46 protein-coding genes and 1 pseudogene (2 of these 47 cut by a window edge) are annotated in these 57,671 nt (G+C 51.0%); 36 read left to right on the top strand and 11 right to left on the bottom strand.

Features of this window, described 5'->3' with window-relative positions; genetic code table 11:
* The 14 genes and pseudogenes from A3844_RS18310 to A3844_RS18245 form a co-directional block, all read left to right on the top strand.
* Nucleotides 1-914: the 3' portion of a glycoside hydrolase family 2 protein gene (locus A3844_RS18310; protein WP_074108143.1), read on the top strand. The gene continues 1,627 nt to the left of window position 1, outside the view; 914 of the gene's 2,541 nt are visible here — the last part of the coding sequence; its start codon lies beyond the left edge, outside the window; its stop codon occupies nt 912-914.
* Between the two features lie 42 nt (nt 915-956).
* Nucleotides 957-3,110, top strand: coding sequence for an alpha-galactosidase (locus A3844_RS18305; protein WP_074108142.1), 2,154 nt, complete (start codon nt 957-959; stop codon nt 3,108-3,110).
* A 797-nt stretch (nt 3,111-3,907) separates the two neighbouring features.
* A pseudogene (locus A3844_RS34015) lies at nt 3,908-4,003 on the top strand (ABC transporter permease); the annotation flags it as partial.
* Nucleotides 4,004-4,099: 96 nt separating this feature from the next.
* The gene (locus A3844_RS18295) at nt 4,100-4,651 is read left to right on the top strand and encodes a hypothetical protein (protein WP_074108140.1); all 552 of its coding nucleotides are present in this window, start codon (nt 4,100-4,102) and stop codon (nt 4,649-4,651) included.
* 86 nt (nt 4,652-4,737) lie between these two features.
* Nucleotides 4,738-5,232 carry a CYTH domain-containing protein gene (locus A3844_RS18290; protein ID WP_074082809.1) on the top strand — a complete coding sequence of 165 codons (495 nt, stop codon included), beginning with the start codon at nt 4,738-4,740 and terminating at the stop codon, nt 5,230-5,232.
* Between the two features lie 189 nt (nt 5,233-5,421).
* The gene (gene thrC, locus A3844_RS18285) at nt 5,422-6,810 is read left to right on the top strand and encodes a threonine synthase (protein WP_074082811.1); all 1,389 of its coding nucleotides are present in this window, start codon (nt 5,422-5,424) and stop codon (nt 6,808-6,810) included.
* A 261-nt stretch (nt 6,811-7,071) separates the two neighbouring features.
* Complete coding sequence (locus tag A3844_RS18280; protein ID WP_074082814.1) at nt 7,072-8,058, top strand: Gfo/Idh/MocA family protein; 987 nt, start codon at nt 7,072-7,074, stop codon at nt 8,056-8,058.
* Nucleotides 8,059-8,096: 38 nt separating this feature from the next.
* The gene (locus A3844_RS18275; RefSeq protein ID WP_074100184.1) at nt 8,097-8,972 is read left to right on the top strand and encodes a radical SAM/SPASM domain-containing protein; all 876 of its coding nucleotides are present in this window, start codon (nt 8,097-8,099) and stop codon (nt 8,970-8,972) included.
* 38 nt (nt 8,973-9,010) lie between these two features.
* Nucleotides 9,011-9,685 (top strand): response regulator transcription factor, encoded by a 675-nt coding sequence (locus A3844_RS18270; protein WP_074108139.1) that lies wholly within the window; start codon nt 9,011-9,013, stop codon nt 9,683-9,685.
* A complete protein-coding gene (locus A3844_RS18265; protein WP_074108138.1) occupies nt 9,682-11,049 on the top strand; it encodes a sensor histidine kinase in 1,368 nt (455 codons plus the stop codon). The genes A3844_RS18270 and A3844_RS18265 overlap by 4 nt, the downstream gene beginning before the upstream one ends.
* A gap of 284 nt (nt 11,050-11,333) precedes the next feature.
* Nucleotides 11,334-12,314 (top strand): alpha/beta hydrolase, encoded by a 981-nt coding sequence (locus A3844_RS18260; protein WP_425270610.1) that lies wholly within the window; start codon nt 11,334-11,336, stop codon nt 12,312-12,314.
* A 287-nt stretch (nt 12,315-12,601) separates the two neighbouring features.
* Nucleotides 12,602-13,672, top strand: a complete 1,071-nt coding sequence (locus A3844_RS18255; RefSeq protein WP_074082820.1) for an AAA family ATPase — start codon at nt 12,602-12,604, stop codon at nt 13,670-13,672.
* The gene (locus tag A3844_RS18250) at nt 13,659-14,189 is read left to right on the top strand and encodes a DUF6661 family protein (protein ID WP_074082822.1); all 531 of its coding nucleotides are present in this window, start codon (nt 13,659-13,661) and stop codon (nt 14,187-14,189) included. The genes A3844_RS18255 and A3844_RS18250 overlap by 14 nt, the downstream gene beginning before the upstream one ends.
* Nucleotides 14,190-14,434: 245 nt before the next feature.
* A complete protein-coding gene (locus tag A3844_RS18245) occupies nt 14,435-16,564 on the top strand; it encodes a class I SAM-dependent methyltransferase (RefSeq protein ID WP_074108137.1) in 2,130 nt (709 codons plus the stop codon).
* Between the two features lie 296 nt (nt 16,565-16,860).
* Here A3844_RS18245 and A3844_RS18240 read toward each other — a convergent pair whose 3' ends face one another.
* Complete coding sequence (locus tag A3844_RS18240; protein WP_074108136.1) at nt 16,861-17,778, bottom strand: AraC family transcriptional regulator; 918 nt, start codon at nt 17,776-17,778, stop codon at nt 16,861-16,863.
* 126 nt (nt 17,779-17,904) lie between these two features.
* Here A3844_RS18240 and yicI point away from each other — a divergent pair, with 126 nt between their 5' ends.
* From yicI to A3844_RS18225, 3 genes are all read left to right on the top strand, one after another.
* On the top strand, nt 17,905-20,226 hold the full coding sequence (gene yicI / locus A3844_RS18235; RefSeq protein ID WP_074108135.1) for an alpha-xylosidase: 2,322 nt from the start codon (nt 17,905-17,907) through the stop codon (nt 20,224-20,226).
* Between the two features lie 227 nt (nt 20,227-20,453).
* Entirely contained in the window at nt 20,454-21,638 is a 1,185-nt protein-coding gene (locus A3844_RS18230; protein ID WP_074108134.1) for an SGNH/GDSL hydrolase family protein, read from the top strand.
* Between the two features lie 85 nt (nt 21,639-21,723).
* A complete protein-coding gene (locus A3844_RS18225; RefSeq protein WP_074083311.1) occupies nt 21,724-22,032 on the top strand; it encodes a hypothetical protein in 309 nt (102 codons plus the stop codon).
* Nucleotides 22,033-22,088: 56 nt separating this feature from the next.
* Here A3844_RS18225 and A3844_RS33475 read toward each other — a convergent pair whose 3' ends face one another.
* From A3844_RS33475 to A3844_RS18215, 3 genes are all read right to left on the bottom strand, one after another.
* Nucleotides 22,089-22,184 carry a YjcZ family sporulation protein gene (locus A3844_RS33475; protein ID WP_218619217.1) on the bottom strand — a complete coding sequence of 32 codons (96 nt, stop codon included), beginning with the start codon at nt 22,182-22,184 and terminating at the stop codon, nt 22,089-22,091.
* A gap of 92 nt (nt 22,185-22,276) precedes the next feature.
* The gene (locus A3844_RS18220) at nt 22,277-23,905 is read right to left on the bottom strand and encodes a response regulator (RefSeq protein WP_074108133.1); all 1,629 of its coding nucleotides are present in this window, start codon (nt 23,903-23,905) and stop codon (nt 22,277-22,279) included.
* Nucleotides 23,902-25,734 carry a sensor histidine kinase gene (locus A3844_RS18215; protein WP_074108132.1) on the bottom strand — a complete coding sequence of 611 codons (1,833 nt, stop codon included), beginning with the start codon at nt 25,732-25,734 and terminating at the stop codon, nt 23,902-23,904. The genes A3844_RS18220 and A3844_RS18215 overlap by 4 nt, the downstream gene beginning before the upstream one ends.
* Nucleotides 25,735-25,867: 133 nt before the next feature.
* On the opposite strand from A3844_RS18215, the gene A3844_RS18210 reads away from it, so the two are divergent.
* The 4 genes from A3844_RS18210 (at nt 25,868) to A3844_RS18195 (ending at nt 31,099) form a co-directional block, all read left to right on the top strand.
* Entirely contained in the window at nt 25,868-26,749 is an 882-nt protein-coding gene (locus A3844_RS18210; RefSeq protein WP_074082835.1) for a carbohydrate ABC transporter permease, read from the top strand.
* The gene (locus A3844_RS18205; RefSeq protein WP_074082838.1) at nt 26,749-27,582 is read left to right on the top strand and encodes a carbohydrate ABC transporter permease; all 834 of its coding nucleotides are present in this window, start codon (nt 26,749-26,751) and stop codon (nt 27,580-27,582) included. Before A3844_RS18210 ends, A3844_RS18205 begins: the two co-directional genes overlap by 1 nt.
* Before the next feature lie 55 nt (nt 27,583-27,637).
* The gene (locus A3844_RS18200) at nt 27,638-28,945 is read left to right on the top strand and encodes an ABC transporter substrate-binding protein (protein ID WP_074082841.1); all 1,308 of its coding nucleotides are present in this window, start codon (nt 27,638-27,640) and stop codon (nt 28,943-28,945) included.
* Nucleotides 28,946-29,095: 150 nt separating this feature from the next.
* A complete protein-coding gene (locus A3844_RS18195) occupies nt 29,096-31,099 on the top strand; it encodes a beta-galactosidase (protein WP_074108131.1) in 2,004 nt (667 codons plus the stop codon).
* 247 nt (nt 31,100-31,346) lie between these two features.
* Here the strand turns inward: A3844_RS18195 and A3844_RS18190 are convergent, their stop codons facing one another.
* Nucleotides 31,347-32,183 carry an AraC family transcriptional regulator gene (locus A3844_RS18190; protein WP_083606917.1) on the bottom strand — a complete coding sequence of 279 codons (837 nt, stop codon included), beginning with the start codon at nt 32,181-32,183 and terminating at the stop codon, nt 31,347-31,349.
* 119 nt (nt 32,184-32,302) lie between these two features.
* Between A3844_RS18190 and A3844_RS18185 the strand changes: the two genes are divergently transcribed.
* Nucleotides 32,303-34,330, top strand: coding sequence for a beta-galactosidase (locus tag A3844_RS18185; protein ID WP_074100196.1), 2,028 nt, complete (start codon nt 32,303-32,305; stop codon nt 34,328-34,330).
* A gap of 122 nt (nt 34,331-34,452) precedes the next feature.
* On the top strand, nt 34,453-35,010 hold the full coding sequence (locus A3844_RS18180) for an SLOG family protein (RefSeq protein WP_074082846.1): 558 nt from the start codon (nt 34,453-34,455) through the stop codon (nt 35,008-35,010).
* A 206-nt stretch (nt 35,011-35,216) separates the two neighbouring features.
* On the opposite strand, the gene A3844_RS18175 is transcribed toward A3844_RS18180, so the two are convergent.
* The 4 genes from A3844_RS18175 to A3844_RS18160 form a co-directional block, all read right to left on the bottom strand.
* Nucleotides 35,217-36,674, bottom strand: coding sequence for an amidase family protein (locus A3844_RS18175; RefSeq protein WP_074108130.1), 1,458 nt, complete (start codon nt 36,672-36,674; stop codon nt 35,217-35,219).
* 70 nt (nt 36,675-36,744) lie between these two features.
* Nucleotides 36,745-37,239: a hypothetical protein gene (locus A3844_RS18170; RefSeq protein ID WP_074082850.1), complete on the bottom strand. Its 495-nt coding sequence runs from the start codon at nt 37,237-37,239 to the stop codon at nt 36,745-36,747.
* 95 nt (nt 37,240-37,334) lie between these two features.
* On the bottom strand, nt 37,335-38,753 hold the full coding sequence (locus A3844_RS18165) for a sensor histidine kinase (RefSeq protein WP_074100198.1): 1,419 nt from the start codon (nt 38,751-38,753) through the stop codon (nt 37,335-37,337).
* Nucleotides 38,741-39,421 carry a response regulator transcription factor gene (locus A3844_RS18160; protein WP_074083313.1) on the bottom strand — a complete coding sequence of 227 codons (681 nt, stop codon included), beginning with the start codon at nt 39,419-39,421 and terminating at the stop codon, nt 38,741-38,743. The genes A3844_RS18165 and A3844_RS18160 overlap by 13 nt, the downstream gene beginning before the upstream one ends.
* Before the next feature lie 183 nt (nt 39,422-39,604).
* On the opposite strand from A3844_RS18160, the gene A3844_RS18155 reads away from it, so the two are divergent.
* The 8 genes from A3844_RS18155 to A3844_RS18120 all read left to right on the top strand — a co-directional run bounded on the left by A3844_RS18155 (nt 39,605) and on the right by A3844_RS18120 (nt 48,099).
* Nucleotides 39,605-40,321, top strand: a complete 717-nt coding sequence (locus tag A3844_RS18155; protein WP_074108129.1) for a YceI family protein — start codon at nt 39,605-39,607, stop codon at nt 40,319-40,321.
* Nucleotides 40,322-40,397: 76 nt separating this feature from the next.
* On the top strand, nt 40,398-40,856 hold the full coding sequence (locus A3844_RS18150; protein ID WP_341864897.1) for a (deoxy)nucleoside triphosphate pyrophosphohydrolase: 459 nt from the start codon (nt 40,398-40,400) through the stop codon (nt 40,854-40,856).
* A 46-nt stretch (nt 40,857-40,902) separates the two neighbouring features.
* Nucleotides 40,903-41,232 (top strand): nucleoside triphosphate pyrophosphohydrolase, encoded by a 330-nt coding sequence (locus A3844_RS18145; RefSeq protein WP_074082858.1) that lies wholly within the window; start codon nt 40,903-40,905, stop codon nt 41,230-41,232.
* Nucleotides 41,233-41,279: 47 nt separating this feature from the next.
* Nucleotides 41,280-41,630, top strand: a complete 351-nt coding sequence (locus A3844_RS18140) for a DUF1648 domain-containing protein (protein WP_074082860.1) — start codon at nt 41,280-41,282, stop codon at nt 41,628-41,630.
* A gap of 109 nt (nt 41,631-41,739) precedes the next feature.
* Nucleotides 41,740-43,686, top strand: coding sequence for a BglG family transcription antiterminator (locus tag A3844_RS18135; RefSeq protein ID WP_074108128.1), 1,947 nt, complete (start codon nt 41,740-41,742; stop codon nt 43,684-43,686).
* A gap of 240 nt (nt 43,687-43,926) precedes the next feature.
* Complete coding sequence (locus A3844_RS18130; RefSeq protein WP_074108127.1) at nt 43,927-45,894, top strand: PTS fructose transporter subunit IIABC; 1,968 nt, start codon at nt 43,927-43,929, stop codon at nt 45,892-45,894.
* A 186-nt stretch (nt 45,895-46,080) separates the two neighbouring features.
* Nucleotides 46,081-47,079, top strand: coding sequence for a Gfo/Idh/MocA family protein (locus tag A3844_RS18125; RefSeq protein WP_074108126.1), 999 nt, complete (start codon nt 46,081-46,083; stop codon nt 47,077-47,079).
* Nucleotides 47,080-47,166: 87 nt separating this feature from the next.
* Nucleotides 47,167-48,099 carry an ADP-ribosylglycohydrolase family protein gene (locus A3844_RS18120; protein WP_074108125.1) on the top strand — a complete coding sequence of 311 codons (933 nt, stop codon included), beginning with the start codon at nt 47,167-47,169 and terminating at the stop codon, nt 48,097-48,099.
* A gap of 170 nt (nt 48,100-48,269) precedes the next feature.
* Here A3844_RS18120 and A3844_RS18115 read toward each other — a convergent pair whose 3' ends face one another.
* Nucleotides 48,270-48,515, bottom strand: a complete 246-nt coding sequence (locus A3844_RS18115) for a hypothetical protein (RefSeq protein WP_083606916.1) — start codon at nt 48,513-48,515, stop codon at nt 48,270-48,272.
* A 298-nt stretch (nt 48,516-48,813) separates the two neighbouring features.
* Here A3844_RS18115 and loaP point away from each other — a divergent pair, with 298 nt between their 5' ends.
* On the top strand, nt 48,814-49,389 hold the full coding sequence (gene loaP / locus A3844_RS18110) for an antiterminator LoaP (RefSeq protein WP_074108124.1): 576 nt from the start codon (nt 48,814-48,816) through the stop codon (nt 49,387-49,389).
* Nucleotides 49,390-49,473: 84 nt separating this feature from the next.
* Here loaP and metK read toward each other — a convergent pair whose 3' ends face one another.
* On the bottom strand, nt 49,474-50,712 hold the full coding sequence (gene metK / locus A3844_RS18105; protein WP_074108123.1) for a methionine adenosyltransferase: 1,239 nt from the start codon (nt 50,710-50,712) through the stop codon (nt 49,474-49,476).
* 444 nt (nt 50,713-51,156) lie between these two features.
* Between metK and fabD the strand changes: the two genes are divergently transcribed.
* The 4 genes in view from fabD to A3844_RS18085 are tightly spaced (at most 32 nt apart) and all read left to right on the top strand, a layout consistent with a single transcriptional unit that may run on beyond the window.
* Complete coding sequence (gene fabD, locus A3844_RS18100; RefSeq protein ID WP_074108122.1) at nt 51,157-53,451, top strand: ACP S-malonyltransferase; 2,295 nt, start codon at nt 51,157-51,159, stop codon at nt 53,449-53,451.
* Nucleotides 53,452-53,472: 21 nt separating this feature from the next.
* Complete coding sequence (locus tag A3844_RS18095) at nt 53,473-54,138, top strand: class I SAM-dependent methyltransferase (protein ID WP_074108121.1); 666 nt, start codon at nt 53,473-53,475, stop codon at nt 54,136-54,138.
* A 32-nt stretch (nt 54,139-54,170) separates the two neighbouring features.
* On the top strand, nt 54,171-55,343 hold the full coding sequence (locus A3844_RS18090) for a zinc-dependent alcohol dehydrogenase (protein ID WP_074082876.1): 1,173 nt from the start codon (nt 54,171-54,173) through the stop codon (nt 55,341-55,343).
* Nucleotides 55,344-55,356: 13 nt separating this feature from the next.
* Nucleotides 55,357-57,671, top strand: partial view of an amino acid adenylation domain-containing protein gene (locus A3844_RS18085; protein WP_074108120.1) — the 5' end (the start) only. The gene runs 12,529 nt beyond the window's last position; only the first 2,315 of its 14,844 coding nucleotides appear in the window; the start codon lies at nt 55,357-55,359; its stop codon lies off the right edge, out of view.

Raw genomic sequence — 57,671 nt, 5'->3', positions numbered from 1 at the left:
CTGAGCTGAAATCGGTGCTTAGTTATGCGGAAGATCGCGATATGGCGCTGGAATCTGAAGTGATGCTCGCGCATCAGAAGAACGGGCGCGGCAACCTTCTAATTAAGGAATACATGGATATCTATCTTCCGCAGCCGAAGGATTTCAGCAGTTTCCTCTATATGAGCCAGATTCTTCAGGCAGAGGCCATGCGGATGGCTATTGAGAGCCACCGGAGAAACAAACCCTACTGTATGGGTACGCTGTATTGGCAGATGAACGATTGCTGGCCGGTGGCCTCCTGGGCGAGCATGGATTACTACGGCCGCTGGAAGGCGCTGCAATACACAGCGCGCAATAGCTATAAAGATCTTTTGCTCTCCATTGACGGCTCGGACGGGCATACCCTCAAGGTGCATGCCGTTTCTGACCGTCAGGAAGCGTTTGAAGGCGAACTACAGATCCGGCTGCATGATATCAGCGGCGCTGTGCTGCAGGAATGGTCACAGCCGGTGACCCTGGCAGCGGACGCTACAGACGTCGTATTTATGGCAGGACTTGACGGATTGCTGGAGGGCCGCGAGTCTGACCGTGTTCTGTTCACTGCGTCTTTGCTGGCTGAAGGCCGGCTGCTGGAGCATAAGCACCATTACTTCGTGTCCGCCAAAGAAATTGCGCTGACCCCGCCGCACCTTACGGTGACAGAGGTTCCCGGCAGCAACGGACTCAGCTTCAAGGTAACCAGTAATGTGCTGGCGAGAGGGGTGTATCTGACTACGGAAGAGGAAGGAATCTTCTCGGATAACTTCTTTGACCTGCTTCCAGGGGAGACGAAGACTGTGGAATTCTTCCTGCGCGGCAGCGGGGAAGCGGACTTCGTGCCGGCTGCTCCGAAGGGTCTTGAGATTCGCTCGATGGCGGATTACGTGGAATAGAGTCTTTGGGTTGAAACCTACAAGAGAGAAGGAATAAGGACCATGGCGATTTGGGTACAGGAAGACAAGGGGATATTCCACCTGCAGAGCAAGGGCATGAGTTACATCATCGAGCTGGTCAACGGCTATCCGGCGCATGTGTACTGGGGGGAAAAGCTGCGCCACGGCAGTAATCTGGAAGGCTTGCACCCGCTGGTGACCGGTGGCTCGCTTGACCGCCTGCCGCAGGAATACCCGCAGTACGGTACGGGGGATTTCCGTGTTCCGGCTTATCAGGCCAAGCTTGAGGATGGGACCCGGGTTACGGAGCTGCGCTACAGCGGTTACCGGGTGCTGGCGGGCAAGCCGAAGCTTGCGGGACTTCCTGCGGTGTATGTGGAGTCCGAGGAGGAAGCGGATACTCTGGAGCTTATTCTCCGCGACGATTATGCCAAGCTGAATGTTGTCCTGCGTTATTCCGTATATCAAGAAATGGATGTCATTGCACGATCCGCCGAATTTGTGAATGACGGTCAGGCTCCGCTGCAATTGCTGCGGGCACTGAGTACTTCCGTCGATTTCCCGGCAGGGGATGTGGACATGATCTACCTGTCCGGCGCCTGGTCGCGGGAAGGTCGTCTCACCCGCAGGCAGCTGGAGCAGGGAAGTACTTCGATCGAGAGCCGCCGGGGGATGAGCAGCCACCAGCACAACCCTTTTGCCGCATTGGCGAAGCGTGGCACGGATGAGCGCCAGGGAGAGGTATATGGATTCTCACTGGTGTATAGCGGGGGCTTTGAAGCCGTGGCAGAGGTGGATTCCTTCGGAATGACCCGGCTCACAATGGGAGTGAATTCCTTTGACTTCTCCTGGCGGCTTGAGGCGGGGGAGAGCTTTCAGACACCGGAAGCGGTAATGGTCTATTCGGGACAGGGGCTTGGCGAAATGTCGAGAACCTATCACAGACTATACCGGACACGGCTCAGCAGAGGAGAGTACAGGGATAAAGAACGGCCGATCCTGGTGAACAACTGGGAAGCGACATACTTTGACTTCAATACCGATAAGCTGGAGGCTATCGCCGCTGAAGGCGCGAAGCTCGGCATCGAGCTGTTCGTGCTGGACGACGGCTGGTTCGGCAAGCGCGATGCGGACAACTCCTCACTTGGCGACTGGGTGGAGGATCTGCGCAAGCTGCCGGGCGGCCTGTCCGATCTTGCCGCCCGGGTGAACGGCCATGGGCTTAAGTTCGGCCTGTGGGTGGAGCCGGAGATGATCTCGCCGGACAGCGACCTTTACCGCAGCCACCCCGACTGGTGTCTGCATGTTCCGGGCCGCCGCCGCAGTGAACTCCGGTGGCAGCTGGTACTGGACTACACCAGAGAAGAAGTACGGGAATATATTTTTGAATCCCTCAGCCGCATCTTCTCCAGCGTCCCAGTGGCTTATATCAAATGGGATATGAACCGTTGTCTGACAGAGATCGGCTCGGCGCAGTTGCCGCCCGAGCGTCAGGGCGAAACCGCGCACCGGTATGTGTTAGGATTGTACGAGCTGCTGGAACGTCTGACTTCAGCATTTCCGCATATTCTGTTCGAGAGCTGTTGCAGCGGCGGCGGGCGTTTCGATCCGGGTATGCTCTACTATATGCCGCAGACCTGGACCAGCGATGATACGGATGCCGTGGAGCGCTTGAAGATTCAGTACGGTACGAGCCTCGTCTATCCGGTTAGCTCCATGGGGGCACACGTCTCCGCAGTGCCGAATCATCAGGTGGGACGGATCACTCCATTGTCCTTCCGGGGAGATGTCGCCATGTCCGGCAACTTCGGCTATGAGCTGGATCTGACGAAGTTTACTCCGGAGGAAAAGGAACTGGTGAAGGTGCAGGTCGCGAATTATAAGGGGATTCGCAGCCTGGTCCAGCAGGGCAATCTGTACCGGCTGCAGAGCCCGTTCGAGGGGAACGAAACGGCCTGGATGTTCGTCTCGGACGACCAGCGCGAGGCGCTGGTCTACTATTTCCGGGTGCTGGCTGAACCGCACCCGCCGCGCCGGAGCCTGCTGCTCAGCGGACTGAACCCGGAGCTGGACTACCGGCTCGCGGACAGCGGGGAAGTCTACGGCGGCGACCGCTTGATGCAGGCGGGTCTGGCGTTGCCGGAGATCCAGCGGGACTTTGTGAGCGGATGCTTCCGGCTGCTGGCTGAGGGGTAAACTGCGTTGCAGGAATAGGGGGAGGCCAGGGAGACTTGGCTTCCCCTATTTTTTTGCATAGGGAGAAGAAGGCGGAAAGACTGTACTCCCTTGCGGGCAAGGCATGTAGTTGTTCAGTAGGAGGAGGTTGCAGGTCGAGGGCGCATGATTACAGGCATTTACCGTGAAATAATGTAAGTGAATTCAATGGAATTTAATTTAAGTAAATTTAAGTGAATTTAATGGAATTTAATTTAAGGGGGAAAGTGAGGGGAAAGGGAAAGGAGATAACGGTAAATGAAATAAAAGTAAAGGAAATAAAAGGGGATGAAATAAAAGTAAATTAAAGGAAAGGAAAGGAAAGGGGAGTAAAGTAAAGTAAAGTAAAGTAAAGGGGGAAGTGGAAAAAGTATACTTAAATCTGCTCAAAAGTGCCTCATAGCGCGGATAGTTGGAATTAGTAGACTTAATCTGAGTGAATTCATCTGATAGAGTGCGAAACGGGCAAATGAGGTTTACTTTTTCCACTTGTACTTCTGTCGGGAGTGGAATCGAAGGGATTAGGTTTACTTTTTCCACATAAACTTGCTCTCAACCGCTGAAAAGAGTCTGGAACAGACTCGATAGAACGAGCTCGCCTGAAACGCCGGATACTCTTCCCCAAGCGGGAACAACAGCGGCACTACGCGGCTTGCGCCTATATCGATCAGGTCATGGTCCGTGATTTTAAGCGCCGGGCTGACCGGAAGGGAATGTGTGCTGATGGACATCATCGGATTGTAATGGTTAACGTCTCGCTGGATCAGGCGACTCTGGATACCATACGAAGTCTGATTATAAGCGGTATTCTGGTTTTCGTCGGCAGTCTGACGGCGTACACTACACCGGCGCTGCTCGGCGGCAAGGAACCTGTAAATTGAGCTTAACGAGGGTATTACTCTCTTTCAAGCAAATACATTTCAGCCAAAATTTTTTTGTGCAAGCCTTATTGTATATAATGGAAGCATTGCATGATTTCGGGGGAGGCGCTGCTGGTGACGGGGATGGATCAGATGAACGAGGTAGAAAATACAGAGAAGCAGAGGGGGCAGAAACATTTGGGGAAGTGGAAGAAGCCAACCCTGACGCAAATTTTCCTGACTGTGTTCCTGCTCGGGATTGCTGTATTCTGGGTAGGGACGATCGTGCAGTCCTTCACTTCGTTCGAGAGCCGGGTGTCCAGCCGCATTGATCTGGAGGATATAAGCTCTATTGAAGTCATCCGGTCCTTGCCGGAAACTACAGATGAAGTTACGGTCACTGTGACTGATCCGGCGGAAATCGCAAGTATTATGAATGTTTTTGCTGACGTGAAATTGATGAGCTCTTACGGTTCACACGATTTCACCAGAAACTACTGGATTAGCATCTTTGTAGACGGTCATCCAAGGTTTGGGATCACATTGGATGACCAAAAGTATATCTACATCAATGACTCGAACAGGAACGACAAGTATAGCAGCGGGTCATTTAAAATCATCAATCATTATGACATACAGTCTATCGACCGCCTGTTCGACTGAGTTTGCGGATTCCATTGACTTGCAGATGACCCGCACCTATGATGATTAATAATATAAATGTGAAACGAACAGAGGAGCGAGACAGCATGGCTATGGAGATTGAACGCAAATTTCTGCTGCCGGAGTATCCGGAGCGGCTGATTCAGGATGGTCAGGTCCAGGTGGTTACCCGGCACAGTATTGACCAGACGTACCTTGCGATAGAGGACGGGCAGGAGCTGAGAGTGCGCAAGATCACCGACCTGTATTCGGGTGAAATTACGTACACACACACCTTCAAGGATGGCAAGGGCATCAGCCGCCAGGAGATTGAATATAACATTTCGGAAGGTTTGTATACCCAGATGATCGAAGCGGTCAAAGCCGTACCGCTGGTCAAGACGCGGATTACCGGCATTTGGAACGGCACGACAGTGGAGATTGACCTGTATACCCAGCTTGAGCTTGCGGTACTGGAGGTTGAATTTGATTCCCTGGAGGAAGCGGAGAGTTTTGTGGCCCCGGAATGGTTCGGCCTGGATGTAAGCGTCGAGAAGAAGTATAGCAACAAGACCGTCTGGAAAGAGCTGCAGAACCAATGACACCCGGCAGCGGACGCTACAGATTTTCACACAAAAGTTGACACAGAAGTAACGGACTTTAACGCGTAAACGTGTTAATATAGAGTGAGCTTAAGGCTGGTTCAGCACATTTTCAGCACATAGAACGTGAACTTATAGACCAGCTGTATGAAGGATAACTAAAGAGGGGTTCAGGAGGATGAGAGAGGTATGGAGTATATAAGCACAAGAGGCAATGTGAAGGCTAAGGGCTTTATTGATACGGTTCTGATGGGGCTGGCGGATGACGGCGGGCTGATGGTGCCTTTTCAGATTCCGGTGATCTCCCCCGAGAAGCTGGAAGAATGGAGAAGCCTGAGCTTCCAGGAGCTGTTCCTTGAAATTTTCTCTTACTATACCAATGATGAAATTCCCTATAATGATCTCAAAGAAATGGTCTACACCAGCTATGGCAATTTCCGCGCGCCAGAAGTGACGCCACTGCACCAAGTGAATGATTCCTTGTATGTGCTCGAGCTGTTCCATGGACCTACCTTTGCTTTCAAAGATGTGGCACTGCAGTTCATGGGTGAACTGTATTCCTACATTGCCAAGGTGCGGGGGGAAATTATCCATATTCTCGGTGCAACCTCGGGGGATACGGGTGCGGCGGCGATTCAGGGCGTGCGCGGCAAAGAAGGGATCAAGATCTGTATCCTTCATCCGCACGGCAAGGTCAGCAAGGTGCAGGAACTGCAAATGACGACAGTGGATGACAGCAATGTGTTGAATCTGTCGGTTGAAGGCAACTTTGATGACTGCCAAAAGGTGATCAAGGAGCTGTTCGCTGATCTGGATTTCAAGGGCCGCTACCACCTGCGGGCGATCAACTCGATTAACTTCGTGCGCATTCTGGCGCAGACGGTCTATTACTTCTATGCCTATCTGCAGATTGAGGGCAGTGATGAGAAGAAGATCAGCATCAGTGTGCCTTCGGGCAACTTCGGTAATATTTTTTCAGGCTATCTGGCCCAAAAAATGGGTCTGCCGATCCACAAGCTGATCATCGCCACCAACGAGAACAACATTCTCGAACGGTTTGTGCTGACCGGCGAATACAAACCAGGCAGCTTCACAGGAACCTACAGCCCGTCAATGGACATCCAGGTAGCGAGCAATTTTGAACGTTATCTGTATTACCTCTTGGATGAGGATGCGGTGAAGCTGTCTGCGTACATGGCTCAGCTGCAGGCGGAAGGAAAGATTACGGTGGATGGTGCAGCCTTTGAGCAGGTGCAGCAGGATTTCTCTGCGCTGGGGGTCAAAAATCAGCAGTGTCTGGATACGATCGGCAAATATGAGCAGGAATACGGCTATCTGCTGGACCCGCATACAGCCTGCGGCATTGCAGCCTACGAAGCGTTCAGCGGTCCGGACGAGACGAACATTACTTTCGCCACGGCACATCCGGCCAAGTTCGACGAGGCGATTGCCCTGACCGGCATCAAGCAGGAATTCCCTGCTCCCATCTCTGCACTGTTCTCCATGCCGCAGTTTATGACCGTGGTAGAGCATGACAAAGCGGAGATTGTGCGTCAGCTGGTGAAGTTTTACGAATAGAATGGAACGAGCAGCGCTGCCGGACATCCTCTTGCGGGCCGCTTGAATTTAACTTATGGCATATAGCCCTGTTCCTGAAAAGGACAGGGTTTTGTCATGTAATCGGCTGGTGATTTTTTTCACAACCATAAGTTTGCGGAATTTGTCGGAAATTCCCCCTGAAAAGTAGACATCGCTATTCCGGAATGAGAAAATAGCAGGAAGAGAATCCATATAACCAGCCTAAACGGCTCTTATATTAATCAAAGGACGGGATCATTCATGACTATTCGATTTGGAGTCGTAGGCACCAACTGGATTACAGACCGCTTCATTCAAGCAGGTCTTGAGAACGAGGAATTTCTTCTCACTGCCGTATATTCACGTACTGAGGAGAAGGGGCGCGATTTTGCCGCTAAATATGCGGGCGCTTCGATCTATACCAACCTTGAGGAAATGGTGACTAGCGGGGAAGTGGACGCAGTATACATTGCCAGCCCCAATTCGATGCATGCGGAGCAGTCGCTCATCTGTCTGAACCACGGGATGCATGTGATCTGTGAAAAGCCTGCAGCCTCCAATAGCGCGGAGCTGCGTGCAGTCATTGAAGCGGCACACCGCAACGATGTGCTGTTCCTGGAAGCGATGAAGTCTACCTATATGCCGAACTTCGGCGTGATCAAAGACAACCTGTACAAGCTGGGCCAAGTGCGCCGTTATTTCGCCAGTTATTGTCAATACTCCTCGAGATATGATGCTTACCGCCAGGGAAAGGTGCTGAATGCCTTCAATCCGGTCTATTCTAACGGTTCACTAATGGATCTGGGCATCTATTGTCTGTATCCAATGGTAGCGCTGTTCGGCAAACCGGAAACCGTGAAGTCTGTTGGCCTGATGCTCTCTTCGGGAGTGGACGGTGAAGGCAGCATTGTCATGCGATATCCCGATATGGATGCTGTGGTCATGCATTCCAAGATTGCCGATTCTTATCTGCCTGCCGAGATTCAAGGCGAGAACGGCACGATGGTCATCGACAAGATCAACCAGCCGTATCAGGTCAAAATCTACTACCGCGACGGTACGGTCGAAGAGCTTACCCTTCCGCAGGTATTTGAGCCGATGTATTATGAGGTTGAGGAATTTATCAGTCTGATCAAGAATGGTCAGCGCGAGAGCAGCGTGAACAGCCACGCTAATTCTCTGGCGGTCTCTGAGGTGATGGAGGAAGCCAGAGCACAGATCGGCCTCCGCTATGCCTCGGACCTGTAGCCGAAGTATCGGATGAATATTGAAATGGGGAGCGGAACTTGAAAACTTTTAAAAAGGTCTACATCGAGATTACAAGCGTCTGCAACCTCGCCTGCAGCTTCTGTCCGCCTACCGAACGGCAGAAAAACTTCATGAAGCTGGATACCTTTAATACCATTCTCGACGAGATCAAGCCGCACAGCAATCACATCTATCTGCATGTCAAAGGCGAGCCGCTGCTGCATCCGAAAATCGGCGAGCTGCTTGATGCTGCCCACGCCAAAGGGTTCAAGGTCAACATTACGACCAACGGAACGCTGATTCATAAAGCGGGGCCCAAAATCCTCGGCAAGCCGGCGCTGCGGCAGATGAACTTCTCCCTGCACAGCTTCGACGGCCATGCGGGCTCGGAGAACCGCGAGGGGTACGTGTCAGAGATTATTTCCTTTGTACGGGAGGCATCAGCCCAGGGAGTCATCATCTCCTTCCGGCTGTGGAATCTGACCGAGGACAACCGGTCGAATCTGGAGAAAAGCCGCAACCGCGAGACGCTGGCGCTGCTGGAGGAAGCCTTCAATCTGGACTTCAAGATTGAAGAAAAGGTGGTGCCCGGCAGCGGGGTGAAAATTGCCCCGCGCGTGTATCTGAACCAGGATCACGAGTTCAGATGGCCGGCCTTACACGAGCCGGAGGATGACGGCAAAGGCTTCTGCCACGCGCTGCGCAGCCAGGCGGCGGTGCTGGTCGACGGCACGGTGGTACCGTGCTGTCTGGATGGCGAGGGTGTGATTAACCTCGGCAATATCCATGAGAAGCCGTTCTCCGAGATTGTTGAGGGCGAACGTGCGAACAATCTGTTCTATGGCTTCTCCCGCCGGGAAGCTGTAGAAGAGCTGTGCCGCAAATGCGGGTACAGACAGCGGTTTGGAACGTAGCGAGGGAAGACAAGCTTGAACTGGAAAAGAGGGAACGGATGCCTACTGTACTGGTAGCGGACGACGATGCGAACATTCGCGAACTCGTTTGTTTATTTCTGCGCAACGACGGATTTACAACGGCCGAAGCTGCGGACGGCAAGGAAGCACTAACCGTCTACGCCTCGACGAATATCGATCTGGTTGTGCTCGATATTATGATGCCGATTATGGATGGCTGGACGTTATGCAAGGAGCTCAGAAGAGCCAATCCCGATCTCCCATTACTGATGCTGTCTGCAAGAGGCGAAACATGGGAGAAAGTGAAAGGGTTCGAACTGGGAACGGACGATTATATGACGAAGCCTTTCGATCCGCTGGAGTTGACCGCCCGTGTCAGGGCATTACTGAAACGATACCGGGTTGGCTCCACGCATACGATCCAGTTCGGCAACGTCATCCTTGACCGCCAGACCTACAAGGTGATGAGAGGGACGGAGCCGCTCACATTGCCGCTCAAGGAGTTCGAATTGCTGTATAAGCTTGCCGGCACACCCGGACAGGTCTATACGCGCGAGCAGTTGATCGATCAAATCTGGGGAATTGATTACGCTGGGGATGACCGAACGATAGACGTACACATTAAACGCCTGCGCGAACGGTTCGCGGCGATACCCGAATTCCGTATCGAGACGGTCCGCGGGCTGGGTTACCGGCTTGAGGTTTACGAATGATCAGATCCTTATATATACGCGTTGTCCTGACGTTTTTAGTGTCTGTAATCGGAGGCACGATCATTGCTTTTTTTGTGGCAACCTGGATATTTAAAGATCAATTGAACGAAAACCTGCAAATCACCTTACTTGATTTTGGCCAGGACATTTCCCGGATTTACGAGACTTTACCTATTCGTGAAGCAGACTCGTTCGTAAGTGGTATGAAACAGCTCAACTCCTATTATGTCCGAATCTATGATCAGACGGGGCAGCTGCAATCTGTGGGAGTACTTAAGGAACATGATCCAATCTCTGTGACTGCGGAACAAATAAAGGAAGTGCTTGCCGGTAAAGTTTTTCAAGGCAAGACGAATGGGATTAATCCGATCCTTTTAGGACTGCCGATAAAAACGGAAATGGGAACAAAAGCGATGTTTGTAGAGCAGCGTGCTTCCTCTTCCTCATCTTTTCTCATCAAATGGATTATAAACTTTTTGACCTATTCGTTGGTTGCAGGAAGCTTATTGATTCTGGTGGCCGCGATGTTCCTAATCAGTCCGATCAAAAAACTGACAAAAGCGACCCGCCGCATAGCAGCTGGAGATTTCAGCATTAAGCTGAATATTAAGCAAAAGGGTGAACTCGGTACCTTGGCACGCAGCTTCGAAGAAATGATGTATGATCTGCAGCAGCTTGAGCAGATGCGCAGGGAATTCGTATCGAACGTATCGCATGAAGTTCAATCGCCGCTCACCTCGATATCCGGATATGCTCTGGCGCTCAAGCAAGCGGGCATCACAGAAAACGACCGGAGCCGTTATCTCGATATTATCATCGCTGAAGCAGACCGGATGTCCAAGATGAGCGATAACCTGCTAAAACTGAGTTTGCTTGAATCGCAATCACAGCAGCTGCAGCTCACCACGTTCAGCCTTGATGAACAGATCAGACGGGTCATCGTCGCGATCCAGCCGCAATGGCTCGCCCGCAACATCCGTTTCGAGCTTGATTTGAAGGCCGTTCGACTAATGGCCGATTATGATCAATTAAACCAGGTATGGACGAACCTGATCGGCAATAGCATCAAATTCTCCATGGATGGAGGCGTTATTGATGTTAGCATCAGGCAAGAGGTTAACCATGTGATCGTCCAGATATCCGACAACGGTATCGGTATTTCCCCCGAGGACCAGAAGCGTATATTCGAACGGTTCTTTAAGGCCGATCGCTCCCACAGCCGTAAGTATAGTGGCAGCGGTATGGGACTTGCCATCGTTAAACAGATTGTGTCGCTGCATCAAGGTGACATCCGGGTGGAGAGTGAGCCCGGCCGGGGAACAACCCTTATTGTCACCTTGCCGATCACAACGAAGGCTGATTAGCAGGTGCATTTTCCAGGTTACGGCATGATCCTCAAGCCCCTGTGCTTGCGACGCCGTAGCTTTTTTTGAAATACAAAAATTTATATGCTTCGCGCTATAAATTATCCTTCTATTTCTCGCTGAAACGGTGCCGTCCTTAAAAAAGGACGGCGAAGCCGTTTCTACTTGCTTGTTCATACTCCGTTCATATTGTCGTCACGGGGAGTACATCTTCGTTGGTTAAGCTTACCTTAACGGATCGTTAAGACAACCGGAATCACCGATGAGGACAGGAGAAGATACGAGTGAAACAAAGAGAGGCAGCGAAAACGGGGAAGGATACGAGAATGAAAAAAACGCTTAGGATTATGCTGAAATCATTAGCAGGATTAATGATAGCCGTAGTCCTTTTTTTAGCCATTGTTTTTATTGTCAATCTGATTAGCAACAAGTCGGAGCAAGGTAGGATCCAGTCCTATGGCCAGTTAGTCCCTGTAGACGGGAAAAAGATGAATGTATTGATTCAAGGCAAAGGTGAAGAAACCGTGGTACTGCTGCCCGGTTATGGGACAGCAGCGCCGGCACTTGATTTTAAGCTGCTGGTAGATGAGCTGTCACCCTTCTACAAGGTAGTTGTGATTGAGCCGTTTGGATATGGATTAAGTGATGGAACGGATAAAGAACGAACCACAGAGAATATTGTAAGTGAGATTCATGAAGCTTTGCAGCAGCTTCATATTGAGCGTTATACGCTGATGGGGCATTCCATTGCGGGCATTTACGGGCTGGATTATGTGAACAAATATCCAGACGAAGTGAATGCATTTGTCGGGATCGACAGCAGTGTTCCCACGCAAGGTGGTATGGATAAGGAATTACCGGTAAAAACGTTCGAATTTCTCGACAAATCGGGTCTCATGAGACTGGTGCAGAAAATAAGCGGTGACCCTTATGCCAGACTGCCATTTGATGATCAAACGAAAGAACAAATGAGACTGATTTCGAATATACACTCGAATAATGCTACTGTGATGAATGAAATGGAACATATTTCTTCTAATTTTAATGCAGCGAAAGCTTTGGCATTCCCTAAGAATCTTCCCCTTCTTCTTTTTGTACAAGCGAATAATACAGACGTTGAAGGATGGATCTCCCTGCATGAAGGGCAAATCAAAGATTCTGTACATGGAAAAATGATCACACTCGAAGGGGAACATTATCTGCACCATACCCAATCCAAAGAAATCGTTCAGGACTTCAGGGAATTTATGAAGGAGTCCAAATAAGAGATTGCTCTAAATCTCTAATCATAAAAACAGCGGCAGCCATGGACGAGAGAATCAGTCCCGGATTGCCGCTGTTTTTTTGGATAGTATTAAGTTTGTAGGTGATACCATAAAGGGCAATTGTTAGCTCTATCCGTGTTGAAATAGCACATAACTAACGCCCTGAATGAATGCAAACTCTCATTTTTTGGTTTATAATATAACAGAATTCATCTACATGTCTTGCTTAATAACAATTAATGTTGGAAACACTAGAGGTATACAATTAATTTAATGGGGGGCTTGATATGCCAGATAATCGAAGTATTACAGAAATTGAATTTACCGATTTTACGTTGTTTTCAGATATCACTATTCCCTTTGCTAGGCATATTAATATAATAAGTGGAGAAACTAGTGTGGGCAAGACCAACATTATGAAGGCACTATACAGCTATGGAAAAACAATAAACGAAGTTAATGATTTGCTTGATCCTATCTCAGTTGAGCGAATTAGTGAAATGATCACTTCTAAATTCCTTGGTGTCTTTCGACCAGATGAAAGAAAGATTGGTAGACTGGTAAAAAGAAATAGAGGAAGAGGAACAGCTATATGCAAAATTACCTTTGATAAAGATCATGATATAAAGCTATCCTTTTCAAATTTAGCCGTCAAAAACATTAAACTTGAAGGTTACCAACCTATAGAGAATTGGCCTCGCTTTGTCTACATACCAGCTAAAGAAATTATCTCATCTACTGAAAACTTCTCTGCGTTGTACGAAAATTATCATATTGCGTTTGAAGAAACCTATTACGATCTTAGCAAGCTCTTGTTACTTCCTACGAGAAAAGGCCCTTTAAATTCTAACCAAAAAAAATTAATTAAAACCTTGGAAAAGATAATTGACGGGAAGGTTACACTAGAAAGTCAAAAGTTCTATTTAAAGACTAAAGGATTAGGTAACATTGAAATGGGTCTTCTAGCTGAGGGATATCGCAAGATTTCCACTTTATTACAGCTTATTTCCAATGAAACGTTGGACGAAAATACTATTCTTTTTTGGGATGAGCCGGAGTCGAATATTAACCCCAAAATGATTCCTGCTCTCAAAGAAATGTTAGTAGCACTTGCTCAAATGGGTGTTCAGATATTCATTACAACGCACAGCTATTTTCTTCAACAGGAACTTTCTCTGTTTGCCCAATATAATAACGAGAATAATCTTGATATTCGATTTATTACCTTGTATCCAGAGGAAGGCAACATTAATTTTGAATCGCAAAAACTCATTTCAGATTTATTGCACAATCCAATACAGCAAGAATTTATGGATTTATATAATAGGGAGCAGGAACTATTCTATGACCATACTTAAATTAGAAGAGAGTAATCTTAGTTTTCAATTTAAAGAGGGTCTTTTTCCAGTTAAATTCGATGAAACAAATTTTTATGTGAATCACTTTATTACTCTCCAAGGTTCTAAAGGCGTGGACTTTATAGTATTCGATGATAAAACTGTATATTTCATTGAAGTTAAAAATTTTAGCGGATATGAAATTGAAAATAAGAACAGACTTATTGCAAATTCAGAACAAAGCTTAGCACTTGAGGTATCGAGAAAAGTACGTGATTCAATTGCATGTCTGGTTGGTGCGTATAAAAATAGTAATGAAGTTCTTTCTCCTTACTTTAACCGCCTAAAATCAAGAACGGTAGACATTAAAGTTATTTTATTTCTAGAGGGTAAATTCCATAATGAAACTGCCGTATTCAGGGCGATAACAGATGAAATGAAAAATCGTATGAAATGGCTGACTACGAAGGTTATTGTAGAAAATATTCGATTAACAAAAGGTCATATTTATTCAATTAATAGATTAGCAAACGATTAGCTGCAATCGTCTCTCTGCAATAAACCTGCTTCTATTTATGCTTTATGTCTCTAATCGAATATATTGTTTTTCTCTTTTGTGTCAAGAGTTCAACCAGTGGTTATTGGCTGAACTCTTTTCAAATTTCGCATTAGTCTTCTTTCCCGTTACAATTAATGCAGCAATGCCGCTCCTTACATCCCCACACGGTTTGTATAGACATTCTCGAAAAATATTTGACTTATACATACTTAGGAGGAATTAGCATGCTGAAATCCCTGCGAGCCATTGAAGAATACCGGGAAACCGGACAGTTGTACGGCGGAGGCTTCCCCTGGCTGGAATATATCGTTCAAGCGGAAGAAACGATTGTCAACATGGAACGCGTAGACTCTCTGCATGAACTGGAATACATAAACCCGGTGCTGGATTACGTGGAGCGGAGCCTGCGTCTGCTGGATAGTCTGGCGTTGTCGTATTGGATCAAGGAGTTGGCCGAAGAGACATTGGTCTGGTCAGAGACGGCAAAGGGCGGGACATTGCGCCAGCGCCAGCTGTGGCAGGCGGAAAGGATTAATATTTTTGTGCACAATATCGGCTCTGCTCAGCTATATTTGAGGCATATAGAGGCAGTTGGGGCGGAGGAATATGGTCTGCAGACTGTTCGTGGGATGGAGGCGGGGGGTACCGAAGCAGCGAAGCAAGAGATTGTGCATCGGCTGATTGAAACACATGGCCTCATCGGGCAGCAGATTCGCGGCGAGGTGCCGCCATCCGTCAACCGTCCGCTGGCGTCGATGGTAGAGGAAGGGCTGCTGACCGCTGATGAGCTGGAGCGCCTGCTGTTCGCACTGAATCACTGCATAATTTCCGCGGTATCCCCGGAGCTGTGGCAGGAGGTGCGGACCGAGGTGATGGAGCTGATCGCCGTGATTTCGTCCGGGGATCTGCTGCATGCCGGGGTACCGATGAAAGAGCGTTTGCGGAGAATGCGTGCGGGGGCAATTGCAGCCGGCGAGGATTATGATACCGAGTGGAGCAGCCTGGTGCAGGAGGGCTTCAATCCCGATGTTCTGGAGCTGATGCAGCCGATTACGTTCTGGTATGTGGAATCGGCGCTGCAGACCTTTTCGCTGGAGCAGTTTCTCAAGGTTGTGGCTCTCACTGCCTGCGGCAGTAAGCTGACCGGTCTGAACCATATCAGCTACGAGGCGGTTATGAACAGCATTTATTATGACTACAAAGGTGCCAAGAAGATTAATGTATACAAGAAACGGATCATTGAAAAGTACTTATCCGGGCTGGCCTGGGAGGAGATTCTGAATGGTTCTGCCTCTCCGGGCAATCCGCATCTGATTCACCGGCTGCGGCGGGAGGAGTATTTGCCGGACACGCTGTTCTTCCATTTCGAGTTCTCGCCGGCAGCGGAGAAGCTGATTGAGTTCTGCACCGAAGCGGAGAAGTCGGCACTGTACGAACGGGCTGTGCTGATGTTGTTCGATTTGTTTGAGCTGCGCCGTGATGCCTTTGACCGGTTCCATAACGAGGATACGTATTTAAGCCAAATGAATGAGACGGCAGACTATAAAACGGTCATTCTGGAGTATGTCACCGGCCGGAAGGTGCTGGACATAGGCCCTGGCGGCGGGGTGCTGCTGGATCTGATCGAAGAGCGGATGCCTGGCGTGATACCGGTGGGCATTGATATCTCCAGCAATGTTGTCGAAGCGCTGCGCCAGAAGAAGCAGCGGGAGGGCCGGCGCTGGGAAGTGCTGCAGGGCGATGCGCTGAACCTTAAGGACTTTGTGGAGCCGGGTACGGTGGATACTGTTATTTTCTCCTCCATTCTGCATGAGCTGTATTCCTATGTGCCGTTTAATGGGCGGAAGTTCAATCATGAGACCGTGGCTGCGGCACTGGTGAGTAGCTTTGAGGTGTTGGCAGACGGCGGCGTGATTATTATCCGCGACGGCATTATGAGCGAGCCGGTGAATCAGCGGCGCCGGGTGCGTTTTCTGGAGGCTGGCGGGATGGCGGCGCTGGCGCGGTATGCCAAGGATTTTGCCGGACGGGACATTCAAGTTGAGCACGTAGATGAGCAAGAGGTGCTGATGCCGGTGAACGATGCCATGGAGTTTCTGTACACCTATACCTGGGGAGAAGAAGCTTATATCCATGAGGTTCAGGAGCAGTTCGGTTATTTCACTCCGACCCGGTATAAGGCCTTTATTCAGCAGACCTTGGGGGAACGGGCGAAGCTTGAGGTTTTCCGCCACTATTTACAGGAGGGCTATACGGATGCGCTGAAGGACCGTGTGGTCATTATGGATGAGGAAGGCCACGGGGTGCCGCTGCCGGACAGCACTTGCTTTATTGTGATTCGGAAGGAAGGGTAGATTTCCAGCTGCCTTTCCGCAAGAGAGACGGGACAATTTAGTTTTGTACAAAGATTAGGGTTGCCACTTCGGTCGACGAGTAATAGTTGGGCACCGGATTCGTGGGATTTTCTCCACTTCCTGGTGCCTGGATTATGCTAGGTGAGGCTTATATTGGAATTAGTATACTTAATTCAGCTAGTGGCAGCCTGAAAGGGATGTTATTGCGGAATTAAGTTTACTTTTTCCACTAAATTCTCATAACAGAGCAAATTCGGCAGAATTAGTTCTACTTTTTCCACTTAGGGGCTCTGAGCTTAAGGATATAGTTGCCCCTGCGCGGAGACTTGCCCCTGTCCTTTGCGGAATTCCGAAGGAGAGCATTTCATCGCCTTGCGGAACACTTTGATGAAATAGCTGACGTTGTCGAAGCCAACCTCCAGGGCGATGTCGGAGATTTTACGTTCCGTCTGCTGCAGCAGGTCTGCGGCCTGGCGGATGCGGTAGGAGTTGATATAATCGACCGGTGTTTTACGGGTCATGGCCTTGAAGAAGCGGCAGAATTGGCCTTCACTCATCGGAATCAGCTCCGAAAGATCACGGGTACGGATCGGTTCCTGGTAGTTGTCCTGAATATAGAGAATAACCTTTTTGAGCCGGTTGATCTTGGTGGTATCGGCGCTCTCTGACTGGCTGTGGTTCACCGAACGGCCCTCTATGGCGATTTGGGAGAGCATGATCAGCAAAGTTCCTTTCATAAAGGACTCGAATCCGGGCACTTTATGATCATATGCCTCCATCATGCGCTCCAGATGGCGCAGCAGCTCCTGCTGCCAGGGGAGAGCGGGTTTAATATGGCGGGGGAAACTCTGACGTTTCTCCAGAAGCGGCAGAATCACCGTCTGCTGAATGGTATCATATTGAGCGCTGGCCAGCAGATCGGGGTGGAAGACCAGTGCGCAGAAGCGGCAGGGGATATCTTTTAGCGCATATGCCGCATGGACATCACCGGATTCAATGAACACAGCTTCACCTGGACGGAGCGGGAAATAATCGGTATCGACCTGGAACATAATCTCTCCCTCCAGCAGCAGGAAGAACTCGGCTTCCTCATGCCAGTGCGTATCCAGGACAGGGGTTCCGGCAGGAAGCTCGATCCAATAGGCGGCGAGTGGAAACATTACATCCCCATGAACACGGTCTTCTTTGAGCAGACGCTGCGAGGTGCGGTCCATTATGGGCCTCCTTTTCAATGAAACATCAGAATAATGTTATAAATAAGCTATATTATATTAGTTTTGTCTAATTATTATCGTTATAATGCAACTATAAACACCAAATTGAAGGGTGGCAAGTACCACATGAAATTTACAGACGGCCTCTGGCTGGTTCGTGACGGAATCAACATCAATGGTGCAGTTCAGAACTATGTAGTGGAAAAAACGGCTGAAGGTTTGACTGCTGTCACGCAGACGACTCCGATTACAGGACGTGCAGCAACCCTGAATTCCACACTCTTGACTGTGAAATTCCATTCCCCGCTTCCAGGCGTGGTAGGCATCAAAATCATTCACAATGATGGCGTATTGGACCGCGGTCCAGCCTTTGAATTGACGAAGGGAACCGGCGATCACGTACAAATCGAAGAAACCGAAGCACAGACTGTGCTGATCAGCGGCGGACTTCGTGTTGTAATCAACAAAGGGACGCATTGGTCCGTAGACTTCTACCGGGGCGACGAGCGCATTACCGGCAGCGGTTACAAATCGATGGCTTACATTACCGATCAGGACGGCAACACGTTCATGCGTGAAGAGCTGGATATCGGCGTAGGCGAATTCGTCTATGGTCTGGGCGAGCGCTTTACCTCTTTTGTCAAAAACGGACAGGTGGTTGACCTCTGGAACAAGGATGGCGGCACCAGCTCTGAGCAGGCCTATAAAAACATTCCTTTCTATGTTACAAGCAAAGGCTATGGTGTGTTTGTTAACCATCCCGAACTGGTATCGTATGAAATCGCTTCAGAAAAAGTGAAAAAAGCCCAGTTCAGTGTAGCCGGCGAAAGCCTGGAATACTTCATCATCGAAGGGCCTTCCATTAAAGAAGTCATCACCAAATACACCTCGCTAACCGGCAAGCCAGCGCTTCCGCCAGCGTGGACCTTCGGCCTGTGGCTGACCACTTCATTCACAACCGACTACGATGAAGCGACCGTTAATTCCTTCGTTGAAGGTATGGCTGAACGCGATCTGCCGCTGCATGTTTTCCACTTTGACTGCTTCTGGATGCGTGAATACCAATGGACGGATTTCCAGTGGGACCCGCGCGTATTCCCGGACCCTGTCGGCATGCTGAAACGCCTGAAGGACAAAGGCCTGAAAATCTGTGTGTGGATCAACTCCTATATCGGACAGCGTTCACCGCTGTTTGAAGAAGGCAAGAAAAACGGCTATCTGATCAAAAAAGCAAACGGCGACGTGTATCAGACAGACCTGTGGCAAGCGGGCATGGGACTTGTAGACTTTACGAACCCTGCAGCTTGTGAATGGTATGCCGGCTACCTGCGTGGCCTGGTGGATATGGGTGTAGACAGCTTCAAGACTGACTTCGGCGAACGCATTCCTACCGATGTGGTGTACTTCGACGGCTCTGACCCGCAGAAAATGCATAACTATTACACTCAAATGTACAACAAAGTGGTCTTTGAAGTACTGGAAGAGAAGCTTGGCAAACATGAAGCTGCTGTATTTGCCCGTTCGGCAACGGCCGGCGGACAGCAGTTCCCGGTTCACTGGGGCGGCGACTGCTACGCGGATTATGAGTCGATGGCAGAGAGCCTTCGCGGCGGTTTGTCCCTGGGCTTGTCCGGCTTCGGTTTCTGGAGTCATGATATCGGCGGGTTCGAAAATACGGCTCCGGCGCATGTGTTCAAACGCTGGCTGGCCTTCGGCCTGCTCTCCAGCCATAGCCGTCTGCACGGCAGCACCTCGTACCGCGTGCCTTGGGCGTACGATGACGAAGCTGTGGATGTTACCCGCTTCTTCACCAAGCTCAAATGCAGCCTGATGCCTTACCTGTATGATATCGCCGGACAGGCACATGAGCAGGGCTGGGCTTCGATGCGTGCGATGGTGATGGAGTTCCCTGAAGATCCAACCTGTGAAGTGCTTGACCGTCAATATATGCTCGGCGATAAGCTGCTGGTGGCTCCAATCTTCCAGGAAAACGGCGAAGTGAAATACTATCTGCCGGCTGGACGCTGGACACATCTGCTTAACGGTGAAACGGTTCAAGGCGGATCATGGCGTAAAGAAAAACATGATTTCTTCAGCCTGCCGCTGTTTGTCCGTCAGAACTCACTGCTGGCTACAGGCAGTGTAGATACCCGCCCGGATTATGATTTTGCCGATGGCGTGAAATTCGGCCTGTATGCACTGGAAGACGGAACAGCAACGACTGCAACTGTTCGTGATATGAATGGTGCGCCTGAGCTGACCGTGAAGGCTGAACGTAAGGGCAGCAAGGTTACCGTTACGGCAGAAGGAAGCGGCAAGGCATTCACGCTGGCTGTGAAAGACCTGGGCGCTATCGCTTCCGTAGACGGAGCAGAGCAAGCGGACGATACAACAGTGAAAGTGAACGCCGGAGCCAAATCCGTATCGTTCACCATCACGCTGAAATAAGAATAAGGATTCTGCACAATAGCAGAATGACACACAACCTCTCTGTACGGCATGGCTGCGAAGGCTTCCATGGAGTCAGAGAGGTTTTTGCTGTGAGGGGATCTGCCGGAGGTGTCCGGGGATCAGAATTGTGTTATATATCGGCTGATTCGTATTAGTTTTATGCCGGTAATGTCCGTATACTGTGAATGTTTACAGATTTGTATGAACGAAGGAGCTACTTCACTATGCACAGTCAAGAGAATCAAGGCGGAGTATTCAGCCAGTCTGAGTACGCCTCAGCCACGGCGCTGTCCACGGCCGCCAATTATATCATGAACTCGCAGGAGCCATTCACGCATACTTACCGGACGTACATCCGGTTGCGTGAGAATGGAAGCTTGACCCTGAAATTCTGGCACAGCAACGCGGTGGATTCAACCTGGGATATGGGGCTTGAAGCGAGAGGCAGCGAGCCGGGAGGCGAATGGAGCATTGAGGCGGCTTATATTGCCGACGGAGGGCTTGCGCCGGATGGTACTGTCGCGGCAGGCACTGAGGTGCCTGTAACTTTCTCGGGAGCAGCGGCGAAGCAGGTGGCCCCGGGGGAGACTTTCTGGAGTGACGAGGCTTCGCTTACACTGCCGGAGGGCCACTATCTTGCTTTTACATGGACGATTAGAACGGCTGCACCGGGCAAAACCTTCCCTTACAACGTAGAGGGCATCCTGGTCTCTGCCTACGATGCCCCGGGGAATCTCGCCGGACAGGAATCGAATGCTTCCTTCCGTGTATCGGACAATCTTCTGGTATTGCCAAGCTACATCGGCTACAAGAAAAAAGTGTCCAAAAGACTCATATTCCTGGGTGATTCCATCACACAGGGTGTGCGGACGGCTAAGGACGAATATTCCTACTGGGCTGCGCGGATAGCGGAAGGGCTTGGAACCGGGTATGGGCTGTGGAATCTCGGGTCCGGCTGGGGCAGAGCTTACGATGTGGCCACGAACGGCTCTTGGCTGAATAAGGCTAAGCAGGGAGATGAAGTACTTATTGTGCTGGGCGTGAATGATCTCGATATCGGCAAGCGCTCGGCTGGGGAATTGGTTGAAGATCTGACGCACATCATTTCCTTGTTGAGAGAGGTCAATCCGGAAGTGGAGATTATTCTAAGCACTGTGCCGCCATTTAATTTTGAGGGCGAGCGTGAGGAAGCCTGGCGCAGTGTAAATGCACAGATTCTTACCGCGCCGCCTGCGGGAGTCAGCCGTATATTTGATATCGCGGCCGTACTGTCTATGCCGGCTCCGGCGGACCATAGAGTCCGCGCGGAGTACATGAGCAATAGTGACGACCCGCATCCGAACGGCACGGCCGGCAAAGCGGTGGCGGATGCTTTTCTGGCATGGTATGAAGGAACAGTTAGTAAGTAAGGCTCTAGAAGGATTTCCGAAAGAAGAACACCCAAAGCACGCTAGGCATACTATGTATTACTTTTACAGGAAGGTAGTGCTTACTATGGGTATCCAAATGGGATCACAGCAAAAAGTGTTATATCAAGCTGACAATCATTATGTCCAAAACCTGAAATCCGTTAGAGATCACTTACATGGCATATGCAGACAACATGCCAATCAGTTTGTCCGAGTACAAACATTAGACGGTCAAGTGTTCACCGGGAGAATTGTGGGCTGTGATAGAGGGTTGGTTTATTTGAAGGTACAGCATCATGGAGGACAACGTGCTTTTTTTGGAAGCAGCAGTGATGAAATGATATTAACCCTTGTGCTGTATGAATTGCTTGTTATTACTCTGTTATATACTTGACATATAAAAGAGAACCTACATGTTTGTAGGCTCTCTTTTTTTGGGCCTATGACTGATTAAAATGTTCTAAGAATAATCACCAGCAGAATATACAGCACCAAGATTGTAGTAGTGGAAGTAACAAGGCCTCCAATATTTCCGCAACCGCTCATTGTATAACCTCCTCCGCGTTTTCATCTTACAGACCCATGATATGCACCTTCCTCAATCTCTGTATGGACGATTAACCCGATTGAAAAATATATCAGGGGGTATTCTGCATCCGGTAATCCTTGGGAGTGAGGCCCACCTGTTTTTTGAACACCTTGCTGAAGTATTTGACATCATGAAAACCGACCATTTCCGAGATTTGCGACAGCTTCAGGTTGGGGTTCTGCAGCAGAAGCTTGGCTTTGTCGATTCTGACATTGCCGATGAAGTCAGAGAAATTGATGCCATACTCCTGCTTGAATTTGCGTGAAATGTATTCGCGGCTAACGTAGAATTTACCGGCTACCTCCTGCAGTGACAGGTCGGAGGGGTAGTTCTGCTCAATATATTTTACAATATCCGTCATCGGGTTACGTTCCTTCACTGCTCTGGCGGCAAGCTCCTGCGAGAGCTGCTGCAGCATGGCGAAGGACCAGTCGCGCCAGGCGAACAGAGAAAAGGAGTAGCCGCTCGGCAGTGGAGCCGGATTGAGGGTATCCGCCCGCTCCAGCTCTGCCAGTGCACGATCGGCCTGTCCGCCCAGGACTTCCCGCACCAGCCGGGAACGGAAGAGCAGGGCGTCGGCTTTCCAGGAATTCAGCATCTCCGGGGTAACCACACCCCGGCGGCTGAGCTCGTGGGTCCAATGCTCTGCTGCGGCTGACAGCACTTCAGGACTGCCGCTGATCACGGCCATTCTCCATTCTTCCTGTACGTCTGCAAAGAGCATCGGCGCCCCGTTTCCGGTATCCAAAGGAACAGCGGGCGAGGAGAAATGGCAGTAATCTTCATGTCTTAACAGATTCCGCCGGAGTAGTGCTTCGGCGGCTTCTGCCCGTTCTGCGGGCAGGCCTCCAGGCAGGCTTCCTACTGAGCTGATGCCAAAGTGCATGCGGAACTGCAGTGTCAGGTATATTCCCTGGTTGATCCGGTTGACCAGCTCGACAACCGATTCCTGAACATCCCACAGGATCATTGCGATTTCAGGCGGTCCGCCCCAATAGCGGAACGCAATCCCTTTGCTCTGCTGCAGAAATTCATTGCAGATATTGACGATGGCATAATACATCAGCTCACTGTCTCCGCCGAACCGTTTGATCAACGGATTGTTGCCGGGGTCAGTCTGTACCAGAATCAGCCGTGAGACGCTGGCATGGTGCGGGACCACTCCCTCATCCAAAAGCCTCCGCAGCGTGGCTTCCGCATTCAATGGATCATCGATCAGCGCCGACAGCAGCTTCTCCCCGTAGATGGGCTTGATTTCATTCAGCCTTATACTTTGTTTCTGCCGGTGGTTTCGTTCTTCCTCTTCGGTCCGCCAGGCGGCTACCGCTTTGGATACAGCGTTATTGATCATTTCCGGCTCAATGGGTTTGAGAATATAGTCAATCCCGCCGTGCCGGACGGTTTGGCGGACAAAGTCAAAATCATTATGGCCGCTGACCACAATAAACTTGGTACTCCCGGCAAATTCATTGACCCAGGTCATCAGCTCAATCCCGTTACCCGACTCCATCATCATATCCATGATGACAAGTGCCGGCTTTTCCTTGCGGATCAGCTGGATAGCTTCGTTACCGTTCCCGGCCTCCAGAATTTCCCCGATCTGATGCGCGTCCCAGTCAACCAGAAGTCTGACCGCCTTGCGCACTCTGGCCTCATCGTCAACAATCAGCGCCTTCATATCCCTTCACTCTCCACAACAATTTCAATTTCCAATCTGACAATCACTCCGCCTGCCTTATGATTATCCACCATCAGCACAGCACTGTCCCCACAGACCAGCCTTAGCCGGGCCAGCACGTTGGGCAGTCCGATCCGGGCACCCGGGGCATCCCGTGTGCTGTCTTTGCTGTCCGCGTCCTTCAGGGAGTTAATATCCAGCCGGCTGGGATGCTCAAGCTCCTGCTGCAGAGCTTCCAGCCTCGCTCCAGGAATGGAGCTGCCGTTGTTTTGGATGATGATTTCCATCTTCCCGGAGGCAAGCCGGGCCGCTGTGAGTTCGATCAGCCCGTCGGTACGGGCGAGATTGAAGCCATGCTTGAAGTAATTCTCCACGATGGGCTGGAGGATCATTTTGGGCATCAGCGCATTCAGGAGCGATTCTTCCATATCGTAGCGGAAAGTGAACTTATTTTCAAAACGTTCCTTCTGCAGCTCCAAATAGGCTTTGACATGATCCAGCTCGTTTTGAACTGTAACAATTTTCTCATCATTGTACATGCTGTAGCGCATCATCTTGGCGAGCGCGGAGAGCAGGGCATAGATTTGCGGCACCTTAAGCTCCAAAGCAAGAGTACCGATAATCTGCAGCGTATTGTTCAGGAAGTGAGGATTAATCTGCGCCTGCAGTGCCCTCAGCTCATTGGTTTTGTTCGATAGTTCCAGCCGGTATTCGCGCAGAATCAGGTTGTTGATCGTATCCATCATGCTGCGGAAGCGTTCGGTGACGAGACCAATCTCATCCTTTCCGGTTGGCCTGATATCGATCTCCAGATTACCCGTCTGCACCTGATTCATGTACCTTGTCAACTGCTTAATGGGGGCCGTAATCCGGAAGGAGATGAGAATCGTCAGTGCAATAATCATAATCATCAGCAGTACCAGCAGCATGATGTTAATTCTGACGGCTTCGTTCGCTTCACGGTACAGGTAAGAGACCGGAATCTGCTTCACCAGCGTCCAGTTCAGTCCCGGGCTCTCAATCTTCTGATAGATAAACACGGCTCCGTCCTCTTCAAAATAACCCTGAGACTGCCCGTTTGCCGCGATTTGCTTGTCATACCAGGAGGCATGCAGCGGTTTACCCATGGTTGCCTCATCATGACTGTATACGAGCGTGCCGCTGTCATCCACCAGATAGATGTTTTCTTTATCGCGTTCATACAACTGGTCCATGATGTCCGTAAACGCTGTCAGCTTCACATCAATAGAGAGATAGCCGAGCGCATCGGTGGAAGGGACCCTCTCAATCCTTCTATGCAGGGTGAAGACCGGCTCCGGAGTCAACTGCGGAATCACTGAATTCAGCCCGTAGCTGTTGCTTATATGTGTACTCTGAATGGATAGGGGGGATGAATCCGTGATCCGGGATTTATCATAGAGCGGAATCCCCTGCCGGCGCATGGGTGTGGAGTTGTGGGCTACGAGCGTGGCTTTGCTATCCTTGACACGATATAGATAGACCTGAAAGATGTCAGGAATAGAAGTCAAAATATAGTTCAGCGAAGAGTAAATCCGGATATTGGCCGTCATATCATCGTAGCCCGCTTCAAGCTGCCTGTAGAAGTCGGAGTCCGAGTAGACCGTCAGGGACAGCCGGTTTACCTCCTGGATCAGGGTGCTGATATTTTTGTAGCCCTGGTATAGCAGGTTTTTATTCTCATCCACCGCGCGGGTTCTGAGAGACTTCGTCGTGTAAGAATAGCTAATAAACATCGTAGCCATGATACAGATTAGGGTTGGAAGGAGTAAAAATACAATCAATTTAGTGCGGATACTGTTCCATTTCATCGATTCTTGTCACATCCGATCAATATTTTACACCTTAAAGATCACCTGAGTAGGTGTGAGAGGTTCTTCAAAAAATAGATAATATGTTTAGATCATAAACAAGTGAGTGAGTAAAAGAAAGGGGGACGGATGAATGCGCGGTTCGAAGTTGTCCCAATTTGGTCAACAGGCTTTTTTTGTGGGTCCGGCATTATTGTTTTTTACCCTGATTACGATTATTCCATTTCTGATGGGAATGTATTATTCCTTCACGGACTGGAACGGCGTATCCGGAAACGTAAGCTGGGTTGGCATTGATAACTTTAAAGCGATATTTACAAATGATCCGGATTTCTGGTCATCCTTCTGGTTTACCGTAAGATTTACTGTGCTGGGAGTTGTTTTGACCAATGTAGTGGGCTTTTTCCTGGCCTATCTGCTGACTAAACCATTAAAAACACGCAATATGCTCCGTACCATTTTCTTCATGCCGAATGTGATCGGGGGATTGTTGCTCGGGTTTATATGGCAATTTATCTTTATCAAGGGTTTCGCCACGATGGGCGATGTCACCGGCTGGTCCTTCTTTAACCTTCCATGGCTCGGTGATGCAACTACGGGCTTCTGGGCAATTGTCTTAGTGTTTATCTGGCAGTCTTCCGGTTATCTGATGGTGATCTACATCGCTTCACTCAGTAACGTATCCAAAGAAGTGCTGGAAGCGGCTGAGATTGACGGCGCCTCCCGGATGCAGGTGCTTCGCAACATTATCGTACCGTTGATTATGCCTGCGGTAACCATCGGTTTGTTCCTGGCCATTTCCTGGTCCTTCAAAATGTTCGACCTGAACTTGTCGCTGACCAAAGGCGGACCGTTCAAATCGACCGAGTCTGTGGCCATGAATATCTATAATGAAGCCTTCCTTAACAACCGTTACGGTCTGGGCACGGCCAAAGCGCTGCTCTTCTTCCTGATTGTAGCTATCATCACTGTCATTCAGGTCCGTGTGACGAAGAGCAAGGAGGTAGAAGCTTAATGAATGCAAAGTCCAAGAGCAGATGGAATATCGGAATTGAAGTAATCATGATTCTTTTGGCGCTTCTATTCCTCTCTCCTTTCTATTTCTTGCTGGCGAACTCGGTGAAATCCTTCGGGGAGATCCTGAGTGATGCTGCAAGCTGGCCGCAGCACTTCATGTGGTCGAACTACTCAAGCGCATGGAAGTTGGCCCGCTTCTCTGAAGCCTTCCGCAACTCGCTGATTGTCACCATCATCAGTGTGGTTCTGATCTCTTTGTTCAGTGCCATGGCTGCTTACCGCATGGTTCGCGCCAATAACCGGTTTAACCGGGTGCTGCTGCTGCTGTTCGTAGCGGCGATGGTCGTTCCGTTCCAGACCATTATGATTCCGATCCTAAAGGTCGTTAATGTATTAGGAGTGAATAACTCCTTTCTGGGTCTCATTATTTCCAACCTGGGACTCAGTATTCCGATGGCGATCTTCCTGTTCCACGGCTTCATTAAGTCCGTACCTCTTGAAATTGAAGAGGCGGCAACGGTCGATGGCTGTAATCCGATATCGGCGTTCTTCCGGATTGTGCTTCCTCTGCTGAAGCCGATGCTGATGACCATTATCGTTCTGAATGCTCTGGGAATCTGGAATGACTATCTGCTTCCGTCGCTGATTCTTCAGGCACCTGAACTGCGGACCATTCCGCTGGCTACCTTCTCGTTCTTCGGGCAATATACGAAGCAATGGGATATGGCGCTCCCGGCACTGACAATCGGGGTTGCTCCAATTGTGATCTTCTATCTGTTCATGCAGCGGTACATTGTTGAGGGAATAGCGGCCGGCTCGGTGAAAGGTTAACACCGGGCCCCCGTTCCACATAGGAATCAGTTAAATTATACAAGGGGGAAATAAAATGATTAAGAAACGTTCTGCATTGTTGATGTCATCTGTAATGCTAATGACAGTAGTGCTCGCGGCTTGTGGCGGGAATTCAAATAATGCCGCATCCAATACTGCATCTAATGGAAGCGCTGGCAACAAATCCGGCGAAGTGAAAACGGTTAAAATTTTTCAGTTCAAGACTGAAATCGTGGAAGGCCTGAACGAGCTGAAGGTTGAATTCGAGAAAGAACATCCTAACATCAAGCTGGACATCCAAACGGTCGGCGGCGGTGCAGACTATGCGGCAGCCCTGAAGACTAAATTTGCTTCCGGCGATGCTCCTGATATTTTCTCGAACGGCGGTTACGCTGAAATGGCACTGTGGGCTGACAAATTGGAAGATCTGTCCGATCAGCCTTGGGTGAAGGATCTGATTCCTTTGGCTGCAGAGCCCATGACCAAAGACGGCAAAACCTATGGTATGCCAATGAACCTTGAAGGTATCGGTTATGTATACAATAAAGACCTGTTTGCAAAAGCGGGCATCACTGAAACTCCAAAGACCATTTCTGAGTTGGAACAAGACGCTAAGAAGCTGCAGGCGATCAATGTTATTCCTTTCGGCAACGCATATCAGGAATGGTGGCTGCTGGGTATCCAGGGGATTAGCGTAGCTTTTGCACAGCAGAATAATGTGGATGATTTCATCAAGGGCCTGAATGCCGGAACTTCCACAATCGTGGGCAACGAGAAATTCAAGGATTGGAGCAACCTGCTTAACCTGACTGTAAAATACGGACAAAAAAATCCGTTGACAACAGATGCTAATACTCACCTGGCTATGTTCGCCAATGGCGAAACAGCTATGATGCAGGAAGGCAACTGGGCACAGACTCTGGTGGACAACATCACGCCTAACATGAACATCGGTATGTTCCCTATGCCAATCAACGACGATGCTGCGATGAACGATAAGTTGTCTGTAGGCGTACCGTCCAACTTGGTTGTAAACAAGGATTCCGGATCGAAGGAAGAAGCTAAAACCTTCCTGAACTGGCTCGTAACTTCTGACATGGGTAAAGAATATATTACAAAAAAATGGAAGTTCATCCCTGCTCTGTCCACCATTCCAGCAACACCTGAAGATATCGGTCTGCTTGGTTCTGATGTATGGAAATATGTTAAAGAAGGTAAAGTATACGGTTTGCAGGCTTCAAAATTCCCTGATGGTGTAACTCAAGAATTCGCCAGCGTCATCCAAGAGCTGATCGCCGGTAAAACCGACGAAGCCGGCTGGGAAAAAGGTATGCAGGCTGCTTGGGACAAGCTGAAGAAATAAGCGGATCAAGTAAACAGAGAGTCCGGACACGGACCAAATAAGCAGTTGGATAAAGTGGATTTGCGAAAGGCGCTCCGTCTATCTCATCATTGATGTGAGGCGGGGCGTCTTTATTTGATTTAAAATAAAAGGATGAAAGGGAGTGGAGGAATGGCCGGGGAAGGCTATACAAACGTTCAAGTTGGTGTTGATTATTATCCGGAGCACTGGGATGAATCCATGTGGGAGCCGGATGTGAAGCTAATGAAGGAGAGCGGCGTCAGAGTGGTGCGGGTGGCAGAGTTTGCCTGGAGCCGTCTGGAGCCGAGCGAAGGGGATTTCGAGTTCGGCTGGCTGGATAGGGCGATAGACCTGTTTCATAAATATGGCCTCCAGGTTGTGATCGGAACGCCTACAGCAACACCGCCGCGCTGGGTAACGCGGACTTACCCGGATGTGCTGCCGGTCTTTGCGGACGGGCGGATTTATCACGAAGGCGTGCGCGGGCACCGCTGCTACAACAGTGTCTCCCTGCGCAAATTCGGAAGCCGCATTATTGAACGCCTGGCTGGACACTACAGCAGTCATCCGGCCGTGATCGGCTGGCAGACCGATAATGAATTCAGCATGCTGGACTGCTGCTGCGACCGCTGCAATAAGGACTTCCGGGACTGGGTGCGGGCAAAATACGGCACGCTCCAGCATCTGAACCAGGAATGGGGAACCGTGGTCTGGAGCGGGGAATACAGCGACTGGTTTGAGGTTACAGTGCCTTACGGCGGCTCACCGCACCAGAATCCTTCACTTCTGCTGGACTATCAGCGGTTCCAGTGGGAATCATGCATTGCCTTCCAGCGTTCCCAGGTAGAAATTCTGCGCCGGGTCTGCCCGGAGCATTTCATTACGCATAATTTCCACAGCTATCCGCAACGGCTCAACATGCATGGGTTGGCTGAGGATCTCGACGTGGCAGCCTTCGATTATTATCCGAACCCGTCACCGCAGAAGCAGGCGACTGCGCCTTATAGCGGCGCGCTTTCCCTGGATCTGACCCGGGGCATCAAACGCCGGAATTTCTGGATCATGGAGCAGCTTAGCGGCCCTCCGGGGTGCTGGTTCCCGATGTGGCGGACGCCGTACCCGGGACTCATCCGGGCTTATGCCTGGCAGGCAATTGCGCGCGGAGCCGATACGGTTGTGCATTTCCGCTGGCGCAGTGCGGCTGCCGGAGCGGAGCAATTCTGGCATGGGCTGATCGACCACAGCAATGTGCCCGGGCGGAGGTTCGCCGAATTCGCACAGCTGTGCGGGGAGGTGAACGGTTTGGCGTCGCTGCTGGAGGGGACTGAGGTCGTCAGCAGGGCCGCCATCCTGTATTCGCATGAGCAGCAGGCGGCGTTGCGCATCCAGCCTCAGGCCGAAGGAATGGATTATTATGAGAACATCAAGCTGTACCACCGTGCGCTGACCAGGCTTGGCATCAGCTGTGATGTTATCGACTGGCGTCAGCCGCTTGAGGGGTACAGGCTGGTGATTGCCCCCAGTCTGTACCTGCACGACGAAGAAGCCTCGCAGTCACTGGAGGCCTGTGCCGAAGCCGGGGGAACGGTGATTCTCACGAACCGCAGCGGCGTGAAGAATATGAACAACATCTGCGTGATGCAGCCGCTGCCGGGATTCTTCTCGCGTGCGGCGGGCGTTTCGGTGGAGGAATACGACCCGGTCGGAAGTGAAAATCATTTGCTTGTCGATCGTGAGAGTATGCTGTATGAATGCAGTCAGTGGTGCGACATTCTGCGGCCGGAGGGGGCCGAGCCCATCGCTTGGTATGGAGACGATTTCTTCGCCGGAGCTCCTGCGGTTACTGTGAACCGCTTCGGATCGGGCAGGGTGTATTATATCGGGACTCATGCCGGTGAGGACTACTGGCTGAAGCTTCTCCATGATATCGCCCTGGATGCAGAGCTGGTCCTGTTTCCGGGATTGCCGGACGGTGTGCAGGCATTTACGCGTACCGGAGAGGCAGGAGACCTGCTGTTCCTGCTGAATCTCACCCGTACGGCACAGACCGTGGGACTGGACAAGCATTACCGCAGCGCTCTTACCGGTACCAGGCTGAGTGGACCGGTTGAGCTTGGGCCGTACGCCGTAGAGATTCTGATGACAGAAAGCTGATCTAATTCGGGCACCCGGACGCAGGCCGCGGGATGGCGCCTTTTGTCCATCATGCGGGAGACCCAAGGGAGCAGCAGCGCTTTCGGCTTACTCTTCAGACTAGCAGTCTGACCGCGGTCAGCGGCATAAAATCAGGAAATCCAAACATTCCCCGTAGTTCCGACCATAACCCCACATGATAATCTAAAAGTTTAACTGATGTTTGTGTGCAAGGCTATTGCCGGGGGGCTGGATCACGAACAGACATTTAGTACAGCCGCCGGAATTGATCCGGCGTCGTTCCGGACTGCTTGCGGAAGGTGGCCACGAAGTGGCTGACGTCGCGGAAGCCGACCCGCTTCGAGATGGCTTTTACCGTGAGATCCGGCTGGCTGACCAGCAGTTCCTTGCTCTTGCGGATACGCAGGCGGACGAAGTAGGCATAGGGGGAGAGACCGAAGGTTTGCAGGAACAGGCTGTTGAGATAGCGGCCCGACACCCCCGACTGCAAGGCCAGATCGTGGAGACCAATATCGGGCTCGCCATAATGGCTGTCCATCCATTTCAGCAAAGGCTGCACCTTGTCCACATTGCGGGATATGGCGGTATTGTTATGCAGTTGCCCGTATTTGCTTAGCGTAAGAAGGAAGCGGTAGGCATCAGAGGAGGCACCCAGGCTGAACATATCCTCTGCGGCATCATAACGGTCGAGCATTTCCTTCAGCATCAGGGGGAGCGGAGCCTCACTCTCCCAGCGGTAAAAGGAGTTGGCGTTCATCCCCAGCGAATCGAGAATATTCCGGGCGGAGCTTCCCCCGAAGGTCAGATAATAGGTGCACCAAGGTTCAGCGGAGAGCGCTTGATAACGGTGCGGGGTACCCGGCAGCAGCAGCACGCCGCTGCCTTCGGCGAGCGTAAGCTTTTTATTCTCGAAATGAATCAGTCCTTCGCCCTGCGAAGTCTGAAGCCAATGATAGGCGTGATAGCCTTCCGGCCGGGATACCTTCTCCTGGTCCGGGTTATAACCCATACTGTCCAGAGTAATAGGCAGATGATAGCCTCCCTCCTGGCCAAACACAATTCTGCGGGGTGCTGCCACAAGCACAATGATCCACTCCTGTAGGTTCCATATTATTATATGACACAGCGGTAATTTTATATTTAAAGGGAAACGGCAAACGTTTACAATAAGGATATACTTATACTATAAAGGATGTGCAATAAGTGATCAACGATAAATTGGCGAAGATTTGGTACGGCGGAGATTACAATCCCGAACAGTGGGACGCGCCTGTATGGGCAGAGGATGAACGGATGTTCAAGCTGGCGGGCATTGATGTCGCCACGATCAATGTATTTTCCTGGGCGCTCATTCAGCCGTCGGAGGATACCTATGATTTTTCCGGACTTGATGAATTGATGGACCGTTTATATAAGAATGGAACCTATGTCTGTCTGGCGACGAGCACCGGTGCGCATCCGGCCTGGATGGCTCACCGCTATCCTGAAGTGACCCGGGTGGATGTTCAGGGCAGAAAACGCAAATTCGGCGGACGCCACAACTCCAATCCGAATAGTCCGGTCTACCGTAAATTCGCGGCCAAACTTGCGGGCAAGCTGGCTGAACGCTACAAGGATCATCCGGGGCTGGTGGCCTGGCATATCTCCAATGAATATGGCGGCTACGATTACTCTGAGCAATCCGAAGCCGCTTTCAGAGTCTGGCTGAAGAACCGTTATGGCTCGCTGGATGCTCTCAATAAAGCCTGGAATACCCGTTTCTGGGGACATACCTTCTATGACTGGGAAGAAATTGTTGTGCCAAGTGAGCTGAGTGAGGAATGGAATGGCAACCGGACCAACTTCCAGGGGATATCGCTCGATTACCGCAGATTTATGTCCTACAGTCTGCTGGAATGCTACAAGCTGGAATATGACGCGATCAAGGAGCACAGCACCAATGTTCCGGTCACCACGAACCTGATGGGCTTCTATCCGGAGCTGGATTATTTCGAGTGGGCCAAGCACATGGATGTCATCTCTTGGGACAACTACCCGTCGCTCGATACGCCGGTGAGCCATACGGCTATGACACATGATCTGATGCGCGGCCTGAAGCATGGTCAGCCGTTCATGCTGATGGAGCAGACACCAAGTCAGCAGAACTGGCAGCCGTATAACTCGTTGAAGCGTCCGGGCGTGATGCGTCTGTGGAGTTATCAGGCAGTAGCACGCGGTGCAGATACTGTGCTGTTCTTCCAGCTCCGCCGTTCCATTGGGGCCTGCGAGAAGTATCATGGTGCAGTCATTGAGCATGTGGGACATGAGCATACCCGGGTATTCCGTGAATGTGCTGAGCTCGGCAAAGAGCTGGAGCTGCTGGGCGACCAGCTTCTGGATGCGCGCAGCGCAGCACAGATAGGCATTATCTACGACTGGGAGAACCGCTGGGCGCTGGATCTGTCGAGCGGACCATCCGTAGCCCTGGATTATGTGAACGAAGTGCATAAATATTATGATGCCCTGTATCAGCAGAATATCGAAGCCGATATGATCGGTGTTGAAGAGGATCTCTCCAAGTACAAAATTGTCATTGCACCGGTACTGTACATGATTAAGCCGGGGTTTGCTGAAAAGGTAGAAGCCTTCGTGAAGGCAGGCGGCACATTCGTTACGACTTATTTCAGCGGAATCGTAAATGAGAATGATCTGGTTACCGTAGGCGGCTACCCTGGAGAACTTCGCAGCGTACTCGGCATCTGGGCTGAGGAGATCGATGCGCTGCTGCCGGGAATGAGCAATGAAATCGTGATGAGCAAAGAGTGGGGAGCGCTGAACCGCACCTATCCATGCGATTTACTGTGCGATCTGATTCACGCTGAAGGCGCAGAAGTGCTCGCGGAGTATGGCACTGACTTTTACAAAGGCATGCCGGCCCTGACCGTGAACCGCTTTGGCGAAGGCAAGGCCTATTATGTGGCAACCAGTCCGGATGCGGCTTTCCTGCAAGGGTTCTTGTCGAACCTCTGTACTGAACAAGAGATCCGGCCGCTGGTCAGTGCACCGGAAGGCATCGAATCCGTACAACGCGTTAAGGACGGTGTGTCCTATCTGTTCCTGCTGAACCATAAGGAAGGCGAACTCAGCGCCGATATCGGTTCCGTACAGCGCACCGATCTGCTGACAGGCAAGACCTTCAGCGGCACGGCCGTTGTTCCGGGGCGTGGCGTGCTGATTTTGTCAGACAAGTAATCTAAAAGGACGATTTCCCGGGCTTCAGGCCTGGAGAATCGTCCTTTTTTCTACGCCCAAAATGGTATAATGCAGAAATAGAGCGAGATATGAAGATTAACGGTTCAGGAGAGAAGCAGCATATGACAACCTTACTGGTAACAGGCTACCGCGCGCATGAGCTAGGGATTTTTGACAGCAAACATCAGGGGATTCCGTATATCAAAAAAGCGCTGAAAAACAGATTAATCCCTCTGATCGAGGAAGGGGTGGAATGGATCATTACCCCCGGACAATACGGGGTGGATCTGTGGGCCTGTGAAGTGGTGCTGGAGCTGAAGCAGCAGTATCCCGGACTGAAGCTGGGCATTATTACAGCACATGCCGCTCCGGAAGAAAAGTGGAAAGAGGAGAAGCAGGAAGAATACCGCCGGATTATTGCCGGGGCTGATTATTACGGGGCCGTCAGCAATGCTCCATACGACGGAAGCTGGCAGTTCCGGGCCAGAGATGACCTGCTGCTGCGCAAAAGCGACGGGATTCTGCTGTTCTATGATGAAGACGCGGCCGAGGGAAGTCCCAAATTCTTGAAAGAGCGGGTCCAGAAGCTGCAGGAGGAGGGGAACTATAGCCTCTATCTGATGCATGCCGAGGAAATCCAGAATATTGCGGATGAGGAAAGCCAGCGCGGCTATGAATAAGGAGGACAGACAAATGAGTTCTGTTAATGGCGGAGCGGATCGCAGAGCGCGATCCGTACATTCTCACGGGAATCCGCAGCTATGAGCTGCGCACCTGGGGGCTATCACATGCAGGCAACCGGCATATGGGCATCGCGGAGGAATAGCACAAGCGGCTCTTCTCACAGAAACGATACCGTCCTTCAGAAGGACGGTATCGTTTCTGTTTATATGAAGCTTTGCAGGGAAGGTGCTTTGCGGACCTTGTAATTCTGCTCGTAGGCATATGCCAGCCGGATCAGTACCGGCTCCTGGTAAGCCTGCGCCGAGAAGGTGACCCCAAAGGGAGCACCGGCAGAAGTGTAGCCGGAAGGCACAACGATGGAAGGATAACCTGCCCTGGAGGTGATTCTTGCACCGAAATCCGCCGGGAACAGAAGTGCGTCAAGCTGATGCTCCTTCATCGTGGCGTCAATGCCAAGCTCCTTGCAGAGCCGGAGATCCGTTGCCCGGTCGCGCAGATATTGCGGCTCAGTGAACATGCCGGAGGAGGTGTACTCAGCATCCAGCAGGGTGGCTTGACCGTATTTCAAGGTCTCCATAGGATGTGCATGATTGAAGTCGATAATATCCTTCAGCGTGCGCATTCTGGCTCCCGGGCCGAGAGCGGCCAGATACGCATTCAGCGAGGTTTTGAATTCGTTCAGCACGACGGAGGAATAACTGATCTCGCGAGCGGTCCGGATCTCTGCCGGATCAATGATGGTGGCGCCAAGCTCGCGCATCCGGTCCACCGAGGCGTTGAACAATGCCAGCTGCTCATCGGTCAACTCCTCAAAATAATAATCCCGCGGAATTCCAATCCGTGCGCCCTGCAGCCCATTCGGGTCGAGGAAGACGGTATAATCCTCATGCAGACGGCCTGCACTTGTCCCCATGGCGGCATCTCTGTCATCCTTACCCAGCATTGCGTTCAGCAGCAGTACCGCATCGCGGACCGTGCGTGCCATGGGTCCGGCAGTATCCTGTGTATTCGAGAGCGGCAGGATGCCGGAACGGCTGATCATCCCCACCGTCGGTTTGATACCGATGATGGAGCCGAGATTGCCGGGATTCAGAATGGAGCCGGAGGTTTCCGTACCCACGGACACTGTGCAGAAATTACAGGCCACTGCTACCGCAGAGCCGGCGCTGGAGCCGCCCGTCGGCGTGGATATATTGTAGGGATTCAGCACTTGTCCGCCGCGTGAGCTGTACCCGGACGGCATGCCGTTCGTCATGAAATTGGCGAACTCAGTCATATTGGCTTTGCCTATAATGACGGCCCCAGCTTCGCGCAGCTTGGTGACAATATAAGCATCTTCCCCGGCAAAAGAATCCGCCAAAGCCAGCGAGCCTGCACTGGTGTGCATTTTATCGCCGGTGTTGATATTGTCCTTCACTAAGACAGGTATACCATGCAGCGGCCCCCGGGGGCCTTGCAGCGAGCGTTCCACATCCAGAGATTCGGCAATGAACAGGGCATCAGGATTGATCTCCAGAATGGAGTTGACCGTCAGCCCGCTTTTGTCATGCTCGGCGATACGTTTAAAATACATGAGGACTAATTGTCTGGACGTCATTTCTCCGGTTTCAAGCGCAGCCTGAATCTCCGGAATGGTAGCCTCTACGATTTCAAAACTCATGCGGTTCACGCTTCTTTCCCTGTGGAATATGGCCTTTTTAACTATAGGGTCTTCAGGCTCTTCCCGAATCCTAGACCTGCACTTGGGTAAATCCTTCTTCCGCCAGATATTCCTCAGCTTCTTCAAGCGTCTCGAAAGCCATCTCCAGCTGAAGTCCGGCGTAGAGATACCACAGGTCATCCTCCGGCTTCAGGGTAAGCGTATGTCCTTCATCATTCGTCCACAGTGTCTGTGCTCCGTCAGCCTGCTTTTTCTTTCTCTTGCCAGGTGCCGGTGCCTCCGGGATATACATAGACAGTGAGGTGATGGACGCCTCCAGCAGGCTGCGCAGTTCGGGCTCCCCGTAGTCACGGATGTTCACCATGCCTTTGTCATCGGTCTCATAGCCGCGCAGCAGTCCTGCATACACAAACCCGTTGCCATTCGGATGCAGATGGAAGGCTACCGTTTTTTTCTCATGGCGGCTTTCCTCATAGTGGTAGTTCACCCGGCCCAGCGATACATTTCTCCGCTCCAGCTGGGGGTAGGAATCAAGAATAGCCAATTTCTGTTCAAAAGTAAGCATATGCAGCCTCCGGTTTACGGTTTCAATTTCAGTCGCCCTGATTATACCATGCCGTTCCCTTCAAGGACTATAATCCGGATCGTACTCTCAAGGGTCTACCGGCATAGAGGCAGGGTGATTACAAAAGCGCAGCCCTGCTCCGGCCGGTCGCCGAGCCGCAGGCTTCCGCCCATGGCTTTGGCAAGCAGCCGGCTGAAGGTAAGGCCGAGTCCAAGGCCCCGGAGTGTGCTTTGTTTGTCACTGCTGCGGAAGAAGGGTTCGAAGATCCGCTCGCTGTTCTCTTCAGAAATGCCCGGCCCATTATCGGTGACGGTAATCACGGCATATCCCTCCGGATTCGCCTCAAGGCGGAGGGTCAGCTGAAGGGTATGCCCCGTCGCCTTGGCCTGTACGCTATTGTTGAGCAGATTGACGAGAATCTGCTGGATGCGCAGCGGATCACCCCGGAGGAATAGGGGCTGCTCCGGCAGCTGCAGCACCGGTTCACATACCTCCTCGCTCTGGGTCAGCTTCCACTGATAGACGACCTCCTCCAGCAGCGGAACGGCATCCAGCCTGTCATGACGGATGGCGACAATACCTGCAGCCAGGGCGTTGTAATCCAGCAGATCCGCGACCATCCGCTGCAGCCGTCCGGCCTCCAGCAGAGCGATGTCGAGGAATTCACTGGCTTCTTCGCCTTCCACAATGCCCTCACGCACCGCATGCACCAGCCCCTTGATGGAGGTGACAGGGGTTTTAAGTTCATGGGAGACCCCGGCCAGCATCACCGCCCGGGACTGCTCGAACTGCTGAAGCTTGCCCGCCATCTCCTGGAAGGAGAGCAGCAGCTCGTGAATTTCCCGCTCCTTGGCCTCCGTCTTCAAGATGATGTTGTATTCACCGCCGCTGATCTGCGAAGCAGCGGCGGCAACCCGCTGAATCGGCTTGGCCAGCTTAATGGATAAGAGATAAATAGTCAGCCAGCTTAAGAGGATCAGGAAGAAGATGAGAATCGAGAAGAAGGTGATCTCCTCCCGCGGAATGAACCGCAGGGATCGTTTGGACTGCAGGACCACGACCTGCCCGAGCGTTTCGCCGTTCCCTTGAATCCGGGCACCGGCCGACTTGAACTCCGGGCTGCGCGCCGCGCTCAGGCTGTCGTTGAGCTCGTAGCGCATCTCCTGGTCAGTCATCGCCGGCTGGGAGAACAGCAGTTCACCTTCCGGTCCCATAATAATGACGCACATTTCCTGCGTCAGTTTGAAGAACCGCTTGCGGTCCTCGATCAGCTGATTCAGAGCCGGGGAAATATTCAGATTGCCGTCCGCATTGACGCTGCGGTCGGCAATCTCCTGCGCGAGCAGACCGGTGGTTTGCATCCGGTTGTTCATTGCCTCCTGCTGAATCCACCAAAAGGTCACCAGCGCGGTGAGCAGGAGACCCGTGCCGATAATCAGCAGGTAGCGGACCGTCCAGTAGGAGAGGATGGAGGTGTGGGTGCTGCGCTGCTTCTTCAACTTCAGGTGGTCCATAATTGATACCCCGTTCCTCTAAGCGTGCGGATTTCGCCTTCTCCGGCAGGCCAGTGCGACAGGGCCTGGCGCAGCCTTTTGATCGACAGGTCCACAGCCCTGTCACTTCCCTCATAATCCATCTCCCACACATGCTCCAGCAGCTGATCCCGCGTACAGATCTGATTCGGGCGCTCGGCAAGGAAGAGCAGTACCGACATATCACGCGGGCTCAAGGAAACCTCGGCTCCGTTCAGGAACACTGAGCGTGCGCCGAAATCAATAAACAGGCCGCCATAATGGCGTTTGCGGCTGCCGTCGGACCACTGGGAGGGGCGCCGCAGCACCGCATTTACACGAGCCACCACTTCTTCAGGAATGAAGGGCTTGGACATGTAATCGTCGGCCCCTCCGTCCAGTCCGGCCAGCCGGTCGTGAATAGAGTCTCTGGCTGTCAGCATAATCACAGGACAGCTGCTTTTCTCACGGATCAGACCCAGCAGCTCAAAGCCATCCATATTCGGCAAATGGATATCGAGTAGAATCAGGGAAGGCGGAGCCACCTCGAAGGCCTCCAGCGCAGTGCGTCCGTCGGCGGCGCGGGTGATCTGGAAGCCCGCTTTTTTGAGATAAGCGCTGAGCACGCGGGCAATGGCCTCCTCATCTTCAACAATCAGAATCGATTTCATCATCTATAGACAGTCTCCTTACAGCAACTTAGATTCTTAAGTTCACTCTATATAGTTAAAATTACGACAATTTTACCACAATACAGATGGGGGTGCTTTGACTTATTCCCGACATATTGCTCTGCTAGAATGGGAAACAAGCCATACTGGAAAATACAGAACCATTTGGATGGAGGAAACAGGATGAAGAAAAAAACAATCGCCATCATCGCTGCTGGAGTCGTTATTGTAGGAGCCATCACCGCATTTACCTTTTTGAATAACAGCTTGGGCAATAATGTTGAAATCGAGTCCGTGATTCCGACACAGGCGCAAGGTGCAGCAAATGGTACGAACACAGCGAATGCGGCAGCATCGCCCGCAGGAGCAGCCGTTACAGCAGAGCAATTAAATGGTGCCTGGAACATCGTCGACACTTCGAAAGTATACTGGTCGGTAACGACCTCCAAGGAAACTGTCAATTTCGTGGACCCGTCAGTTAAGGGAACCTGGAACGTGAATCTGGGCGATGAGGGGGCGATGACCGGAGAAGGCACCGTGGAGATGAGTGCACTGGATTCCAGCAACGGCCAGAGAGATGAGCATGTAAAGGGAGCAGACTTCCTTTCTGCAACAGAATTTCCGCAGTCCACCTTTGTCGTAAAGTCTTTCTCGAAGCTGCCGGCGGAATGGACGGAAGGCACGGCGGTACCCGTCCAGCTGCAGGGCACGATGACCGTAAAAGGCATTACAAAGGATGTCACCTTCGACAGTCAGGCCGTATATAGCGGCGGACAGCTTATGCTCTCGGGTACAACCACCGTAACCTTTGAAGATTTCGGCATGGCCAACCCACACTCGATTGTGTTAGACACCGAAAATAATCTCGAGGTCCGCCTGGAGCTTGTACTCTCGAAATAACAGGAACACTTCAATAAAATAAGCTTAAGACTCTTCCCGGCAGCCGCTTCTTTGGGGTTCCCCGGGAGGAGTTTTTTTGTTTTTACTGGATATCCCAGCTGCACCGGGGTATATTTTTACCTATAGCCTGAAGGAGGGAAGCTCCATGATTGAAGTGGCGGCAGCGATTATACATAATGCAGAAGGGCAAATCCTGATCGCACGGCGGCGGGAGGGCAAATCACAGGCCGGATTATGGGAATTCCCGGGCGGTAAGCTGGAGGACGGCGAAGAGGTGCCGGACTGTCTGCGCAGGGAGCTGATGGAGGAGATGAGCATCGTAATTCATCCCTACGCGGCTTTTGGGGTGAATGAGCATGATTATGGCGGATTCAAGATCAGGTTGATTGCCTGGAAGGCCGAATTGCTGGAAGGCCAAATCAGACTGAGTGACCATGATGCTTTCCGGTGGGTGGCGGCGAATGAGCTGGACGCGTTTGCTTTTGCTCCGGCGGATCTTCCTTTTGTGCACAGGCTGCTTGATCCATTACAGTAAACCGGATAACAGACGATAGAATTTATATAGGAAGGGGCTGTTTCATCTGCCTGAGTACCATAAGCTTGTGCGTGACGGCATACCGGAGCTGATTGCTGCCGGGGGGCATGTGTGCATCACAAGAACACTGGAGCATGAAGAGTACATAGACCAGCTGCGTGCGAAATTGCGTGAGGAAGCGGAGGAGTATTTCCGTGAAGACAACGACAGGCTGGCACTTGAAGAACTGGCGGATCTGCTTGAGGTCATTCGGGCGCTGGCAGCCATACACGGGGGGAGCCCTGAGGTTCTGGAGCAGGTCCGTGCAGAGAAGGCGGAACGCCGGGGCGGATTCCAGGAGCGTATTTTTCTGTTACGAGTAGAGGATGGCAGCTAGCTGCGCACCGGATGGTTCTCGTTCAAGCCATAGGAGGTTGACAATTCATGTTCAAAAGCAGACTGACCATGCTCTTATGCAGTGCTGCCGCCATTGTACCGATTGTGCTGTATTTCTATCTCTACCCGCGGATGCCCGATTTTGTACCGATTCATTACAACGGGGCCACGGCTGACCGGTTTGTGAATAAATGGAGTGTGGATGTGGCTCTGCTCTGTCTGCTCAGCTGGTTCGGCTTCGGTTTTATGCGGCTGCTTCAATTCTTATTGCGGAAAATATTCCTGAACAGCTATATCCATAATGTGGCGTTCATTCACCGGATCTGGAATGCGGCCACATTACTTGTCACGGCCGGGTTCGCCGCGATTAGCGTCTGTGCCCTGCTCGCTATGATCTAGCGGTATGCTCTTCCCCCAAAATTTTATTAACAATCCGATATTGTAGCTATAATAAGGATTAAAGAACTTAACCCTTTCGGCTAAACTAAATTGATTATGGGAGAGCAGAATGAACAAGAGGCAGACAGAGATTATTCGGAATTTGTTAACTGAGCCAGGCCGCTTATGGCTGGTTCAGGATTTGGCGGATCAGGCCGGCTGCTCGGACAAAACCATCCGAAGTGATCTGAAGGTCATTCAAAAATATATGAACAAGCATTCCACAGCACAACTTGTGAAAAAACCGGGGCTTGGGATTTATCTGGAGCTGGGTGAAGGTGACCAGTCTGCTCTGCTTCAGCTGCTGTATTCAGAGGAGTATGATACCGAGCAAGATTCGGATGAAGAAAGAGTGCTGCATATCGCTTACCGGCTTCTGATGAACGCCAGTCCAGTGACCACACAAGATCTTGCTGCTCAGTATTACGTGAACAAAACGTTAATCCGCAGAGATCTGGAGAAGATTGAGCACTGGCTGCATCACCTTGATCTAGCGTTAATTATCCGACCCCGCATAGGGCTTATGATTAAAGGCACCGAAAAAAATAAACGTCTGGCCCTTGCCAGGCTGAACCAGCTGATTGACAGCCCTGAACTTACGGGACAATGGATGCGCAAGCAGTTTGAATCGCATGAAATTGCGGCTGTAAATCATGAATTGAAAATCTTTCAGGAACAGCACCGGCTCTTTTTTACGGATGAAACCTTCGAAGGGCTGATGCTGCATATTCTGCTGATGGTCAAACGGACAAAGCTAAACCAGCCCATTTCGCTCTTGGAACAGGATATTGCCTTTCTGCAGGAAAAAGAAGAATACACTTGGGCTGCAGCGTTTTTGCAGCAACTGCATAAGCTGTTTTCAGTCTCATTCTCACGCGAGGAAACAGCTTACCTGACCCTGCATTTGCTTGGCGGAAAGTTTCGCTATGGGCAGGAGGAGACAGAGGGGAGACGGACTCTGCTAGCGGACAGCCACCCGCTTCTGCCGGAATTGATCAGGCAACTGGTCAAGCGGATGTCGGAACTGAATATGATAGAATTCTCCAGTGATCAGGTGCTCCTGAATGGACTTAAGGTTCATTTGTTCACTACCCTTAACCGTCTGCAGTATGGCCTGAAGGTATCCAATCCCATGCTGGCTGATATCAAAAAGATGTATCCCTACATGTTTGACCGCGTTATAGAGGCAATGGAAGCAGCAGGCAAAGCAATAAGGCAAACGTTTCCAGAAGAGGAGGCCGCCTATGTCACTCTGCATTTTCAAGCTTCTGTTGAACGGCTGCATCAGAGTGAGAGGCAACCGCAAAAGGCTATTATTGTGTGTCACATGGGCATTGGAATGTCTCAATTGCTCCGTACAAAAGTGGAACGCAAATTCCCGTCTGTGCATGTAGGAGCAACTTTATCCAAAGCAGAGGTCAGAGGTTATCTCGCCCTGCATGACGTGGATTTGGTTATATCAACTGTGGCTCTTCCTGAGGACATCAAGCATGTAATCGTCTCTCCGCTTCTGGAAAGCAGGGATGAGCGCTTGCTGGAACAGTCCATTCGGCGGTTGGATGAGCCGGACCATGCGGTGGAGGAATCTGTCTTTTTAAAGTATACCACCCCGTTTCTGGTCTATCCCCAGCAGGAGGCGCAGCATCCGGAACAGTTAATTGCCAAACTGGCAGGAATTCTTGAACAGAAGGGCTATGCGGAAAAGGGCTATGCGGAAAGTGTGCTGGCCAGGGAAAAGCTATCTAATACCACCATTGGTGGAGGGGTGGCTATCCCACACGGGAGCTCAGAGTATATCAGCGAGTCTTCTATTGTTATTGCTACGCTGAAGCACCCGCTGTCATGGGGGGCTGAAACCGTGCATCTGGTATTCCTGCTGGCGGTTAAGCATGATGAGCGGGAAGAAATGCGGCTGCTGTTCAGAGAATTGTCCCGAATCAGCGAACAGCCTGCACTGGTCAGCGCGTTGGCCAAAGAAACGGATGCGATGGTCCTGCTCCGAAAGCTGGGTAGATAAATTGCAAATTGAATAATACTTAGGTACAGGGGTGTCTCAAAAAGCCAGGAAGTGGCTGCTTGGGACATCCCACTTTTTTGGAGCGGGCTGGACCTGGGCACTTGCGTGGGATGGTAACGCCTTTGGCGGTATTAATCCGTTTTTCCGGAAGTTCCGGTAAAAAGTTTGTCCGATATCCGGGAATAAGGTGGATATAATTTAGAATGTAAGCGCTGATAAAAGTGGAAAGGGATGATAGAAATGAAAATATTAGCGATAACCTCGTGTCCTAACGGCATTGCGCATACCTATATGGCAGCTGAGAATCTGCAGAAGGCAGGCAAGAAATTAGGCATTGAAATTAAGGTTGAAACACAGGGCTCCATCGGCGTGGAAAATGCGTTGACCGAGGAGGAAATACGTGAAGCTGACGGAATAATCATTGCAGCGGATAAAACGGTAGTAAAAGACCGTTTTGTCGGAAAAAAGCTGCTAGTTGTCGGGGTGCAGGATGGTATCCGTCGTCCGGAAGAGCTGATTCAGCGGGTCATGAAAGGCGAAGTGCCTGTGTACCAAGCGCAGTCTCGTTCTTCCGACAGCCGTTCGGGTGAAAAAGCACCGAAACAAAATCCGATTTACCGTCATTTGATGAATGGCGTCTCCTATATGGTACCCTTTATCGTCATCGGAGGGCTGCTTATTGCCATCGCATTGACGATTGGCGGTGTGAAGACACCGGGCGGTCTAGTGATACCGGAAGGCTCCATCTGGAAGAACATTCAGGATATCGGGTCTGCTGCATTTACTTTCATGGTGCCGATTCTGGCGGGATTTATCGCAATGAGCATTGCAGATCGGCCAGGGCTGGCTCCGGGGATCGTCGGCGGATTTATCGCCGCAAACGGAAGCTTATATGGCAGTGAAGCGGGAGCGGGATTTATCGGCGGGATTATTGCCGGCTTTCTGGCGGGCTATGTAGCACTCGGCATCCGCAAAATCAAAGTTGGCCGGGCGTTGCAGCCGATTATGCCCATTATCATCATCCCCGTGCTCTCATCCCTGATTGTAGGGTTGATCTTTATCTTTGTCATCGGATCTCCCATCGCCCATTTGTTTGAAGTACTAACCGGCTGGCTTGCCGGCATGCAGGGAACAAGCTCAATTCTGCTGGCTTTGATCCTGGGAGCGATGATCTCCTTCGATATGGGCGGTCCGGTTAATAAGGTAGCTTTTCTGTTCGGATCGGCCATGATTGGTGAAGGGAATTATGAAATTATGGGGCCTATCGCCGTAGCCATTTGTATTCCGCCTATCGGGATGGGACTGGCTGCAATGATCAACAAACGCAAATTTGCATCTGCCGAGCGTGAAGCCGGCAAAGCGACATTTACCATGGGGTTGTTTGGTATTACTGAGGGGGCAATTCCATTTGCGGCCCAGGACCCGCTGCGCGTGATTCCAAGCATCATGGCCGGATCAATGGTTGGATCGGTAATTGCGATGCTGGGAAATGTGGGGGACAGAGTAGCCCATGGCGGACCGGTTGTAGCTGTGCTGGGGGCCGTTGACCATGTTGTTATGTTTTTCATTGCTGTTATCGTTGGATCTGCCGTAACAGTGGTAATGGTGAGTCTGCTGAAGCGGGACGTTGCTATTGTGGCGGAGAGTACAGCAGTAGAGGCTGTTGCCCCGGAAAGCTTGGGAAATGATCCCCAGGTCAAGCCTGCCAAAACCTCTATAGCTGCTGACTTGGAAACAACTCAGGGCCGTCTTGAGAAACTGACGGATATTTTAACACCGGAGCTAATGGAGCTGAATGTAGCGGGGACCACAAAGGAAGCCGTTATTGATGAAATGATTGCAATCCTGGAAAGAAACGGGGCTATAAGCTCTGCAAGTGATTTTAAAGAAGGGATATTGGCCCGTGAGGACGAAAGCTCTACAGGCATCGGCATGAATATTGCTATTCCTCACAGTAAATCAGATGCGGTCCTGAAGCCAAGCGTGGTTTTTGGCATTAAGCAGGGTGGAGTGGATTGGAACAGTGTGGATGGCAATCACGCGAAGCTGGTATTTATGATTGCCGTACCGCGCAGCAGCAAGGGAAATGCCCATTTGAAGGTGCTGCAAATGTTGTCCCGTAAGCTAATGGATGATGATTTCAGAGAAGCGCTTCTTGCGGTTACGACGAAGGAAGAGGCTTATCAGTTACTTGGGCAGGTGCACTAATTTATCCGGTAGAAGAGTAGAACCCTACTATGCTTTGCTGGTTAAACAGAACTTATACAGGCTGGCGATCCCTTATCCAGGGGACACCAGCCTGTTTGTCTGCAGCTCTCGCCGAGCCTGTACTCACAAGGGATAGTTTGATAGAATCAAAAGTACTATATGGACAAAAACAAGGAGGATTCATCAATGACAATCGATAACGCTTACAAGGTGAAATGGGGAATTCTCAGCACTGGCTGGATCGCACACCAGTTCGCAACCGATCTGGCTCATGCATCGAACGGGATTGCCTATGCTGTAGGTTCACGCAATCAGGAAAGCGCCGATGAATTTGCCAAGAATCACGGTATTCCTGTAGCCCATGCCACGTATGAAGATTTGGTCAATGATCCCGAGGTAGATGCGGTTTATATCGGGACACCGCATCCTTTTCATAAAGATAACGCGCTGCTTGCGCTGCGTGCCGGCAAGGCGGTGCTCTGCGAGAAGCCGTTCACGGTGAACAGCGGCGAGCTTGAGGAGATCGTGGCCTATGCCCGCGAACATAAGCTGTTTCTGATGGAAGCCATGTGGAGCCGGTATATTCCGGCCAACGTCAAGGTCAGAGAATGGGTTGATGCAGAGCGGATTGGAGACGTACGGATGGTGAAGGCGGACCTCGGCTTCCGCACCGAATGGAACCCGGAAAGCCGTCTGCTGAACCCGGCACTGGGCGGCGGGGCGCTGCTGGACGTTGGCATTTACCCGATTTCCTTTGCCTCGATGATCTTTGGGCCTCACCCCGAAAAGGTAGCCAGCACTGTACATATGGGTGAAACGGGGGTAGATGAGCATTTCTCGCTGCTGCTGTCCTATGGCGATGGCAAATCGGCCTCCCTGAACGGCGGGGTACGCCTGAATATGCTGCAGGAGGCTTATGTGTTCGGAACAGAAGGCTATATAGTGGTTAAAGGCTCTTTTGTAAACCCGAAATCAGCTGAGTTGTATGTCGGCGGCGAGCTTGTGGAGACCTTTGAGGATGACCGGGGGTCCATCGGGTATGCCTTCGAAGCCGAGGAAGTGGGACGTTGCCTGCAGGCGGGACTAACGGAGAGCCCTGTGCTGACGCTGGATGAATCAGTAGCGATTCTGAAGCTGCTGGATCAGGTGCGCGCAGAGTGGGGGCTTGTCTATCCCGGTGAATAAACCCCGGATAGATACGTGGACATGATGATTATCTGTTCAGCAACCCACTCTCGTTAATACTTAGAAGAGGAATGCAGGAGGTGTAACATGGCACTGGATATGGATCGTTATCAAGGCTGCCTGCAAGGGCTGGCAGCGGGTGATGCGCTGGGAACCACCGTAGAATTCAAGGCTCCGGGGACCTTTGCGCCGCTGGAGGATATTGTTGGCGGAGGGGTGTTCAATCTGCAGCCGGGGCAGTGGACAGACGATACTTCGATGGCGCTGTGCCTGGCGGACAGCCTGCTTGCGTCCCGGGGATTTGATCCCGCCGACCAACTGCGGCGGTATGTCCGGTGGTTCCGCGAAGGCTACCTGAGCAGCACGGGAGAGTGCTTCGATATCGGGAACGCCACACGCTCAGCGCTGATGCATTTCGAGGCCAGCGGCGAAGCCTGGAGCGGGTCGGAGGATCCGCATGCTGCCGGGAACGGCTCGATTATGCGCCTGGCCCCGGTGGTCCTCTATTATGCTGAGGACCCGGCTGCCGCCATAGAGTACGCTGCACTCAGCTCGCGGACGACCCATGCTGCTGCAGAATGTGTGGATGCCTGCCGCCTGATGGCGGCCTACATCCTGGCCGGACTGCAGGGGTGGAGCAAGCAGGAGATGCTGGCCCCGGGCGCCTTCGGCGGCTGGCTGCACGAGGGGATGTTGTCCGGCAGCATTCTGGACATTAAGCACGGTTCCTACCAACGCAAGGCTCCGCCGGAGATCAAGGGTTCCGGTTACGTGGTGCAATCGCTGGAAGCAGCCCTTTGGGCGTTCCACCAGTCGACCAGCTTTGAGGAGGGCGCGCTGCTGGCGGTTAATCTGGGCGATGATGCTGATACTACCGGCGCCGTCTACGGCCAGATTGCCGGAGCATATTACAGCCTCGGCGGCATCCCTGCGCGGTGGTCTGACATGCTTACCCTGCGTGGTCTGATCAGTGATTACGCCGGACGCTTGTTTATGGAGCGTGCGGGAAGCGGAAAATAACGCGCGGGCAGGCGATCAGGGTTGGGGAAAAGGACACTTTAAAAAAGAATCCAATAAGCCTAATTTAAAGGGACAAATCGCTGTTCCTTTTTTTTATGGATAATAAAGGAGGAATGACATTAGTAGGGGTATCCCATTCAAGAAGGTGAAGACGCTAGTCTCGGGTGAAATTAGCGGCCAGATTTTTTTTTGAGCCACGACAATTGAGTGATAAGCTTGACTACCTCGGCGATGAGTTCTTCGATCTGCTGTTCGTAATCTTTTTTCATTGTGGTGATGCCCTTTCGGTCATCCACAAACAATTGTGAAAGGTTCTGAATGGCTTCATTTTTCCAGCGATTCAGAACATTCGTATGATTTCCTGCTTCGGAAGCGATCTGTGATATGGACTTTTCTTCTCGTAGCATCTCCAGCACGATCCGTGCTTTTTCTTACGGTGTAAACGTTCTTCTCGATGTCAGACAACTAAGGACCCCTTTTTTGCTGTCTAGTTTCTATGTAGCATTATATTTTGTGTTCTGTATAGCGTTTGTTCATTTACAGGATTATTCGAGAATCAATCGTATCATACACAATTCGAGGGACTTCGACAACAAACACAGGGTAATATGTATATAGTTGGAAGAGATTATAGTTAAAAACAATATAGTTAAAAATTATAATTTCTTCACGGCTTAAGGCTTTAGTTACCTGATGGGAGGTAGACGAAGAGGGATGAATTGGTACGCGTTGTACGTGCAAGCAGGACAAGAAGATTTAGTTCAGAAGATGATCCACAAGTTTTTCGATAAGACGGTGGTGCATGCGTTTGTCCCCAAGCGGAAGTTAAAGCAACGTAAACAAGGAAAGACCTATGAGGTTTGCCAAACAATGTTTCCTGGATATGTATTAGTGCAGACGCTGATGACTGTGCAAACGTATTATGATCTAAAACGAGTCCCCAGATTCTATCGCCTTCTCAACCAATTCGACAACTGTAAGGCTAAGGCTACTGCGAACCGGTCGATCAACAGTCTGGAAGATGCTCTTGAAGTCTATTCATTCTCTAAGATTGATGAAGAGGAAATTGCTTTGATTCTGGAGCTGGCAGGAACTGATGATATCATCGATTACTCCACTTTGTATGTGGAGAACAAGAAAGTAATTGTATGTGATGGCCCGTTAAAGGGAAAAGAAGCAATAATTAGAAAGATTGACAAACATAAAAAACGTGCGCGAATATCTCTGGAATTTATGGGAAGCGAGAAGTGGCTGGATGTAGGCATTGAAATGCTGGATATTGTCGAATAGTGAGAAAGCGGACAGGAGGATCGGCAACGGCATTAATATACATAAGTGTGCCGATTCTCTTGTCCGATCAGATTCAGCTGCACATTATGCGTTAGCGGATGCGATTTGGGCGCTTGTATGCAGGGCTTCCGCTGCAGCTTGCAGAGCTTCAACTTTGTCTGTGCGTTCCCACGGCACATCTAGGTCATTTCTGCCGAAATGTCCGTAGGCGGCGGTTCTGCGGTAGATGGGCTTGCGAAGATCGAGCATCTTGATAATGCCGGCTGGTCGAAGATCGAAGAGACCTCTGATTAACTCAACAATCTCACGATCGGCAATGGTTCCAGTACCGTAGGTATTTACCATGATGGACACAGGTTTGGCCACTCCGATTGCGTAGGCAATCTGAATCTCGCATTTCTCGGCCAAGCCGGCGGCAACGATGTTCTTGGCAACGTATCTTGCGGCATAAGCTCCGGAGCGGTCTACCTTGGTCGGGTCCTTGCCGGAGAAGGCTCCGCCGCCGTGTCTTGCATAGCCGCCGTATGTATCGACAATGATCTTTCGTCCGGTTAAACCGGCGTCCCCCTGCGGCCCCCCGATCACGAATCTGCCGGTCGGGTTAATAAAAATATTAGTGGATTCATCCAGGTATTCAGACGGTATAGCGTGTTCAATAACAAAGCTAATCATATCTTGTCTGATCTGCTCCAATGTAACGTTTGGGTCATGCTGGGTAGAGATAACCACCGTATCAATGCGGATCGGCTTGTCCTTCTCATATTCAACTGTAACCTGAGTCTTCGCATCCGGCCGCAAATAAGAAAGGGTCTTGGCTTTGCGCAATTCGGTTAATCTTCTGGCGAGCTTGTGTGCCAGCATAATGGGCATCGGCATAAGTTCAGGAGTCTCTTTGCAGGCAAAGCCGAACATAAGTCCCTGATCGCCTGCCCCGATCATTTCCAGTTCATCCTCTTCCATTTGTCCTTCCTTAGCTTCCAAGGCAACATCGACACCCATGGCTATGTCTGGGGATTGCTGATTGACGGCTATCAGCACCGCGCTGGTATCGCAGTCGAAGCCGAGTTTTGCCCGCGTGTAGCCAATCTCACGGATGGTGTTGCGAACGATTTGCGGGTAGTCGATCATAGCTGAGGTTGAGATCTCACCGGTCACCAGCATGAGCCCTGTCGAGGTCGCGGTTTCACATGCTACTCTTGCGTTGGGGTCCTGCATCAGAATTGCGTCGAGTATGGCATCAGAGATTTGATCGCACATCTTGTCCGGGTGGCCTTCGGTTACGGACTCGGATGTAAATAAATGACGGTCTTCCACACAAATCATTCCTTTCGACGAGAAAGATTAATATTTAACAATAATCCCTGGAATTGTAACACAAACTCTACGAAAATACTATATATTGACACAAAGTGGGTATATATGTATATTGAATTATTATATGGACTATTTTATATTAAAGATTAATAGATCAAAAATATGTAAGTATCTCCTCGTTGTGTTTTCTTAACGAATCACGTCGAGCCAATCGCTGTTTCGGCACGTTGGTCAGAATGATGCGACATAGCTGTATCGATCCGTAGTGTGTGGCCTACAGCAGATGAATGGGGGAACCTGCACCTTCTTTTTCTGTAATTATTATACATTAATTGATAATATTGATGAATTAAACCTATTCGGGAGACGGATAGGTCTTTTTTGTCATGGAGTAAGGGTCACTGATTCCATGGCCGACTATACTAATTTCGAGAATAAGAGGAGGATGCAATGATGCAAGCGTTCGTGTTCCCTGGTCAAGGTTCTCAGCATCTCGGTATGGGGGAGGCATTATTCGATGAATTTCCTGAGTTAACGGCTCAGGCTGACCGTATACTTGGCTATTCAATCAAACAGCTTTGTCTGGCGGACACTCAGAACAAATTAGGTCAGACTGCGTATACCCAGCCTGCCTTGTATGTCGTCAATGCATTAAGTTACATGAGAAAGGTACGAGCGACGGGCAAGCGACCTGATTTTGTGGCAGGGCATAGCTTAGGCGAGTTCAATGCACTTCTGGCGTCCGGTGCGTTTGATTTTGAAACCGGGTTAATGCTTGTCCAAAAGCGGGGAGAGCTGATGAGCCGTGCTTCGGGAGGAGGAATGGCGGCTGTATTGGGCTTGGGGGCAGAGAAGGTGAGCCAGGTTCTCTCAGAGAACGGCCTTGGCGGGATTGATATCGCCAATCTCAACATGCCGACGCAGATTGTTGTTTCAGGACTCAAACAGGATATTGAACAGGCGATGCCGTTTCTGGAGACAGCGGGAGCACGGATGGTTGTGCCTCTGAATGTGAGCGGTGCGTTCCATTCCAGATATATGGAGGAGGCGCGGCAGCAGTTCAGTGTATATTTGGACAGATTTGATTTCAAGCGCTGTGAACTTCCGGTGATCTCCAATGTCTATGCCAGGCCCTACCGTCAGGCCGATCTCAAGCGCAATCTTGCCGATCAAATTACGCATACCGTTAATTGGACGGACTGTGTCCGGTATATGCTGGCAATGGGAGTAGAGGCGTTCGAGGAGATTGGTCCGGGCAAGGTTCTGACAAAGCTGGTGGACCAGATCAGAAAGGAAGCGCCTCCACTCGATATGTTGCAGGGAGGCGATCTGGAGGACAGCCAGCCGGAGCAGGACGAATGGAAGCAAGCTGGCAATGCACCCACAAGCGCCTCCATAACCGCTGCTGACTTGGGTGATGCCGAGTTCAAAAGAGATTACGGGCTTAAAGCGGCGTACTATGCCGGGGGGATGCATCATGGAATATCCTCTGTGGAGATGACGGCACGGCTCAGCAAATCGGGTTATTTGGGATTTATAGGTACGAAAGGTCTTGGCATCCCGCAGATTGCCGATATGATTCAGTCCCTGCAACTGGAATTGAACGGAAAGCATACATACGGAGTGAATGTGGTTCATGATCCATTTGATCCCCATAAAGAAAAAGCTGTTTTTGAACTGCTCTTGCATCACAGGGTGAAGGTGCTGGAGGTGGCATCCTTTATTGGCATAACAAGATCGTTGGTGCTCTATCGGGCTGCCGGGCTTAACAGAGAAGCGGATGGCAGCATTACGGCCGGCAACAAATTGATCGCCAAGGTATCCAGGCCCGAAGTGGCGGAGGCCTTTATGAGTCCGGCTCCAGAGCCGTTGCTGCACAAGCTGCTTCAAGATAACAGCATAACCGCAGAGCAGGCCGATCGGTTGCGAAGCATGCCTATGGCAGACGATGTTTGCGTACTGGCCGATTCGGGAGGACCGACCGATCATGGATCTGCCTGGGTATTACTGCCCGTTATCCGGAAGCTCCGGGACGAGCTGATGAGTAAATACGGGTATGGCAGAAGGATAAGGGTCGGCTCAGGAGGGGGAATCGGTGTGCCTGAGGCTGCCGCAGCGGCCTTCATGATCGGCGCTGACTTCGTCATGACCGGTTCCATCAACCAGTGTACCGTAGAAGCGGGAACAAGCGTTGAGGTAAAAGAGCTGCTTCAACGCATGAATGTGCAGGATGTAGCTTCGGTTCCGCTAGGCGATCTGTTTCAAATCGGTGCGCAGGCCCAGGTGCTGAAGAGAGGCTTGTTCTTCCCGGCAAGGGCCAACAAGCTGTATGAGCTGTACCGCCTGTATGATTCGTTGGAAGAGCTGGACGCCAAGAGCAAGAGCATGGTCCAGGAGCGTTATTTTAAGCGCAGCTTCGAAGAAATCTACGAAGAACTTAAGCTCTCATGTACAGATGAGGAGTTGGACAAGGCCGACCATGATGCGAAATATAGAATGGCGCTCGTATTTAAATGGTACTTCGACCGTTCCGACCGGCTGGCCCGCAGCGGAAGCAGTGAGAACAAGGTGGATTACCAGATTTTTTGCGGACCGGCGATGGGGGCCTTCAACCGGTGGGTGGCAGACACAGACCTGGAGAATTGGCGCAGCAGGCATGTGGATCGAATCGCCGACAAACTGATGCATGCAGCCGCTGACTGGATGAATGAGCATGTTGGAAGAATGACCGGTTCTGTTCAGAATTAGAAAATTCAGGAGGAGTTAAGGATGGGAAAGCGTGCGTTAAACCTGACAGACGAGTTGTATGACTATTTACTTCAGGTATCTCTGCGGGAGCCGGAACCTGCCAGAAAGCTGCGCGAGGAGACCGGTCGTATGCTGTTGTCCGCCATGCAGAGTCCGCCTGAGGAGAGCCAGTTCATTGCCTTGCTGGTCAAGTTAATCGGTGCCAAGCGCATATTAGAGATCGGTACTTTTACCGGCTATACAACACTGCTGATGGCGATGGCGATGCCTTCGGATGGGCGTATCATTGCCTGTGACATTGACGACAAGTGGACAAGGATGGGGTACCGCTATTGGGAAGAGGAAGGGGTAGCCCACAAAATTGATCTTCGTTTGGCGCCTGCCCTGGATACGTTGGACGATCTGCTATCCAGAGACTATGCCAACTATTTCGACTTTATATTCATTGATGCGGATAAAGAAAACTATACAGCATATTATGAGCGTGCCATTCGTTTGATTCGTCCCGGCGGTTTGATCGGCGTTGACAATGTGTTGTGGGGGGGCAGCGTCATTAACGAGTGGAACCAGGGTCCGGACGTAAGAGAGATACGCAGCATCAACAAGACGATTCACCAAGATGACCGGGTTACTGTGAGCATGCTGCCGATTGGAGACGGTTTGACACTGGCCATTCGCAACAAGTAACACACACTATATTGAGGAAAGAGGGATTTCATATGGTTGAAACTAGGACTCTACTTGTACGGGCTGACAAAAATCCGGTTCCTGGAGTAGCCAATCCGTTGCCTAACCAAATCTATCAGAATGTGCGTGTATGTGTGGAGAACAGGGTGCTATCCCGGTTGGCCCCCGATGAAATCCGCTTGCAGATGCATTATGTAGGAATATGCGGGACGGATCTGCATCTGACTACGAATCATCCGGAAACCGGGTATATCCGCTGTACGTCTCCCCTCGAAATTCCTGAAGAGGGAAGGGTGATCGGACACGAGGGCGTTGGCCGAATAATCGAAGTCGGAGATCATGTCAAGCATCTTAAGCCGGGCATGTTCGTTGCGCTGGAATCGATCATCGTCTGTCATGTATGCGAGGTGTGCAAGCGAGGAAAGTTCAACCAGTGCAAGCATGCCAAGCTGCTGGGACTGGAGAAGGACGGCTTGTTCGGAACATTCGTTGATGTGCAGGCATCTATTGCGCACAACATTACGGACTATATTAATGATGAGCGGGATCTCATGGCCGCAGCCAATATTGAGCCTGCAGGGGTCGCCTATGTGGCGTGCGAGAATGCTGCATTAAAGGCGGGGGAGGTGGCGGTCATTTTTGGTGCAGGCCCGATTGGCTTATTAACCGCGATGTTAAGCAAGCAGGTATTCGGAGCATCAGAGGTGCACATCATCGAACCGATTGAGTTTCGGCGGGATTTTGCCAAAAAGTGGGCGGATTATGTGTATACACCTGAGGAATTTATGTCTAGTCCCCCTGGAAAAATCGACGTCGTATTTGAAACCTCTGCCATTGTGGAGAATGTTACCCGGATCTTCAGACATGTCAGCGAAAACGGCCGAGTTGTCTTACTGGGTCGCAAGGGCATTCCCCTGGAGATTACCGCAGTGGATCATATGATTACGAATGAAATCAAAATTATTGGGTCGCGCGGGCATTTATGCGGCGCATTCAGCCAAATCCTGGCGCTGCAAAAAGCGGGAAGGATTCATCTGGAGGATATTGTGACGCAAGTGGTTGACGATTTGAGTGAGATCAGGGATATGCTGCAGCATCATGAGAAGGTGGAGAATGAGAACTGCAAAGTTCTCATTGATCTGCAGAAACAGATGCTGCATATGTCAACCTCTTCTGTCGCCGGCGGAAGAACCAGGGACTTGTAAGGAGGAGCAGACGATGGAGTTGGCAATAGCTGAAATGTTGATTTCAAGCAGATCGCATTTTTTTCGGAAAGGCCATCATTACGATTATTATACTTCTTTCAATAGTCAGCCCCACTTGCACCCGATCAACATGGAAGGGCTGTCGGCCGGAATTACAGCGGATCAGAATACACTGGCTGAATTCGTGGATTCTCTGAAGCTGGCTTCTACGGAGTTGTCCCATACAAGGATACTTAAACAAGGTAAGGATAAGCAGACATTGCCGGAAGTGCAGCGGTTGTTCGCCCAGAATGTGCCGCAAGTCTTCCGGCTTCCCCATGGTGAGGGTGAGCAGCAGCGGCAGGCTCTTGAATGGGAGCTTGTTCGTCTTTTCAAGCTGTCCGAGGAGCAATGGAGTCCGGTCCGTTCGTTCAGTGAAGCCATCGGGGTTAAGCCACAGGTTGTAATCGCAGCCGTCTTCATAGCATTGCTCGCCAGGTACCCGGAGTATGAAATGAAAGCAGGGGTAAAGGCAATTGGCAAAAGAGGACGAAGCATAACCTGGTTTGACTGTTCCAATGCGGAAGGGAGGACGTTGCGGGCACTGATTGGACAAGTTAAGGAAGCGCTTCCCAATGATAAGGAAGCATCCTCCTATCAACTGCTGTTGCAGATTCCGAATCTCCCATTGGAGAACAAGGAAGCGGCTGTGCCGGACGCCGTAGTCTCGTTCCGGGAGGAAGGGGAGGCTTGCATCGGAGGGATTAAATACTCGCCGATATTGTGTGATTCGATCTCCGTCGAGTTGACGCTCCGGCAGTTCTTGAGCTTCCTCACGAATCTGTTGCAGGAACCGGATACGGTTATAGATCAAGTGCCTTTGATGAGCGGGGAAGAAGAGTCCTTCCTGCTGGAATGTGCCGGTTATGACGAAGAGGTAGCGTTTGAACAGTCGCTGTATGAACGTTTTGCACATTCAGCCTCCCTGGACAGTGATGCCGTTGCTGTTATTCATGAGAGCGGCAACGGCGAAACGGATGCGTGGTCCTTCCGCGAGTTGTCAACTGCGGTTGACAGACTCGCATTGCGGATCAGCAGTCTGGGCATCGCCCCCGGTTCTTCCATCGGGGTTTACGGTGAAAGATCCATCCACACCATCGTTTCAATCCTGGCTATATTTAAGCTGGGACTTACGTATGTTCCATTGGACGGAAGTTATCCAGAGGCACAAATTCTTTATATGATTCAGGATGCCGGCCTCGTTCTGATTCTGGACACGGATTCCCGAGAATGCTTCATCGACAGCGGGCGTGTTCCGGTACTTCGCCTGGACGGACCAGACCCGATCTCCGGCGAAATCGGTGAGGATGGCGGAATACTGCCGGATACGCTCTATGCCTCTGACGGTGCTTCACTCATTCTCTATACATCAGGATCGACCGGTACTCCCAAGGGGGTCAGACACAGACAGCAGCAGCTAATCAATTATTTCAACCACATGTGGACCCGATATCCGTTCAGACAGGGGGACCGGACCTGCCAACGGACCAGCATGAATTTTATGCCGTCCATGTGGGAATTTCTTGGGGCGCTTCTGCAGGGGATTACAACGGTGATTCTGTCCGATACGGTTGTAAAGGACCCGGGTAAGATTATACACGCACTAGATAAACATAAGGTCAGCTGTTGCACGATGCTTCCGTCCATGCTTCGCCGGATGTTTGAATCGTCTGAGGATTTAACCGTTCTGAAGCAGGTTCGGATGTGGATGACGGTCGGAGAGCCGTTCACGCTGGATTTGTTCAAGCCATTTATGAAGCACTTCCCGGATGCTCTGCTCGTAGCTGATTACGGTGCGACAGAGGTGAACGGAATCATGCAATTTACAACGGCAGACTGTGATCTTGCAGAAGGCAAGATGGCCTGGTTCAGACCGATTACGAATGTCAAGGCTTACATTCTGGATTCCCGGATGCGATTGTGCCCTGTTGGAGTGCCCGGAGAGCTGCACATCGGCGGTGCCTCATTGGCCGTAGAGTATGTGAATAGGCAGGAGGAGACGGCAGCCAAGTTCACCAACAACCCACTTCGCGGAAGCGCGGGAGAGCGGTTGTACAAGATGGGGGACATGGCCCGTTATTTGCCGGACGGAACCATCCAGCTGCTGGGCAGACAGGATCATCAGGTGAAGATCCGCGGAATCCGTATCGAGCTATCTGCCGTCGAGAAGGTGCTGGGCGAAGTTGAGCGGATACAGGAATGCGCTGTTGTGGCCAAGGAGAGCGGCAACGGGACCAAACGGCTGGTGGCCTTCCTTGCCTTGAAGCAGGATGCTGTTTTTTCGGACGA

The organism is Paenibacillus helianthi, from assembly GCF_001909055.1.
GTDB classification, from domain to species: domain Bacteria; phylum Bacillota; class Bacilli; order Paenibacillales; family Paenibacillaceae; genus Paenibacillus_AQ; species Paenibacillus_AQ helianthi.
This window is presented reverse-complemented; position numbering and strand designations above follow the sequence as displayed.

Excerpts from the sequence above, each read along its gene's own strand:
- A3844_RS18305 (WP_074108142.1), top strand. The coding sequence starts at position 957 with ATGGCGATTTGGGTACAGGAAGACAAGGGGATATTCCACCTGCAGAGC.
- A3844_RS18295 (WP_074108140.1), top strand. The coding sequence starts at position 4,100 with ATGATTTCGGGGGAGGCGCTGCTGGTGACGGGGATGGATCAGATGAAC.
- A3844_RS18290 (WP_074082809.1), top strand. The coding sequence starts at position 4,738 with ATGGCTATGGAGATTGAACGCAAATTTCTGCTGCCGGAGTATCCGGAG.
- thrC (WP_074082811.1), top strand. The coding sequence starts at position 5,422 with ATGGAGTATATAAGCACAAGAGGCAATGTGAAGGCTAAGGGCTTTATT.
- A3844_RS18280 (WP_074082814.1), top strand. The coding sequence starts at position 7,072 with ATGACTATTCGATTTGGAGTCGTAGGCACCAACTGGATTACAGACCGC.
- A3844_RS18270 (WP_074108139.1), top strand. The coding sequence starts at position 9,011 with ATGCCTACTGTACTGGTAGCGGACGACGATGCGAACATTCGCGAACTC.
- A3844_RS18265 (WP_074108138.1), top strand. The coding sequence starts at position 9,682 with ATGATCAGATCCTTATATATACGCGTTGTCCTGACGTTTTTAGTGTCT.
- A3844_RS18255 (WP_074082820.1), top strand. The coding sequence starts at position 12,602 with ATGCCAGATAATCGAAGTATTACAGAAATTGAATTTACCGATTTTACG.
- A3844_RS18250 (WP_074082822.1), top strand. The coding sequence starts at position 13,659 with ATGACCATACTTAAATTAGAAGAGAGTAATCTTAGTTTTCAATTTAAA.
- A3844_RS18245 (WP_074108137.1), top strand. The coding sequence starts at position 14,435 with ATGCTGAAATCCCTGCGAGCCATTGAAGAATACCGGGAAACCGGACAG.
- A3844_RS18240 (WP_074108136.1), bottom strand. The coding sequence starts at position 17,778 with ATGGACCGCACCTCGCAGCGTCTGCTCAAAGAAGACCGTGTTCATGGG.
- yicI (WP_074108135.1), top strand. The coding sequence starts at position 17,905 with ATGAAATTTACAGACGGCCTCTGGCTGGTTCGTGACGGAATCAACATC.
- A3844_RS18230 (WP_074108134.1), top strand. The coding sequence starts at position 20,454 with ATGCACAGTCAAGAGAATCAAGGCGGAGTATTCAGCCAGTCTGAGTAC.
- A3844_RS18225 (WP_074083311.1), top strand. The coding sequence starts at position 21,724 with ATGGGTATCCAAATGGGATCACAGCAAAAAGTGTTATATCAAGCTGAC.
- A3844_RS33475 (WP_218619217.1), bottom strand. The coding sequence starts at position 22,184 with ATGAGCGGTTGCGGAAATATTGGAGGCCTTGTTACTTCCACTACTACA.
- A3844_RS18220 (WP_074108133.1), bottom strand. The coding sequence starts at position 23,905 with ATGAAGGCGCTGATTGTTGACGATGAGGCCAGAGTGCGCAAGGCGGTC.
- A3844_RS18215 (WP_074108132.1), bottom strand. The coding sequence starts at position 25,734 with ATGAAATGGAACAGTATCCGCACTAAATTGATTGTATTTTTACTCCTT.
- A3844_RS18210 (WP_074082835.1), top strand. The coding sequence starts at position 25,868 with ATGCGCGGTTCGAAGTTGTCCCAATTTGGTCAACAGGCTTTTTTTGTG.
- A3844_RS18205 (WP_074082838.1), top strand. The coding sequence starts at position 26,749 with ATGAATGCAAAGTCCAAGAGCAGATGGAATATCGGAATTGAAGTAATC.
- A3844_RS18200 (WP_074082841.1), top strand. The coding sequence starts at position 27,638 with ATGATTAAGAAACGTTCTGCATTGTTGATGTCATCTGTAATGCTAATG.
- A3844_RS18195 (WP_074108131.1), top strand. The coding sequence starts at position 29,096 with ATGGCCGGGGAAGGCTATACAAACGTTCAAGTTGGTGTTGATTATTAT.
- A3844_RS18180 (WP_074082846.1), top strand. The coding sequence starts at position 34,453 with ATGACAACCTTACTGGTAACAGGCTACCGCGCGCATGAGCTAGGGATT.
- A3844_RS18175 (WP_074108130.1), bottom strand. The coding sequence starts at position 36,674 with ATGAGTTTTGAAATCGTAGAGGCTACCATTCCGGAGATTCAGGCTGCG.
- A3844_RS18170 (WP_074082850.1), bottom strand. The coding sequence starts at position 37,239 with ATGCTTACTTTTGAACAGAAATTGGCTATTCTTGATTCCTACCCCCAG.
- A3844_RS18165 (WP_074100198.1), bottom strand. The coding sequence starts at position 38,753 with ATGGACCACCTGAAGTTGAAGAAGCAGCGCAGCACCCACACCTCCATC.
- A3844_RS18160 (WP_074083313.1), bottom strand. The coding sequence starts at position 39,421 with ATGAAATCGATTCTGATTGTTGAAGATGAGGAGGCCATTGCCCGCGTG.
- A3844_RS18155 (WP_074108129.1), top strand. The coding sequence starts at position 39,605 with ATGAAGAAAAAAACAATCGCCATCATCGCTGCTGGAGTCGTTATTGTA.
- A3844_RS18140 (WP_074082860.1), top strand. The coding sequence starts at position 41,280 with ATGTTCAAAAGCAGACTGACCATGCTCTTATGCAGTGCTGCCGCCATT.
- A3844_RS18135 (WP_074108128.1), top strand. The coding sequence starts at position 41,740 with ATGAACAAGAGGCAGACAGAGATTATTCGGAATTTGTTAACTGAGCCA.
- A3844_RS18130 (WP_074108127.1), top strand. The coding sequence starts at position 43,927 with ATGAAAATATTAGCGATAACCTCGTGTCCTAACGGCATTGCGCATACC.
- A3844_RS18125 (WP_074108126.1), top strand. The coding sequence starts at position 46,081 with ATGACAATCGATAACGCTTACAAGGTGAAATGGGGAATTCTCAGCACT.
- A3844_RS18120 (WP_074108125.1), top strand. The coding sequence starts at position 47,167 with ATGGCACTGGATATGGATCGTTATCAAGGCTGCCTGCAAGGGCTGGCA.
- loaP (WP_074108124.1), top strand. The coding sequence starts at position 48,814 with ATGAATTGGTACGCGTTGTACGTGCAAGCAGGACAAGAAGATTTAGTT.
- metK (WP_074108123.1), bottom strand. The coding sequence starts at position 50,712 with ATGATTTGTGTGGAAGACCGTCATTTATTTACATCCGAGTCCGTAACC.
- fabD (WP_074108122.1), top strand. The coding sequence starts at position 51,157 with ATGCAAGCGTTCGTGTTCCCTGGTCAAGGTTCTCAGCATCTCGGTATG.
- A3844_RS18095 (WP_074108121.1), top strand. The coding sequence starts at position 53,473 with ATGGGAAAGCGTGCGTTAAACCTGACAGACGAGTTGTATGACTATTTA.
- A3844_RS18090 (WP_074082876.1), top strand. The coding sequence starts at position 54,171 with ATGGTTGAAACTAGGACTCTACTTGTACGGGCTGACAAAAATCCGGTT.